General features: G+C 66.4%; 47 protein-coding genes and 5 tRNA genes (2 of these 52 cut by a window edge). 26 read left to right on the forward strand and 26 right to left on the reverse strand.

The genetic code is table 11. From position 1 onward, the window contains the following. Positions 1-314, forward strand: partial view of a putative bifunctional diguanylate cyclase/phosphodiesterase gene (locus AB4Z32_RS00780; protein WP_441933424.1) — the final stretch only. The gene continues 1,465 nt to the left of window position 1, outside the view; the window shows 314 of its 1,779 coding nt (coding positions 1,466-1,779); its start codon lies off the left edge, out of view; its stop codon occupies positions 312-314. Here AB4Z32_RS00780 and AB4Z32_RS00785 read toward each other — a convergent pair whose 3' ends face one another. Then, positions 315-1,169: an aldo/keto reductase gene (locus AB4Z32_RS00785; RefSeq protein ID WP_441933426.1), complete on the reverse strand. Its 855-nt coding sequence runs from the start codon at positions 1,167-1,169 to the stop codon at positions 315-317. A 219-nt stretch (positions 1,170-1,388) separates the two neighbouring features. Between AB4Z32_RS00785 and AB4Z32_RS00790 the strand changes: the two genes are divergently transcribed. Further along, the gene (locus tag AB4Z32_RS00790; protein ID WP_441933427.1) at positions 1,389-2,486 is read left to right on the forward strand and encodes a right-handed parallel beta-helix repeat-containing protein; all 1,098 of its coding nucleotides are present in this window, start codon (positions 1,389-1,391) and stop codon (positions 2,484-2,486) included. Positions 2,487-2,506: 20 nt separating this feature from the next. On the opposite strand, the gene arsC is transcribed toward AB4Z32_RS00790, so the two are convergent. Next, positions 2,507-2,848: an arsenate reductase (glutaredoxin) gene (gene arsC, locus AB4Z32_RS00795; protein WP_441933428.1), complete on the reverse strand. Its 342-nt coding sequence runs from the start codon at positions 2,846-2,848 to the stop codon at positions 2,507-2,509. Positions 2,849-3,019: 171 nt separating this feature from the next. Here arsC and AB4Z32_RS00800 point away from each other — a divergent pair, with 171 nt between their 5' ends. Next, positions 3,020-3,655: a 1-acyl-sn-glycerol-3-phosphate acyltransferase gene (locus AB4Z32_RS00800; protein ID WP_441933429.1), complete on the forward strand. Its 636-nt coding sequence runs from the start codon at positions 3,020-3,022 to the stop codon at positions 3,653-3,655. 9 nt (positions 3,656-3,664) lie between these two features. Here the strand turns inward: AB4Z32_RS00800 and AB4Z32_RS00805 are convergent, their stop codons facing one another. Both AB4Z32_RS00805 and AB4Z32_RS00810 read right to left on the reverse strand, forming a co-directional pair. Further along, on the reverse strand, positions 3,665-5,317 hold the full coding sequence (locus AB4Z32_RS00805) for a SulP family inorganic anion transporter (RefSeq protein WP_441933431.1): 1,653 nt from the start codon (positions 5,315-5,317) through the stop codon (positions 3,665-3,667). After that, a complete protein-coding gene (locus AB4Z32_RS00810) occupies positions 5,318-6,787 on the reverse strand; it encodes a GGDEF domain-containing protein (RefSeq protein WP_441933433.1) in 1,470 nt (489 codons plus the stop codon). It lies immediately after the preceding gene. 170 nt (positions 6,788-6,957) lie between these two features. Here AB4Z32_RS00810 and AB4Z32_RS00815 point away from each other — a divergent pair, with 170 nt between their 5' ends. Genes AB4Z32_RS00815 through AB4Z32_RS00825 form a run of 3 tightly spaced genes read left to right on the forward strand, consistent with a single transcriptional unit; the run spans position 6,958 to position 9,347 of the window. Continuing rightward, on the forward strand, positions 6,958-7,941 hold the full coding sequence (locus AB4Z32_RS00815; protein WP_441933435.1) for an SDR family oxidoreductase: 984 nt from the start codon (positions 6,958-6,960) through the stop codon (positions 7,939-7,941). Between the two features lie 20 nt (positions 7,942-7,961). Then, positions 7,962-9,059, forward strand: coding sequence for a non-homologous end joining protein Ku (gene ku / locus AB4Z32_RS00820; RefSeq protein WP_441933437.1), 1,098 nt, complete (start codon positions 7,962-7,964; stop codon positions 9,057-9,059). Beyond that, the gene (locus AB4Z32_RS00825) at positions 9,060-9,347 is read left to right on the forward strand and encodes a hypothetical protein (RefSeq protein WP_441933439.1); all 288 of its coding nucleotides are present in this window, start codon (positions 9,060-9,062) and stop codon (positions 9,345-9,347) included. On the opposite strand, the gene leuD is transcribed toward AB4Z32_RS00825, so the two are convergent. Both leuD and leuC read right to left on the reverse strand, forming a co-directional pair. Then, positions 9,342-9,989: a 3-isopropylmalate dehydratase small subunit gene (gene leuD / locus AB4Z32_RS00830; protein WP_441933441.1), complete on the reverse strand. Its 648-nt coding sequence runs from the start codon at positions 9,987-9,989 to the stop codon at positions 9,342-9,344. The two genes, AB4Z32_RS00825 and leuD, sit on opposite strands and share 6 nt — an antisense overlap. A 9-nt stretch (positions 9,990-9,998) precedes the next feature. Then, a complete protein-coding gene (gene leuC, locus AB4Z32_RS00835) occupies positions 9,999-11,417 on the reverse strand; it encodes a 3-isopropylmalate dehydratase large subunit (protein WP_441933442.1) in 1,419 nt (472 codons plus the stop codon). Positions 11,418-11,497: 80 nt separating this feature from the next. Between leuC and AB4Z32_RS00840 the strand changes: the two genes are divergently transcribed. After that, positions 11,498-12,166: a TetR/AcrR family transcriptional regulator gene (locus AB4Z32_RS00840; RefSeq protein WP_441933444.1), complete on the forward strand. Its 669-nt coding sequence runs from the start codon at positions 11,498-11,500 to the stop codon at positions 12,164-12,166. Positions 12,167-12,220: 54 nt separating this feature from the next. Here AB4Z32_RS00840 and AB4Z32_RS00845 read toward each other — a convergent pair whose 3' ends face one another. The 7 genes from AB4Z32_RS00845 to AB4Z32_RS00875 all read right to left on the reverse strand — a co-directional run bounded on the left by AB4Z32_RS00845 (position 12,221) and on the right by AB4Z32_RS00875 (position 22,599). Then, a complete protein-coding gene (locus AB4Z32_RS00845) occupies positions 12,221-13,582 on the reverse strand; it encodes an MFS transporter (RefSeq protein ID WP_441933446.1) in 1,362 nt (453 codons plus the stop codon). A gap of 25 nt (positions 13,583-13,607) precedes the next feature. After that, on the reverse strand, positions 13,608-14,723 hold the full coding sequence (locus AB4Z32_RS00850) for a porin (RefSeq protein ID WP_441933448.1): 1,116 nt from the start codon (positions 14,721-14,723) through the stop codon (positions 13,608-13,610). Positions 14,724-14,815: 92 nt separating this feature from the next. After that, positions 14,816-16,018, reverse strand: coding sequence for an FAD-dependent oxidoreductase (locus AB4Z32_RS00855; protein WP_441933450.1), 1,203 nt, complete (start codon positions 16,016-16,018; stop codon positions 14,816-14,818). Between the two features lie 20 nt (positions 16,019-16,038). Further along, positions 16,039-17,097, reverse strand: coding sequence for a gentisate 1,2-dioxygenase (gtdA, locus tag AB4Z32_RS00860; RefSeq protein WP_441933452.1), 1,059 nt, complete (start codon positions 17,095-17,097; stop codon positions 16,039-16,041). Continuing rightward, positions 17,094-17,993, reverse strand: a complete 900-nt coding sequence (locus AB4Z32_RS00865; protein ID WP_441933454.1) for a fumarylacetoacetate hydrolase family protein — start codon at positions 17,991-17,993, stop codon at positions 17,094-17,096. The genes gtdA and AB4Z32_RS00865 overlap by 4 nt, the downstream gene beginning before the upstream one ends. Before the next feature lie 175 nt (positions 17,994-18,168). Beyond that, positions 18,169-20,796, reverse strand: a complete 2,628-nt coding sequence (ligD, locus tag AB4Z32_RS00870) for a DNA ligase D (protein ID WP_441933456.1) — start codon at positions 20,794-20,796, stop codon at positions 18,169-18,171. Positions 20,797-20,898: 102 nt separating this feature from the next. Continuing rightward, positions 20,899-22,599, reverse strand: a complete 1,701-nt coding sequence (locus AB4Z32_RS00875; protein WP_441933458.1) for a M28 family metallopeptidase — start codon at positions 22,597-22,599, stop codon at positions 20,899-20,901. A 132-nt stretch (positions 22,600-22,731) separates the two neighbouring features. On the opposite strand from AB4Z32_RS00875, the gene AB4Z32_RS00880 reads away from it, so the two are divergent. The 4 genes from AB4Z32_RS00880 to AB4Z32_RS00895 all read left to right on the forward strand — a co-directional run bounded on the left by AB4Z32_RS00880 (position 22,732) and on the right by AB4Z32_RS00895 (position 25,907). Beyond that, positions 22,732-23,991, forward strand: a complete 1,260-nt coding sequence (locus AB4Z32_RS00880; protein WP_441933460.1) for a M28 family metallopeptidase — start codon at positions 22,732-22,734, stop codon at positions 23,989-23,991. A gap of 121 nt (positions 23,992-24,112) precedes the next feature. Further along, the gene (locus AB4Z32_RS00885; RefSeq protein WP_441933462.1) at positions 24,113-24,469 is read left to right on the forward strand and encodes a hypothetical protein; all 357 of its coding nucleotides are present in this window, start codon (positions 24,113-24,115) and stop codon (positions 24,467-24,469) included. A 102-nt stretch (positions 24,470-24,571) separates the two neighbouring features. Continuing rightward, positions 24,572-25,516 carry a D-2-hydroxyacid dehydrogenase gene (locus AB4Z32_RS00890; RefSeq protein WP_441933464.1) on the forward strand — a complete coding sequence of 315 codons (945 nt, stop codon included), beginning with the start codon at positions 24,572-24,574 and terminating at the stop codon, positions 25,514-25,516. A 7-nt stretch (positions 25,517-25,523) separates the two neighbouring features. Beyond that, complete coding sequence (locus AB4Z32_RS00895) at positions 25,524-25,907, forward strand: group III truncated hemoglobin (RefSeq protein WP_441933466.1); 384 nt, start codon at positions 25,524-25,526, stop codon at positions 25,905-25,907. 3 nt (positions 25,908-25,910) lie between these two features. Here AB4Z32_RS00895 and pyk read toward each other — a convergent pair whose 3' ends face one another. From pyk to AB4Z32_RS00915, 4 genes are all read right to left on the reverse strand, one after another. Then, positions 25,911-27,332, reverse strand: a complete 1,422-nt coding sequence (gene pyk / locus AB4Z32_RS00900) for a pyruvate kinase (protein ID WP_441933468.1) — start codon at positions 27,330-27,332, stop codon at positions 25,911-25,913. Then, entirely contained in the window at positions 27,322-28,608 is a 1,287-nt protein-coding gene (locus AB4Z32_RS00905) for a glycerate kinase type-2 family protein (RefSeq protein ID WP_441933470.1), read from the reverse strand. The genes pyk and AB4Z32_RS00905 overlap by 11 nt, the downstream gene beginning before the upstream one ends. Positions 28,609-28,612: 4 nt before the next feature. Next, positions 28,613-29,968, reverse strand: a complete 1,356-nt coding sequence (locus tag AB4Z32_RS00910; protein WP_441933472.1) for a dicarboxylate/amino acid:cation symporter — start codon at positions 29,966-29,968, stop codon at positions 28,613-28,615. A gap of 79 nt (positions 29,969-30,047) precedes the next feature. Beyond that, complete coding sequence (locus tag AB4Z32_RS00915; protein WP_441933474.1) at positions 30,048-31,136, reverse strand: tartrate dehydrogenase; 1,089 nt, start codon at positions 31,134-31,136, stop codon at positions 30,048-30,050. A 124-nt stretch (positions 31,137-31,260) separates the two neighbouring features. Between AB4Z32_RS00915 and AB4Z32_RS00920 the strand changes: the two genes are divergently transcribed. From AB4Z32_RS00920 to AB4Z32_RS00930, 3 genes are all read left to right on the forward strand, one after another. Beyond that, positions 31,261-32,205 (forward strand): LysR family transcriptional regulator, encoded by a 945-nt coding sequence (locus AB4Z32_RS00920; RefSeq protein ID WP_441933476.1) that lies wholly within the window; start codon positions 31,261-31,263, stop codon positions 32,203-32,205. Between the two features lie 7 nt (positions 32,206-32,212). Next, positions 32,213-33,094 carry an oxygenase MpaB family protein gene (locus AB4Z32_RS00925; RefSeq protein WP_441933477.1) on the forward strand — a complete coding sequence of 294 codons (882 nt, stop codon included), beginning with the start codon at positions 32,213-32,215 and terminating at the stop codon, positions 33,092-33,094. 336 nt (positions 33,095-33,430) lie between these two features. Beyond that, positions 33,431-34,777 carry a right-handed parallel beta-helix repeat-containing protein gene (locus tag AB4Z32_RS00930; RefSeq protein WP_441933479.1) on the forward strand — a complete coding sequence of 449 codons (1,347 nt, stop codon included), beginning with the start codon at positions 33,431-33,433 and terminating at the stop codon, positions 34,775-34,777. Positions 34,778-34,844: 67 nt separating this feature from the next. On the opposite strand, the gene AB4Z32_RS00935 is transcribed toward AB4Z32_RS00930, so the two are convergent. The 3 genes from AB4Z32_RS00935 to AB4Z32_RS00945 form a co-directional block, all read right to left on the reverse strand. Next, positions 34,845-35,294, reverse strand: coding sequence for a RidA family protein (locus tag AB4Z32_RS00935; RefSeq protein ID WP_441933481.1), 450 nt, complete (start codon positions 35,292-35,294; stop codon positions 34,845-34,847). Between the two features lie 145 nt (positions 35,295-35,439). Continuing rightward, complete coding sequence (locus AB4Z32_RS00940; RefSeq protein ID WP_441933483.1) at positions 35,440-36,549, reverse strand: DegT/DnrJ/EryC1/StrS family aminotransferase; 1,110 nt, start codon at positions 36,547-36,549, stop codon at positions 35,440-35,442. A gap of 7 nt (positions 36,550-36,556) precedes the next feature. Next, positions 36,557-40,390: a two-component regulator propeller domain-containing protein gene (locus AB4Z32_RS00945; RefSeq protein ID WP_441933484.1), complete on the reverse strand. Its 3,834-nt coding sequence runs from the start codon at positions 40,388-40,390 to the stop codon at positions 36,557-36,559. A 106-nt stretch (positions 40,391-40,496) separates the two neighbouring features. On the opposite strand from AB4Z32_RS00945, the gene AB4Z32_RS00950 reads away from it, so the two are divergent. From AB4Z32_RS00950 to AB4Z32_RS00980, 7 genes are all read left to right on the forward strand, one after another. Beyond that, positions 40,497-40,573 (forward strand) — tRNA-Arg (locus tag AB4Z32_RS00950). A 202-nt stretch (positions 40,574-40,775) separates the two neighbouring features. After that, positions 40,776-40,852, forward strand: a tRNA-Arg gene (locus tag AB4Z32_RS00955). A 201-nt stretch (positions 40,853-41,053) separates the two neighbouring features. After that, positions 41,054-41,130: transfer RNA gene (locus AB4Z32_RS00960), tRNA-Arg, on the forward strand. A 125-nt stretch (positions 41,131-41,255) separates the two neighbouring features. Beyond that, positions 41,256-41,939, forward strand: a complete 684-nt coding sequence (locus AB4Z32_RS00965; protein WP_441933486.1) for a suppressor of fused domain protein — start codon at positions 41,256-41,258, stop codon at positions 41,937-41,939. Between the two features lie 63 nt (positions 41,940-42,002). Then, positions 42,003-42,079, forward strand: a tRNA-Arg gene (locus AB4Z32_RS00970). Between the two features lie 181 nt (positions 42,080-42,260). Beyond that, a tRNA-Arg gene (locus AB4Z32_RS00975) sits at positions 42,261-42,337 on the forward strand. Between the two features lie 507 nt (positions 42,338-42,844). Continuing rightward, entirely contained in the window at positions 42,845-43,390 is a 546-nt protein-coding gene (locus AB4Z32_RS00980) for an FxDxF family PEP-CTERM protein (RefSeq protein WP_441933488.1), read from the forward strand. Positions 43,391-43,465: 75 nt separating this feature from the next. On the opposite strand, the gene AB4Z32_RS00985 is transcribed toward AB4Z32_RS00980, so the two are convergent. The 3 genes from AB4Z32_RS00985 to AB4Z32_RS00995 form a co-directional block, all read right to left on the reverse strand. Further along, entirely contained in the window at positions 43,466-43,609 is a 144-nt protein-coding gene (locus tag AB4Z32_RS00985; protein WP_441933490.1) for a hypothetical protein, read from the reverse strand. 123 nt (positions 43,610-43,732) lie between these two features. Continuing rightward, positions 43,733-45,646, reverse strand: coding sequence for an ATP-binding protein (locus AB4Z32_RS00990; protein WP_441933492.1), 1,914 nt, complete (start codon positions 45,644-45,646; stop codon positions 43,733-43,735). After that, entirely contained in the window at positions 45,643-46,251 is a 609-nt protein-coding gene (locus AB4Z32_RS00995) for a YfiR family protein (protein ID WP_441933493.1), read from the reverse strand. The genes AB4Z32_RS00990 and AB4Z32_RS00995 overlap by 4 nt, the downstream gene beginning before the upstream one ends. 402 nt (positions 46,252-46,653) lie before the next feature. Here AB4Z32_RS00995 and AB4Z32_RS01000 point away from each other — a divergent pair, with 402 nt between their 5' ends. From AB4Z32_RS01000 to AB4Z32_RS01010, 3 genes are all read left to right on the forward strand, one after another. Further along, positions 46,654-47,487 (forward strand): response regulator, encoded by an 834-nt coding sequence (locus AB4Z32_RS01000; RefSeq protein WP_441933495.1) that lies wholly within the window; start codon positions 46,654-46,656, stop codon positions 47,485-47,487. Positions 47,488-47,694: 207 nt separating this feature from the next. Next, a complete protein-coding gene (locus AB4Z32_RS01005; RefSeq protein WP_441933496.1) occupies positions 47,695-50,682 on the forward strand; it encodes an ATP-binding protein in 2,988 nt (995 codons plus the stop codon). A gap of 143 nt (positions 50,683-50,825) precedes the next feature. Continuing rightward, positions 50,826-51,836 (forward strand): diguanylate cyclase domain-containing protein, encoded by a 1,011-nt coding sequence (locus tag AB4Z32_RS01010; RefSeq protein ID WP_441933498.1) that lies wholly within the window; start codon positions 50,826-50,828, stop codon positions 51,834-51,836. A gap of 117 nt (positions 51,837-51,953) precedes the next feature. On the opposite strand, the gene AB4Z32_RS01015 is transcribed toward AB4Z32_RS01010, so the two are convergent. Further along, positions 51,954-52,400, reverse strand: coding sequence for a hypothetical protein (locus AB4Z32_RS01015; protein ID WP_441933500.1), 447 nt, complete (start codon positions 52,398-52,400; stop codon positions 51,954-51,956). Positions 52,401-52,663: 263 nt separating this feature from the next. Between AB4Z32_RS01015 and AB4Z32_RS01020 the strand changes: the two genes are divergently transcribed. Further along, on the forward strand, positions 52,664-54,295 hold the full coding sequence (locus AB4Z32_RS01020; RefSeq protein ID WP_441933502.1) for a response regulator: 1,632 nt from the start codon (positions 52,664-52,666) through the stop codon (positions 54,293-54,295). Between the two features lie 70 nt (positions 54,296-54,365). On the opposite strand, the gene AB4Z32_RS01025 is transcribed toward AB4Z32_RS01020, so the two are convergent. Continuing rightward, positions 54,366-54,884 carry a hemerythrin domain-containing protein gene (locus AB4Z32_RS01025; protein ID WP_441933503.1) on the reverse strand — a complete coding sequence of 173 codons (519 nt, stop codon included), beginning with the start codon at positions 54,882-54,884 and terminating at the stop codon, positions 54,366-54,368. Positions 54,885-55,095: 211 nt separating this feature from the next. Here AB4Z32_RS01025 and AB4Z32_RS01030 point away from each other — a divergent pair, with 211 nt between their 5' ends. Then, on the forward strand, positions 55,096-55,746 hold the full coding sequence (locus AB4Z32_RS01030; RefSeq protein ID WP_441933505.1) for a sensor histidine kinase: 651 nt from the start codon (positions 55,096-55,098) through the stop codon (positions 55,744-55,746). 24 nt (positions 55,747-55,770) lie between these two features. Here the strand turns inward: AB4Z32_RS01030 and AB4Z32_RS01035 are convergent, their stop codons facing one another. After that, positions 55,771-56,988: the 3' portion of an NAD(P)/FAD-dependent oxidoreductase gene (locus AB4Z32_RS01035; protein WP_441933507.1), read on the reverse strand. The gene runs 255 nt beyond the window's last position; only the last 1,218 of its 1,473 coding nucleotides appear in the window; its start codon lies beyond the right edge, outside the window; it ends in the stop codon at positions 55,771-55,773.

Consider the following 56,988-nt stretch of genomic DNA (forward strand, 5'->3'; position numbering starts at 1 on the left):
TGGACGACTTCGGCACCGGCTATTCCTCGCTGTCCAGCCTGCACCAGCTGCCGGTCGACACGGTCAAGATCGACCGCTCCTTCGTCTGCCAGGCCGACACCAGCCAGCACCACCGCGTGCTGATCGAAGCCACCGTGAAGGTCGCCCAGAGCCTGGGCATGAGCACGGTGGCCGAGGGCATCGAGACCGAAGCCCAGGCCGCCGCCGTGCGCGGTCAGCAATGTGCCAAGGGACAGGGCTATCTGTTCAGCCGGCCGCTGACTTCGGCGGCCCTCGTGGACTGGCTGCGGGCCGGCCTGTGCAAAGCGGCTTGATCAACGCATCGCCAGCGGCCGTCTCCGTTGCGGCGGCGGAAACCCGGCATCCAGCTGGGCCAGGTCTTCGGCGCTGAGCGCCGGCGCCAGGTCCAGCGCGGCGCGGTTCTCGCGCACGTGCTGTGGCCGCACCGCCTTCGGGATCACCACCACGTTTTCCTGCCGCAGCAGCCAGGCCAGCGCCACCTGGGCCGGCGTCACGCCATGGCGGCCCGCCACCGCCGCCAGTTGCGGATTGCCCAGCAGGCCGGCCTGCTCGTTCGGGTTCGACTCCAGCGGCGAGTAGGCCATTACCGGGATGCGCCGCTCGCGGCACCACGGCAGCAGCTCCCATTCGATGCCGCGCCGGGACAGGTTGTACAGCACCTGGTCGGTGGCGATCAGTTCGCCGCCGGGCAGCGCCGCCGCTTCCAGCATGTCGTCGAGGTCGAAGTTGCTGACGCCGAAGTCGCGGATCTTGCCCTGTTCGCGCAGGCGCACGAAGGCCTCCAGCGTCTCTTCCAGCGGCACGTTGCCGCGCCAGTGCAGCAAGTAGAGATCGATGCTGTCGGTCTTCATGCGCCGCAGGCTGCGCTCGCAAGCCGCCTGCACGCCGCGGCGGTCGGCATTGTGGGGATAGACCTTGCTGACCAGGAACACCTGGTCGCGGCGGCCGGCGATCGCCTCGCCCACTACTTCCTCGGCGCCACCCTCGCCGTACATCTCGGCGGTGTCGATCAAGGTCACGCCGAGCTCCAGCCCGAGGCGCAGCGCCGCTACTTCGCCGCGGCGGGCGGATGGATCCTCGCCCATGTTCCAGGTGCCCTGGCCGAGCACGGGAATCCGGCTTCCGGATGGCAACAGCAATCCCTTCATGCTTCCTCCCTTGCGTAAAAGCCAACCATACCGCAGACACGGCATGCAGCAAAGCGCCGCATGGGTTTGTGCGCGCACAAAAGCGAGATTGAGGCAGCCGGGTTTCCGCGCCCCTGCGAGGCGCACACTGGGCCGCTTAGAGCCGACAGGTTCTTACCGGCCCCATGCCTTGCGACCATGACACTGACGCGCTTCCGTTTCTTTCTTCTAGTCCTTGCCATGACAGGCTGCACCGTCAAGGACAACCATCCGGTGGCGGTCACGCCCCAGATCGTGCCGACCGAGCTCTACGTCGCGCCGGACGGCCTGGACAGCAACCCCGGCACGCCCACGGCACCGCTGCGCTCGCTGGCCCGTGCGGCCCAGCTGGTCACGCCCGGCACCACGGTCAACGTGCTGCCCGGCACCTACCAGGGCGGCTTCCGCACCAGCGTCAACGGCCTGGCCAATGCCCGCATCGTGTTCCGCTCCACCGAACGCTGGCAGGCCCGCCTGGTGCCGCCGCCGGCCTCGCGGCACGAGGTGGCCTGGGACAACCGCGCCAGCTACGTCGACATCCTCGGCTTCGAGGTCGACGGCTCGGCCCACGTTGCCGGACAAGCCTGGACTACAGGCATCTACAGCACCGGTTCCTATAATCGCATCGCCGCCAACCACGTGCACCACATCGCCACCGGCCAGCCCTGCACCAGCAAGGGCGGCGCCGGCATCGCCGTCGACAGTTATTACAAGGGAATGTTTTCCGAAGTCGCCAGCAACAGCGTGCACGACATCGGCCCGCCCGGCTGCCGCTACGTGCAGGGCATCGCCATGAGCACTTCGGGCACGGTGCGCAACAACATCGTCTACCGCGTGACCGAAGCCGGCATCCACCTGTGGCACGACGCCAATCGGGTGGTGGTGGTCAACAATACGGTCACGGCCTCGAACACCGGCATCCTGGTCGGCGGCGGCGACTTTTATCACAGCAAGGGGCCGAACGACCATACCCACGTGTTCAACAACATCGTGTTCGACAACCGCTACGGCATTTCCGAACAGGGCGCGACGGGCAAGCACAACAGCTACCGCAACAACCTGGTGTTCGGAAACCGCGGGGCGGACTGGCGCCTGGCCGAGGGCATGCGCCAGTCCGGCACCGTCGCCGCCGCACCCGGCTTCATCGGCTACTCGCGCAGCGGCACGCCGGACTTCCGCCTGGCGGCGGATTCACCGGCGATCGGCAAGGGCCTCGAGCATGGCGCCGACGGGCCCGACTTCTACGGCAAGCTGCGCGGGCCGGCGGATTCGGTCGACATCGGCGCCTGCCAGCACTGAGTTCAAGAGCGTTTGACGCTCTACAGGATCTCGTTCACCCGTTCCGAAGGCCGGCACAGGCGCACACCCTTCGGCGTGATCACGAAAGGCCGGTTGATCAATATTGGATTGGCGACCATGGCGTCCAGCAGGGCCTCGTCGTCGGCGCCGTCCAGTCCCAGCTCGGCGTAGCGTGCTTCCTTGCTGCGCACCGCCTCGCGCACCGACAGGCCGGCGTTCGCGATCATTTCCCTCAGCTCCTCGCGTGCGGGCGGATTGGCCAGGTAGTCGACCACTTCGGGTTCGTGGCCGGCGTCGCGCAGCAGGCCGAGCGTGGTGCGGGAGGTGCCACAGCGCTGATTGTGAAAAATCTTGATATCCATCGTTAAATCCCAGGTTGCAGAATGCGTGAGTCTTGTTGCTCAGGCGAGGCATGATACCGACGGCGCTACAACGCTTCCAGTTTTTTCGCTTGTCCGGCGTTTTTTCCCGCTATAGAATCGCCGCTTTATTTGCCGGGACGAAATGAAAGAAGCCCGGTTGAAAGAGACACAATGCAAGAATACCTGACGCGCCCGGCACAGCTGCCGACCTGGGGCCAGCGCACCGCCCTGCGCCTGCTGAACCTGATCGGCTGGAATCTATATTTCAAACCCCTGCCCGGCCCGCACGGCATCGCCGTGGTCTACCCGCACACCTCGAATCTCGACTTCTTCGTCGGCCTGCTGGCCAAGTGGGCGGTCGGCCTGCAATTCCGCTGGCTGGCCAAGGATTCCCTGTTCCGCGGCCCGATGGGCGCCATCATGCGCTATTGGGGCGGCGTGGCCGTCGACCGCAGCGCGCCGCAGGGCGCGATCCGGCGCCTGGCCGAGACCATGCTGGCATCGAAGTGGTTCTGGCTGGCGATCACGCCGGAAGGCACGCGCGGCTACCGTCCCTACTGGAAGAGCGGCTTCTACCGCATCGCGCTGGCGGCCCAGGTGCCGGTGCTGCTGGTGTCCATCGATTACGGCAAAAAGGTCGTCGACGTCACCAAGACCATGACCCTGAGCGGCGACGAAGCCGCCGACATGGCCGCGATCGCCCAGGCCTACGAAGGCGTGCAGGCGAAGTATCCGAAGGATGCGGCGCCGATCCGCCTGGCCGAGCCGGGCACCGACGACGCCCGCAAGCAGACCTCGGGCAAATAAGCGGAGCGCTCAGACCGACCAGGATTCGTCGCTGGCGGACAGGGCGTCCCAGGCTTTCGCGGTGGTCAGGAAGACCTGGCCGCTGAGGCGATCCAGCAGGCTCGATTCCTTCAGCCTGTCCATCACCGGTCCCTTCACCTCGGCCAGGTGCAGGCGCACGCCGCGCCGGCCGAGTTCCGCATTCAGTTCCAGCAGGCCGAACAGCGCCGAGGTGTCGATCGCATTCACGGCCGACAGCACCAGCACCAGCTCGCGGGCGCCCGGATGCAGCGCCAGCTCTTCTTCGACCCGCGCGTGGACGGCTTCCACGTTGCCGAAGAACAGGCCGGCATCCACGCGCAGCAGCAGCACGCAGCTGCGGATTTCGACCTCGTAGCGGTCGACGTTGCGGAAATGTTCGGTGCCGGCGATGCGGCCCAGCACCGCGATATGCGGCCGGCTCTCGCGCCAGATCATCGCGCCCATCGACAGCAGCAGGCCGAGCACGACGCCGGCCTCGACGCCCAGCAGCAGCACCCCGCCGGCGGTGGTCAGCAGCGCCAGCGCGTCGGCGCGGTCGTAGCGCCAGGCGGTGCGCAGGGTCGCGGTCTCCAGCATCCCGAGCACGGCGACGATGATGGTGGCCGACAGCACCGGCAGCGGCAGCAGGGCCAGCCAGCCGGTCGGCAGTACCAGGGCGGCGCCCAACAGCGCGGCCGCGCTCACCCCGGCCAGCTGGGTGTTGGCGCCGGCCGCGAAATTGACGGCGGAACGCGACAGGCCGCCGGTGACGGGAAAGGCGCCGCTCAGGAAGCTGCCGACGTTGGCCGCGCCCAGGCCGACCAGCTCGGCGTCGGTGGACAGCTTTTCCCCCTTCCGGGCCGCCAGGGTCTGGGCGCCCGACATCGAGATCAGGAAGCACATGAAGCCGATCAGGAGGGCCGGCTGGAGCAGCGCCCGCCAGTGCGCGCTGGAGACGGCCAGGTTCAGCTGCGGCAGCCCGGCCGGCACCTGGCCGATGGTCCGCACGCCCATGCGGTCGAGCCCGAAGATGGCGACCAGGGCGATGGCGCCGGCCACCAGCGCCATCGGCGCCAGGCGCGCCCCGACATCGGCGGCGCCCGGTGCCAGGCCGCAGCGCCTCAGCAAGGCGGCGCCGTGGCGGCGCGCCAGCATCAGCAGCGCCAGGGATCCGAGGCCGAGGGCGGCGCTGGGACCGTGCCAGTGCGGCGGCGCGGCGCCCAGCAGGGGGCGGACCTGGCCGACCGCGATCACGATCGCGGAGCCGATGGTGAAACCGTTCATCACCGGGCGCGAGAAGAAATTGGCGAGGAAGCCGAGCCGCAGCAGGCCGCAGGCCAGCAGCACCAGCCCGGACAGCAGGGCCAGCTGCGCGGCCAGCTCGCCGTACAGCGCGCTGCCATGGCTCGCCAGCGGCGCCAGGCTCGATGCCGTCATCAGCGCGACGATCGCCATCGGCCCCACCGATTGCGTGCTGCTGGTGCCGAACAGCGCGTACAGCAGCGGCGGTGCGATGCTGGCGTACAGGCCGACCACCGGCGGCAGTCCGGCCACCAGGGCGTAAGCCATGCCCTGCGGGATCATCATCATGGCGACGACGGCGCCCGCGCCCAGGTCGCCCGGCAGCCAGGCGCGCCGGTAGCCCTTCAACCAGCCCAGCATCTATTGCATCGCCAGTTCGACGCAGTTGCGCCCCGCCCGTTTGGCGCGCGCCATCGCGGCGTCCACCCGCCGGGACAGGGAATCGGCGCTCTCCTGCTCGCCCAGCTGGGCCACGCCCAGGCTGACGGTCACGTGGTCGCAGCCGGGAATCGCGGCCTGCTCGACCGCCTGGCGGATCTTCTCGGCCATCTTGAGGCCGTCGATGGCGCTGGTGTGGGGCGCGATCACATGGAATTCCTCGCCGCCCGATCGCACCAGCACATCGCTCGAACGCAGCACCGCGCGCACGCAGTCGGCCACCGTGCGCAGGACGACGTCGCCGACCGGATGGCCGTAGTTGTCGTTGATGGCCTTGAAGCGGTCGATGTCGAAGGACAGCAGGGCCAGCGGGGTGCGGTAGCGGCGCGCGCGCCGCACCTCGCGCTCGAGCAGTTCCTCGCCGTGGCGGCGGTTGGCGACGCCGGTCAGGGCGTCCATGGTCGACACATAGGTCAGGCGCGCCAGCAGTTGCTCGCTCTCGATGTTCATGTCGATCTGGCGCTGGCCCAGCGCGGCCATGGCGGCGCAGTCGCGCAGGGTGTCGAAGACTTCCGGCGCCAGCGCCGCGCCGTCGTCGAGCAGCAGCGACAGCGCGCCGCGCGGGGCGCCGGGACCGTCGGCCGGCACCGGAATGCCCAGCGCCTGCACCACGCCGTGCGCGCCCAGGGTCTCGGCCAGCGCCGGCTCGCCGGCCTGCTCCAGGGTGTCGAGCAGGACCAGTTCACCGCTGGCGGCGGCCAGCAGGCCGGGGAAGGCATGGCGCAGCGGCGCCTGCAGCAGGCGCTCGCCACGCTGCAGCAGCGCCGCCAGGCGCAGGCCGGCGGCCGGCCCGCGGCCCGATTCGGCCTCGAGCTGCAGGTCGTTGTCGCCCCGCAGCTGGAACATGGCGGCGTGCAGTACGCCCGGCCACGCCAGCAAGGCCCGGCACAGGCGCTCGGCCAGGCTTTCTTCTTCGCCTTCCTCGAGCGCCGCCTGCACGCGGGCGCGCAGCGCCAGCAGCGCACGCAAGGCGCCGGCATCGGCGGCCGGGGCGCCGCCGGCAGGCGTCTCCAGGCATGCGCGCACGACGTCCTGCAGGCGCGGCGCTTCGATCGGCGTGACCGCATACGCGGCCGGACCGGATGCGTTCAGCAGCGGCAGCCAGCGGGCGTTGGCGAAGGGGCACAGCAGCAGCACCCGGGCACCGCCGCGACGCGCCAGCAGGCCGCCCAGCGCATCGAGATCGATGCCCGGCTCGAAGCGTTCGAGGTCGACGATCAACAGGCGGGGTGCCTGTGCGGCCAGCAGCGCGAGCGCGGCCTCGGGGCTATCGGCCAGGTCCAGGCGCGCGAACAGCGGCCCGCAGGCCTGGGCGAAGTCGGCGCGGCGCGGCGCCATCGGGCTGAGGTAGATCCCGGTCCATCCTGCATCCTGCTCGGTCAGCTGCGACATCTGCACTCCTGGAAAAGCTGAAGGTATAGCGTGCTACGGGCTGAAGTTTGCCACAAAGCACCATGCGCGCCTAGCAATTGCGGCGCTGTGTGTGGAAGCGCACGGTAGCGAAGCCCACCCGGCGGGAATACTGAAGGATGACGTACTACCGAGTGCACAAGGAGATCGGCATGGCAAACCAGGATGATGTAGCGAACAAGCAGAAAGCGATTCAGAACCGCCAGGACCAGCTGGACGGCAGCATGCAGAAAGGCGATCATGGCTCGGGCGCAGGCGAAGTGAAACCAGCCCAGACCGGCATCCGGCAGCCGTCGGGCGACTTTCCGGCCCAGCACCTGGCCAAGCCCGGCCTCGAAGCCCAGATGGAACTGAAGCCGAAATTCATGGCCGAGCACTACAAGGGCAGCGGCAAGCTGGCCGGCCAGGTGGCGATCGTCACCGGCGGCGATTCCGGCATCGGCCGCGCGGTCGCGATCCTGTTCGCGCGCGAAGGCGCCGACGTCGCCATCCTCTACCTGAACGAGCACGAGGACGCCGCCGAGACCCAGCGCCACATCGAAGCCGAGGGACAGCAGTGCGTGACCGTGTCCGGCGACGTCAAGGACATGGAGTTCTGCCAGCAGGCCGTCGACCAGATCGTCGCCAAATTCGGCCGCCTGGACGTCCTGGTCAACAATGCCGCCTTCCAGGAGCATGCCGAGTCCCTGCTCGACCTGACGGAAGACCGTTTCGACGAGACCATGAAGACCAACATCTACGGCTACTTCCACATGGCCAAGGCCTGTCTGCCCTACATGAAGCGCGGCGCCGCGATCGTCAACACCGGTTCCGTCACCGGCCTGAAGGGATCGAAGAAACTGCTCGACTACTCGACCACCAAGGGCGCCATCCACGCCTTCACGATGTCGCTGGCGGCCAACCTGCTCGACAAGGGCATCCGCGTGAACGCCGTGGCCCCGGGCCCGGTGTGGACCCCGCTGAACCCGGCCGACCAGCCGCCCGAGGACATCACCAAGTTCGGCCAGCAGACCACCTTCGGCCGCCCGGCCCAGCCGGAAGAGCTGTCGCCGGCCTACGTCTACCTGGCGTCGAACGTGTGCTCGGGTTATGTGACGGGCGTGGTGCTGCCGATTACGGGTTCGGTGGGCGAGTGATCTACTAAAGGAGTGTGATCATGGCGAGGAGTATGTGGAAGGGTGCGATCAGCTTCGGTCTGGTGCACATCCCGGTCGAACTGTACCCGGCAACCAGCGACAACGGCCTGGACCTGCACATGCTCGACCGGCGCGACTTCTCGCCGATCGGCTTCAAGCGCTACAACAAGAACACCGGCAAGGAAGTCTCCTGGGACGACATCATCAAGGGCTATGAGTACGCGACCGACGAATACGTGGTGCTGTCCGACGAGGACCTGCGCCGCGCGAATCCGGAGGCCACGGGCACCATCGACATCCTGGCCTTCGTCGATGCCGAACAGGTGCCGCTGATTTACTACGAGCAGCCCTACTACCTCGCGCCCGGCAAGGGCGGCGACAAGGTCTATGCGCTGCTGCGCGAAACCCTGCGCGAAGTCGGCAAGATCGGCATCGCCAACGTCGTCATCCGCGTCAAGCAGCACCTGGCGGCGCTGGTTTGCGTGGGCGACACCATCGTCCTCAACACCCTGCGCTACCCGGACGAGATCCGCCCCACCGACGAACTGAAGATTCCCGACGAGAACTCGAAGGCGGCCCAGCTCACGGAAAAGGAACTGCAGATGGCCAAGGCGCTCGTCGAAGGAATGAGCGAGAAATGGAAGCCGCAGAAGTACCACGACACCTATCGCGAAGACGTGATGGCGATGGTGAAGAAGAAGATCGCGGCCAACCAGACCAAGACCATCACCATGCCGGAGCCGGACCAAGACAGCCCGAAGAAATCCAACGTCATCGACCTGGTCTCGCTGCTGCAGGCCAGCCTGGGCAAGAAACCGGCGCCCGCGCATGCGGACGGCGACGGCGACGACGATGACGACCCGCCGCCACGCAAGTCGCGCAAGCCGTCCAGCGACGAGGACGAGGACGAGGACAGCACCGACTCACCGCCGCAGCGCGCCCGCAAGACGGCTTCGCACCCCACCGCGCAGGCGCGCGCCACCGCGGCCAAGAAGCCGGCTGCAAAAAAGACTGCGACGAAGACCGCCGCTTCGAAGGCGCCCGCCAAGCGCACGGCCGCTGCGTCCAACACCGCCACGGCGGCCAAGACCCCGGCCAGGCGCAGGAAGGCGGCCTGAGTGGACTGGGATACGCTGATCGATCTGCTGCAATGGCCGGCGATGGCGGTCACCCTGGGCGCCGCGTTTTTAGTCGGTGCACGCCACGCCAGGCGGCGGATTTTCGGCTTCTATACCTTCATCGTCAGCAACCTGCTGTGGATCGTGTGGGGCGTGCACGACGAGGCCTGGGCCTTGATTGCGCTGCAGGCGGGCTTGTGCGCGATGAATGTGCGGGGGATCGTGCGGAATCATAAGGAGGCCGAAGCCGAGACCCGCAACGAATCCGGGGCCCAGCCCGCCTCATAAGGCCAGCGCCCGCGCCAGCCACGGATAGCGCGCATGGCGGCGCGCTTCGAAGGCTGCGATATCGCTCGCATGCGCCAGTGACAGCGCGATGTCGTCCTTCCCGGCAAGCAGATTCTCGCGGACGAATGGCGAGATCGCAAAGCGCTCCGCAATGCCCGCCCCGGTAACGGTCTGGGCGCGCAGGTCGACCTCGAGCAGCAAGGGCTCCGGCCCGCCGGCGGCCGCGAACAGCCGATCCATCGCTTCCACGCCCAGCGGCACGGCCAGCAGGCCGTTCTTGTAGCAGTTCCCCATGAAGATGTCGGCAAAGCTGGCCGCGATGACCACCCGGAAGCCGGCCTGCAGCAGCGCCCAGGGTGCGTGCTCGCGCGAGCTGCCGCAGCCGAAATTGCGGCGTCCCAGCAGGATGCTTGCCTGGGCGTAGCGCCGGTCGTTCAGCACGAACTCTGGATTCCTCGGCCGCGCCGCATGGTCCATGCCGGGTTCGCCGATGTCGAGGTAGCGCCAGGCGTCGAACAGATTGGGACCGAAACCGGTCCGCTCGACCGACTTCATGAACTGCTTGGGGATGATGGCGTCGGTATCGACGTCGTCGCGGTCCAGCGGCGCGGCCACACCGCGCAGTACGGTAAATGCTTGCATGGCGGCTCCTCAGGCGAAAAAGGACGTGACGTCGACGGGATGGCCGGCCAGGGCCGCCGCCGCCGCCATCGCGGGACTCATCAGGTGGGTGCGGCCGCCGACGCCCTGGCGGCCTTCGAAGTTGCGGTTCGAGGTCGAGGCGCAGCGCTCACCCGGCTGGAGGCGGTCCTCGTTCATCGCCAGGCACATCGAGCAGCCCGGCTCGCGCCACTCCATGCCGGCTTCGACGAACACCCGGTCGAGGCCTTCGCGTTCGGCCTGCAGCTTGACCAGCCCGGAGCCTGGCACCACCAGCGCCTGCTTCACGCCGGCCGCGACGCGTCCGCCCATCCGCAGCACGACCTGCGCCGCGGCGCGCAGGTCCTCGATCCGGCTGTTGGTGCAGGAGCCGATGAAGACCCGGTCGAAGCGCAAGCCGTTCAATGCCTGTCCCGGCTCCAGGCCCATGTAGTCGAGGGCGCGCCGCATCGATGCGCGGCGTCCCGCGTCCTGTTCCTGCGCCGGATCGGGCACCTGTCCATCGATGTCGCCGGCCATCGCCGGCGAGGTTCCCCAGGTCAGGCGCGGGCGCAGGCCGCCGATCTCGAGCCGCACGCGGCGGTCGAACCGGGCATCCGGATCGCTGGCCAGGCCACGCCAGTGATCGACCGCCTGGCGCCACTCCTCGCCGCGGGGCACGCCGGGCCGGCCTTCCAGCCAGGCGATGGTGGTATCGTCGACCGCCACCAGTCCGGCGCGCGCGCCCGCCTCGATCGCCATGTTACACAGCGTCATCCGGCCTTCCATCGACAGTGCGCTCACGGCGCTGCCGCCGAACTCGATCGCCATACCATTGCCGCCGTCGGCGCCGATCTGCGCGATCACGTACAGGATCAGGTCCTTGGCCGTGCAGCCGGGTGCCAGGCTGCCCTCCAGTTCGACCAGCATGTTGCCGCTCTTTTTCATCAGCAGGGTCTGGGTCGCCAGCACGTGCTCGACTTCGGAAGTCCCGATGCCGAACGCCAGCGCGGCGAAGGCCCCGTGGGTGCTGGTATGGGAATCGCCGCACACCACGGTCATGCCGGGCAGCGTGGCGCCCTGCTCGGGGCCCACCACGTGCACGATACCCTGGCGCGGATCGAGCAGGCGCAGCTGGGCGATACCGTGGGCGTCGCAGTTCGCTTCCAGGGTCTCGACCTGCATGCGCGACAGCGGATCACGGATGCCGCCGGCGCGGCCACTGGTCGGTACGTTGTGGTCGCACACGCCCAGGCTGGCGCCGGGCCGCCAGACCACCCGCCGCTCCAGCGCCAGGCCGGCGAAGGCTTGCGGGCTGGTGACTTCGTACAGCAGGTGGCGGTCGACGTAGAGCTGGGCGGTACCGTCGTCTTCGACGCGGACCACATGCTCGTCCCACAGCTTGTCGTAAAGGGTTCTGGCTGCCGTCATTTGATACTTCCTTTCAACAACATGATCAAAAATGAGCGCGCTCTATTTATTTCACATGGCGAACTCGATATACTTTCCATATGACAGACACCGACGACACAACCGCCCCCAAGCTCGGCCTGCGCGAACGCGGCAAGCTGGAAAAGCGCCGCCGCATCAAGCAGGCCGCGCGCAAGGTCTTCCTCGACAAGGGCTACGAGGATGCCACCACACGCGAGATCGCGAACGCCGCCGAGGTCGCCATTGGCACCCTGTTCGTGTATGCGAAAGACAAGCGCGACCTCCTGATGATGATCATCAACGACGATCTCGACCAGGTGAACGACGAGCTGGCAGCCCGGCGCTGGGAAGGTCCACTGATCGACCAGCTGACCGGATTTTTCGGCCGCCGTTACGCCTACTGGGCGAGCGAGCCGCGCCTGGCCCGCCCCGCTGTCCAGGAAACCTTCGACTTCCTGTCGCGCGGCACCGGCCAGGGACCGGAGACCGCCCGCTTCTACGGCCGCCGCGGACGCATCGTGGAGCTGCTCGAAACAATCATCCGCGCCAAGCAGGACGCGGGGCGCATCGGGCGCGAGCATGCCGCCGCCGACATCGCCTCGCTGTGCATGACGATCTACCTGACCGAGGTGCGGCGCTGGCTCAACGATGACGATCCTCAGCCCGAGGCCGGCGTGGAGAGGCTGCGCAAGCTGCTGGCGCTGGCGCTGTCCGGGGTGCGGCCGGCCGACGGCGAAGCCGCACCCTGAGCCCGCTTAGTGCGAACCCGGCAGGCTCACCTAATGTGAGCCCGGCAGGCTCACCTAATGTGAGCCTGCCGCCACCTGGAGGTCGGCGCCGGCGCGGATCGCTCCCTGGCGCAGCCGCAGCAGCATGCCCGAGGCAATGCAGCCCACCAGCATCGGCATCGCGCCCCACAGGAAAATTTCCTGCAGCGGCAACTTCAACGCGATCAGGATGCCGCCCACCATCGGGCCCATGATCGAGCCGATGCGACCGATGCCCAGGGCCCAGCCCACGCCGGTCGAACGGATGAAGGTCGGGTAGGAGCTGCCGGCCAGCGCGTTCAGGCCGAACTGGGTGCCCACCACGAACAGGCCGGCGGCGAACACGATCACTTCCAGCATGGTTTCGCTACGGCTGAACATGCCGATCGAGGCGATCATCAGCGCGGCCAGGGCGAAGAAGCCGACCAGGGGCAGCAGGCTGCCGCGGTCCAGCAGGCGGCTGATGATGATGCCGCCGACGGTGCCGCCAACCTGGAACAGCGAGGTGACGATCACGGCGCGCTGCAGCGGCACGCCGGTGCTTTCGATGACGGTCGGCAGCCAGTTGGCAATGAAGTGCAGCGTCACCAGGTTGGCGATGAAGCAGATCCACAGCAGGATGGTGAAGGGCGCACGCTTTTCCTTGAACAGGTGGCCGGCCGAAAAGCCGGGCCGCTTCTCCTCGTGCAGCACCAGTTCCGTGTCCCGTGCGATACCGGCCTGCGGGAACCATGCCTGCAGGCGGCTGCGGGCGGCCGCCAGGTCGCCCTTCAGGATCTGGAAGCGCACCGACTCCGGCAGGAAGCGTGCGCACAGCGCGGCGACGACCAGCGGCGCGACGCCGCCGGCAACGAACACCGAGCTCCAGCCGAAACGCGGGATCAGGAAGGCCGCGGCGGCCCCGCCCAGGGCGGCGCCGATCGTATAGCCGAGGAACATCAGCGTGACCATGGTGGCGCGCAGGCGCTTGGGGGCGTACTCCGTGTTCAGCGCGATCGTGTTCGGCACCGCACAGCCCAGGCCGACGCCGGCGAGGAAGCGCAGCGCCACCAGTTCGGTCAGGCCCGAGACCCAGGCCGTGACCAGGGTAAAGACGCCGAACACCAGCACGCCGCTCAGCACGGTGCGCTTGCGGCCCATGCGGTCGCCCAGGGTGCCGCCCTGGGTGGCGCCGATCATCATGCCGACCAGGCCGGCCGAGAAGGCCACGCCGAAGGCGGCGCGGTTCAGTCCCCAGGCCTTGATCAAGGAAGGTGCGACATAGCCGATCGCCTGCAGGTCGAAACCGTCGACGACCATGACGAGGAAGGACCAGACGATCAGGCTGACGTGCAGCCGGCTCACTCTGGCGTGGTCGAGCAGGTCGACGACGTCGACCTTTTTATGTGATGTATTCATGTGCAAATCCCGATACGGCTGGAAATCAGAAGAAATGATGGATACCGATGCGGCTCACGACCTGACGGTTGGTGGACGACGGCGCCAGGCCGTTGATCACCGCCAGGCCGTCGCTGGCGCGCTGGTAGGCCACCGCAGCATACAAGGTCGTGCGCTTCGACAGGGCAAGCATATCGATCACGTTGAACTGGGTCCAGCGCACGCCGGCGAAGCGCGAGATGCCTGTCGAGACGCCGACGATATTGAAATAGCCGGTATCGATATCCGTGCCGAGCTCATAGTTCGTCTGGGCGGCCGAGCCCACGCGGTTTTCCAGCTCGACGCGCGAAATCATCGCGTGCGGCGTGAATCGTCCGACGGTGTAGCTCCCGGTGGCGCCCACGCTGGTCGTCTTCGACGATGCGAAGTTCGTGTAGGCGGCGCTCGGCGCCGACGGGTCGCCGTTCGAGAGCGCCTGGCCCAGCAGGCTGCGGATGCCGAGCGTGCCGCCCAGGTTGAAGCTGCGGTCGTTCGACACGGTGTACGCGAGGTTTGCCTTCAGCGGGCCGGCCGCATACTGGGCGCCTGCGCTCCAGTTGCGGTTCTTGCTGCTGTCGCCCGGATTTTCGCCGAAGCCGATCATCGCGCCCAGCTTGAAACCACCCCGGTTCGGGGTCTCGTAGCGGACCGCGTTATCGATCTGGAAGGTGCTGGCCTGGTTGTCCAGGTTCCCCGGATGGAAGAAGTACGAAGACCCCATGATGCCGTTGCTCTGGAAGCGCAGATAATCGTACATGAAGTCGGGCATGTGCCCGAGAGTGAGAAGGCCGTAGCTGCTGTCCAGGCCGACCACCGCGCGACGGTTGAAGAGGGCCGTGCTTTTCTTGAGCGTGCCGTCGTCGAGATTGAATCCGCTCTCCAGCATGAACATGGCCTTCAGGCCGCCGCCCAGGTCTTCGACGCCGCGGAAGCCGAAGCGGTCCGGCGAGCGGTTACCGCTGTCGACGCGGGTGTTGCCGCTGCCGCGCTCATTGCTGACATAGCTGATGCCGCCGTCGACGCTGCCGTAAAGTGCCACGCTGGTCTGCGCCATCGCGGACGCGGCCGGCATGCCTGCTGCGCAGGCGGCACAGGCCAGCGCGATCGTTTGCTGCTTGAACATCGAGTCTCCTCCAAAGAGGAAGGCAGCACGGCCGGGCGCTTGCTGCGCCTCTAGTAACGGCCGCCTTCCGGGTTGTACTACGGGTCTACTGCTTACTGGATCTCCCGCGCCCGCGCGATGCTGGCGATCATCGACGAATTGAGCAGGTAGGCGCGGGCCCTGGCCGGGTCGGCGGCGGTCTGGCGCAGCTCGTCCAGGTGCTCCTTGCGGACGGCCGGATCGCGTTCTTCCAACAGGCGCTTGTTGCGGATCGTGATCGCCTGCACGTACTCGATATTCGTCAGGCGGCGCTGGCGCACGTAGCGGTCCAGCAGGTCCTGGCTCGCGCCCTCGAACACCACGGTCAGCTTCTCCGCCAGGTTGACGCCGTCGTGGATGCCGCTGTTCAGGCCCATGCCGCCGAGCGGATTGTTGATGTGGGCGGCGTCGCCGGCGATCAGCACGCGGCCGTCGCGGAAATCGCTGGCCACGCGCTGGTGCACGCGGTACACGCTGCGGTAGGCGATCTCGTACTCGCGGTCGGGCGCCAGGAAGCCCTGGATCCGGCTTTGCACGAAGGCGTCGGACAGGATTTCTTCCTCGCTCATCTCCGGCTTCGTGGGGAAGGCGATGCGCCAGATTCCCGGCGGCCCCTTGTGCGGCTGGATGAAGATCGCGCACCACTCGTCAGGATCGGCGACGTAGGCATTGCCCGTGAAGCCCTGCTCGCGCAGGTCATAGGGCGTGGCGAACACCAGGAAGCGTTCGGGCCAGGTAAAGCCGTCGAACTCGACGTTCATTCCTTTGCGCACCACACTGTGGGCGCCGTCGGTGCCGACCAGCCAGCTCGCGCGGATCTCGTCTTCGCCGTTTTCCGACTGCACCTTGACCGTGACGCCTTCGGCATCCTGGACAAAGCCGGTGCAGCGATGGCCGAACAGCAGCTTCACGTTCGGCATCGATACCAGGACGTCGGCGGCGATGCGCGACAGCTTGTGCTGTTCGCAATGCAGGCGGAAGGGATGCGGGGTGACGTCGGCCAGCAGGCCGAGGTCGAACTGGGCGACCACGCCGGTGCGGCGGTCGCGGATCTGCCATTCCGGCACCTTGATGCCCTGCTCCAGCATGGCATTGCCCAGGCCCAGGCGGTCGAGCATCTCGACGGTGGGCGGGTGGAAGGTACCGGCGCGCAGGTCTTGCGGGATCTGGCTCTCCGCTTCCAGCAGCACGACTTCGATGCCCTGGCGCGCCAGGGCCAGGGCGGTGACCAGGCCGACCGGGCCGCCGCCCGCGATGACTACGGGTTTCTTGCTCATGATTCTAGTTCCTTGATGATTCACGCCGACCGCTGCTCGCGCCACAGGCCGAGTATTTCCTGCACCGGACGGTCCGAGAAGCTGAAGATCACGGCGTCGTCCTTCCCCGCCGTGATGCGATGCTCGGCCCAGCTCGGGACCACGAACACGTCGTTCGGGCGCGCCGTGAAGCGCTGTTCGCCGATCGCGACCTCGACCTCGCCGTCGATCACGGCAAACACCGTCCCGGCCGTGCAGCGGTAAGGCGCGGTGCCGAAACCGCCCGGCAGCAACTGGATGAACGCGCCCATGGTCGGCATTGGATAGCCGCCGTCGAGCGGATTCGCGTAGCGCAGCTTGTGGCCATGGCAGGCGTCAGGCGGATTGCCGGCCGCGATCGCGCGCAGTGCCGCCAGGGTCTCGGCATACGGATACTTGAACAGCGGCGAAGACGGGCTGGGGGCCTGGTAGTCGACCGGCAGCAGGTTGCTGCCGAAGCGCGCCTTGCTCTCGCCGCCGCGGCGCGCCGGGATCGGAGCCGGCAGGTCAGCGGCATGCTCGGCGAAGCTGGCGTCGAGCATGGCTACCATCGGCACGTCCAGGCCGTCGAGCCAGACCATCGGCGCCGCGCCTTCGTTGCCGTGCTCGTGCCAGTGCCAGGCCGGGGTGATGATGAAGTCGCCGCGCTCCATGAAGGTCTTCTCGCCGTCGACCGAGGTGTAGGCGCCCTCGCCTTCGAGGATCAGGCGGATCGCCGCCTGGGTGTGGCGGTGCGGCGGCGCGATCTCGCCCGGCAGGATCATCTGCAGGCCGGCGTACAGCGAGGTGGTGGCCGCCGCCTGGCCGCGCAGGCCCGGGTTCTCGAGAATCAGCACGCGGCGCACCGCTTCCTCGGCGGTGATCAGGCGGCCGGCTTCGTCCAGGTAGGGGCGGATCTTGCGGTAGTCCCAGTGCACCGGGCGGCACTGCGAGGCCGGGGTGCGGGTCACCAGGCTGTGCAACTGTTCCCACAGCGGGGCCAGGTTGTCCGGGTCGATGCGGCGGTAAAAGTCGCGGCGCGCTTCGAGGGCGCCGGCTTCGCCTGTCGTGGTGGTGTTCATGTCTCCTCCTTCGGCGCGTCGTAGGCGCGGATGGCGACGTCCATCTCGCCGATGCCTTCGATATACGCATGCATGACGTCGCCCGGCTCGATGCTGTTCACGCCTTCCGGGGTGCCGGTCATGATGATGTCGCCCGGGTACAGGGTGTAGGCGCGCGAGGCGACTTCGATCAGTTCGGCCACGCCGGTGATCAGGTCGCGGGTGTTCGCCTTCTGGCGGTGCTCGCCGTTGACGGTGATCGAGAAGTCCAGCGCGTCCGGGTCCGCCACTTCGTCGCGGGTGACCAGGTAGGGACCGAGGACCGAATAGGTGTCGGCGGATTTACGGTAGCTGCGGTCTTCGGGACCGCGCACGGTCATGTCGAGGCCGATCGCATAGCCGGCGACGACGCTGAAGGCATCCTCGCGGCCGACGTCCTTGCACTTCCGGCCGATGATCACGGCCAGTTCGACTTCATGGTCGTTGCGGCGGCCCGGGTAGGCGATGCGCACGCCCTCGCCCGCGCCGACGATCGACGACGGCGACTTCAGGAACACACCGAACTTGGCGACCGGCGAAGCGAAGCCATCGTAATCCGGCAGGTGCACGCCGTTGTGGATGCCCTTGTCGGCTTTCGACTCGGCCACGTGCAGCTGGTAGTTCAGCGGCGCGGCGATGATCTTCGACGGGTTGGCGACGGGGCTCAGCAGCTTGACGCTGTCCAGCGCCACGGGGTTGGCGCGGCCCTTCAGTTCCTGCATCTGGCCCTTCAGGCGCTCCAGATGGGCGATCAGCTGGTCGCCCGGCTCGAGCGGCCACTTCAGTGCCGGCAGCTGGGCAGCCACTTCGGTCACGTCGTACACCTGTCCGCCTTCGACCAGGCCGATGCGGTTGTCATTGAAACGGCAAATCTTCATCTCGTGCTCCTCAGGTTCTCACGGTTAACTTTGCGTCGCGCTCTTTTTTGAGCGCGCTCATTTTTGAGTTAGGTCATTATTGAGCGTGACTTGAGGATTGTCAACGAGGATTTGCAGGGGCGAAAAAAAAGGACCCTCGCAAGGGTCCTCATCCATCACGCGGCCGCCGCCGCGACTATTTCGGCTTGAATCCGAGCGCCTTCATCGCCTTGGTCAAGGTCGTGGCACTCTCCTCATAATCCTCCCAGGGCGAATTCCCGATCGCCAGCCGCTCCCCCACGGTCTTCACCGTCCAGTGCGCCCCCGACCTCAGGTCCATCAACTCTTCCCAGCGCACCGGCACCGAAATCCCCAGCCCCGGCCGCACGCGCGCCGACCAGGCCGACACCGTGGTCGCGCCGCGGCCGTTGCGCAGGTAGTCGATGAAGATGCGGCCGACGCGGTTTTTGGCGCCGCTCTTGTCCGAAAAGCGGTCCGGAATGGTCTTCGCCAGGTGGTTCACGATGGCGTGCGAGAAGTCCTTCACGGTGTCCCAATCGAGCCTGGGCTTGAGCGGCACCACCACGTGCAGGCCCTTGCCGCCGCTGGTTTTCAGGAAGGGATTCAGGCCCAGCTCCTGCAGGAAGGCGCGCACCAGCTGGGCCGCTTCCTGCACTTGCGCGAACGAGATGCCCTCGCCCGGGTCGAGGTCGAACACGAAGCGGTCCGGCGTGTCGTAGCGCTTCTCGACCGCGTTCTGGCTGTGGATCTCGACCACGTTCCACTGGGCGCAGGACAGGATGCCCTCGACTGTGTCGATGCGGGTCATGCGCGGGTGGTCCGGATCGAGGGACTGGTCGAGCTGGCCGACGCCGGGCATCTTGCGCGGATCGACCACGTGCTTCTGGAAGAACAGCTCGCCGCCCACGCCCTCGGGCGCGCGCACCAGCGAGACCGGCCTGCCCTTCAGGTGCGGCATCATCAACTCGCCGACCAGCGCGTAGTATTCGACCAGTTCGAGCTTGGTGACGCCGCTCTCCTTGTCCATCACGCGCTCGCCGTGGGTGACCTTGAATTTGGCCGGCAGGCTGCTGTCCGCCGGTTCGGCCTTGTCTGCCCTGGCTTCCGCTTTCGCTTTCGGTGCCGCTTTCACGGCCGCACGCGTGCGAGGGGCCGGTTTCGCGGTCTCCTGCACATGTTTGGCCTGCTCGCGCACGACGCTCCTGGCCGGCTTGTCCTTGCGCAGGCCCTGGAACACCGGGTGGCGGATCGAATTCGTCGCCGTCCACTCCGAAAAACTGACCTCGGCCACCAGGGTCGGCTTGACCCAGTGGTTGCCGCGGCCGGGGACGGCGCGCGGCGGGAAGGGATTCTCGTCGCTGGCGATGGTTTCCAGGGTCTCGCGCATATGGCGCAGCGAGGCGCCGTTGAAGCCGCTGCCGCAGTTGCCGGCGTAGCGCAGTACGCCTTTCTCGTCATAGTAGCCGAGCAGCAGCGAGCCGATGCCGGTGCGGGCGCCCTGCGGGTCGGTATAGCCGCCGATCACGAATTCCTGGCGCATCCCGCATTTCAGCTTGATCCATTCCGGCGAGCGCCGGTTCACGTAGCGCGAGTCGCGCCGCTTGCCGATCACGCCTTCGAGGCCGATCTGGCAGGCGGCCACTACCAGCTGGCTGGGGTCGGTGCCGAATTCGCTGGAGAAGCGCACGCTGTCGGACGCCTTCTCGGCCAGCACGTCCTGCAGCAGCGGGCGGCGCTGGTCGAGCCTCACCTCGCGCAGGTCGTAGCCCTTGAAGTAAGGGATGTCGAAGATGAAGTAGACGATCTGGGCGCGGTTCGAGCCGTCGAAGGCCAGCTGCAGCAGGTTGAAGTTCGGCTTGCCGTTCTCGTCGTGGACCACGATCTCGCCGTCGTACCAGCCGTCCGGCAGCTTCATGCGCTTGATCTCGTCGCGCAGCGGCCGCAGCTTGTCGGTCCAGTCCTTGCCGTTGCGGGTGACGAGGCGAATGTCCTTGCCCTTGTCGGCGACGCGGGTCAGCATGCGGTAGCCGTCGAACTTGATCTCGAAGATCCATTCCTCGGGCCGTTCGGGCGGGCCGTCGACCAGGGTCGCCAGTTCGGCATTCAGGGTTTCCGGCAGCTCGGCCTTGACCGCGCCCTCGGGCATGGCGCCGCGCCGCGTGGTCTTTGCCGGCTTCTTCGACGGCCTGGCCTCGGCCTTCAAGGCCACCAGCTTGGCGCGCGCCGCTTCCCGGTCTTCGGGCGAGCCCGGCATCGGCAGGTCCTTGACGCTGTCCGGCATCTCGTCGACCACCGAGAACTCGGACGCCGGCCGCATGTACTCGTCGTTTTCCTTGATCAGCAGCCAGGGCTCCTGCTTGTCTTCCTCATGGCCGCGCAGGCGCACCAGCACCCAGCGTCCGTGCATCTTGTGGCCATGCATCTCGAACTTGATCTCGCCCTTGGCATAGCCCTTGCGCGGGTCGCCGACCGGCTCCCAGGTGCCTTTGTCCCAGACGATGACCTCGCCCGCGCCATATTGCTTGGGCGGGATCGTGCCTTCGAAATCGGAATAGGAGATCGGATGGTCCTCGACGTGCACGGCCATGCGCTTGTCGTGGCTGTCGTAGCTGGGGCCCTTGGGCACGGCCCAGCTCTTCATGGTGCCGTCGAGCTCGAGACGGAAATCGTAGTGCAGCCTGGAGGCCCAGTGTTTCTGGATCACGAAGGTGAGCGCGCCGGTGCTGGCGTCGCCCCCTTCCGCGGGTTCCGACGTGATCGAAAAATTCCGCTTGGCCTTGTATTCCTTGAGTGCGTCGGGCATGGCATCACCTGTACATCAGCAGCAATATTGCTCAATATACTGCGATGCCACGGGCATGACTGTACGGCAGCTAACCGTCACTGCCGCCGCTCATTTGAGCACTTATTTCCGCTCAGATGCGCTCTGATCGCGGGCCGCACGGAACTCCGAGTCTTTCGACCAGTTCGGCCAGGCGTTCGAATCGGCCAGTTCGCGGCCCACCGCGTACAGGATGCCGAGGTCGCGCGCCATCCCCTCGAAGGTCCACTCCGGACGCCATTCGTCGGACGGCTGGTGGTAGTTCTCCTTGACGTAGCGCTCGGCCTCCTTCTTGCCGGCCGCAAGCCCGCCCTGCTCCCAATGCTCGCCCGATCCGAAGGAGATCGCCGGCACGCCGCGCTTGGCGAAGGGGAAGTGGTCGGAGCGGAAGAAGTGGCCGGCTTCCGGCTTCGGATCCGGCGAGTAGCTCAGGCCGGCCAGCCTGGCCTTGGCCTTCAGGCGGTCCAGCAGATCCAGCTTCGCGCTGCCCGAAATCGTGAAGTCCTTGGCCTTGCCGTGCGGGTCAAGGGCGTCCATATTGATCACGCCGACCGTCTTCGCCAGCGGATACACCGGGTTCGAGGCATAGTATTCGGAGCCCAGCAGGCCCTTCTCTTCGGCCGTCACCGCCAGGAACACCACGCTGCGCTGGGGCGCCGGCGCGGCGGCGTACACGCGCGCCAGTTCCAGCAGGGCCGCGATGCCGGTCGCGTTGTCGACCGCGCCGTTGTAGATCCTGTCGCCCTTGGCGTCCGGCAGGCCGATGCCGAGATGGTCCCAGTGACCGCTGTAGATCACGACCTGGTCCGGATGCCGGCTGCCTTCGCGCAGCGCGACCACGTTCTTCGACGTGATCACCTGGGCGTCGACGGCGTACTTGCCCGACATCGAGACGCCGGTCAGCTCGACCGGCCTGAAGCTGCGCGAGGCGGCCGACTTCTTCAGCTTGTCGAAGTCCAGGCCGGCGCGCTTGAACAGGTCGACGGCCAGGTCGCGCTGGATCCAGGCCTCGACCGGCGCATGCGATTCGCGCGGGTTCTTGCGCACCACGTCGTACATGACGTTGGTATTGGAGTTTTTCACCGTCGCCCAGCCATAGGAAGCCGGCGCGGTCTCGTGGACAATGATGGTGCCGAGGGCGCCGCGGCGCGCCATCTCTTCGAACTTGTAGGTCCAGCGGCCGTAATAGGTCATGGCCTTGCCGCCGAAATCGCCGCGGCCCGCCTCGAAGTCCGGATCGTTGATCAGCACCACGGCCAGCTTGCCCTTCAGGTCCTGGCCCTTGAAGTCGTCCCATTTGCGCTCCGGCGCGGTCACGCCGTAGCCGACGAAGACCAGCGGCGCATCCCTGAATTCCACGCCTTTGGCGCCCGTCATCGAGGCGCGCACCGCGATCTGCTCGCCCTGGGTGAGGGTTTCTTCTTTCCCGCCGCCCTTGACGCTGACCTCGACCGGGCCCTTGATCTCGAAGCGGCCCAGCGGCACGTCCTGGGTCCAGCCGCGCTTGCCGTCAATGGCGTCGCCGCCCGGCTTCAGGCCGGCCGCCTCGAACTGGTTGATGAGGTAGGCGACAGTCTTGGCTTCGCCCGGCGTGTTCGGGCCGCGGCCTTCGAACTCGTCCGAGGACAGCACCTTGACGTCGTGCGACAGGTGGGAGGCTTCGATCTGCACGGCCTGGCCGGCGGGCACCGCCGGCTTTACAGCGGCGTTCACGGCCGGGGCGGCATGCGCGGACGCGGCCAGCGCGGCCGCGGAAAGGATGGCGATGGAGGTGGTGGTCTTCACGGTCTCGTTGGTTTTCTTGGTTGGTGGAAATGCCGGATGAGTATCCTTTGAATAATTTGCAATGTCAAACAGGCATCAATCGTGCGCATCGCATATAGTCGAGCTTCCTTCAGCATCGATTCGAGAGCTCATGTGAAACCTTCCGCCCTGCTCCTGCCCTGCGCCGTCTTCGCCGCCCTCGCGCTGGCCCTGCCCGCCGCCCTGGCCCAATCCACCGCGCCGGTGTCGGCCACGGCCGCTCAAGACCCGGTCGCCCGCCTGGTCGGCCAGCTCGACCTCGAACGCTACAAGGAGACCATTCGCGGCCTGGCCCGCTTCGGCGACCGCAAACAGGGCACCGAACGCAACCGCAAGGCGATTGACTGGATCGAGGCCCAGCTGAAGTCCTACGGCTGCGCCACCGAGCGCATCCGTTATGACTATGTGCCGCCGGCGCCGCGTCCGCCCGGCAGCCCGCGTCCGGCGGCAGCGGGAGGCGGCCGCGGCGGCCCGGCCGGCCAGGGTGGCAGCACCCTGTTCGGCACCCGCGCGCCCACCGGCGTCAATCAGGATCCGATGGCCCAGCCCGACGAGCGCCTCCGCGCCCTCAACGCCGAGCAGCCGGATCCGAAGGGCGGCCCGCGCGAAGAGGTGGTTTGCACCAAGGTCGGCAGCAGCCGTCCCGACGAGATGTATATCGTGGCCGCCCACATGGATGGCCTCGGCTTCGGCGAAGCGGCCAACGACGACGCCTCCGGCACGGCCCTGGTGATGGAACTGGCGCGGATCCTCAATGCGCCCGGCGTCACTACCGAGCGCAGCATCCGCTTCGCGCTGTGGAACAACGAGGAGACCGGCCTGAACGGCGCCTCCGCCTATGTGGCCCAGCGCAAGGATTTGCAGGGGATCGAATCGCCCAAGGGCTCGGGCCGCTATCCGGAACCGCGCTGGCTGGGCATGATCCAGCACGACATGATGATGTTCGACCACGGCATGCCGGTCGCGCGCACGGATGCGAACGGCAAGACGGTCACGGCGCCGCCGCCGGAGCAGCGCCGCGAAGCCGACGTCAACATCGAGTTCCAGGCGAACTCGCGCCAGGCCGAAGGCTCGCAGAAGCTGGCCTGGGCCTTCCGCGCCGCGAACGAGCAATACGCCACCGACTATCCGGCCGCCGTCGGTCCGCACATGACGAATACGGACTCGACCCCGTTCATGGACCTGGTGCCGTCGATCTCGCTGCGCGAGAACGAGCGCGGCCAGCAGATCGGCGCCGGCTGGAATCCGCACTGGCACCAGCCGACCGACCTGGTGTCGACCTTCAGCGACAAGGACTTCCTGCTGGGCCTCAACGCGGCCCAGACCACGCTGGCGGCGATTGCCCGGCTGGCCGGCGCCCAGGAAAAGAAATGATAGCTATTTGTAAGAACATGTAAAAACGCGTCAACTGGCCGGCGGCTGGCCGCGTTGAGGGATCAGTAGCACCCGGGAATGTCCCAAAAATTTCGAAGACAACACTGAAGGAAACATCGCCATGAGCAAAATCGTCGCTACCCTGATCGCCGGTCTGTTCGCCACCTCGGCATTTGCCGCCCAGTCGACCGCTATGTCGCCGGCGCCGGCAAGCACCCATGCCGCCAAGGCCGATGCAAAAGCCGACAAGAATGTCGCCAAAGCGGAAGCCAAGGAAGAGAAAGCGGCAGCCAAGGCAGACGCCAAGGTAGAGAAGAAAGCAGCCGAGGCCAATTCCGACGTCGCCGTCGCCAAGGCCGACGCCGCCAAGACCAAGGCAAAAGCACACAAGAAGGCCGCAAAGGCCAAAGCGGAGGCCGCTGCCGACAAGGCTGCCGCTCACGCAGACCAGAAAGCCGACACGGCAGCAGCACACTAAGCCAAGCGGCTCAAGCCCCATCGCTTCGAAAGACAGGGTGCCTACCCTGTCTTTTTTTCGTCTCCGCACTACAATGGCGGTTCCTCCGACTGGGATTCCGCCATGCACAAGATCGTCTTCCTTGACCGCGACAGCCTGATCGCCGACGTCCGTCCGCCCGCCTTCGAACATGCCTGGCAGGACTATCCGGCCACCGCCCAGCAGGACGTCGTCGAACGCCTGCGCGGCGCCACGGTCGCGATCACCAACAAGGTGCCGATCCGCGCGGAGGCGATCGCCCAGTTGCCGGACCTGAAACTGGTGGCAGTGGCCGCGACCGGGACCGACAACGTCGACCTGGCCGTCTGCCGCGAGCGCGGCATCGCGGTCTGCAATATCCGGAATTACTCGGTGGTGTCGGTGCCGGAGCACTGCTTCGCCCTGATGCTGGCGGTGCGGCGCAACCTGCTGGCCTATGCCGCCGACGTCGCCGCCGGGCGCTGGGAAAGCTCGACGCGCTTCTGCCTGCTCGACCACCCGATCGGCGACCTCGCCGGCAGCCGTCTCGGCATCGTCGGCTATGGCGCGCTGGGCCGCCGCGTGGCGCAGATCGGCCGCGCCTTCGGCATGGAGATCGCGGTGGCGTCGCGCTCACCGGTCGGCGACGGCGACGTGGTGCAGCTGCCGCTGTCCGAGCTGCTGTCCACCAGCGACGTGATCAGCCTGCACCTGCCGCTGACCGGGCAGACCCGCCACATGATCGGCGCGGCCGAGCTGGCGTCGATGAAGAAGAACGCCATCCTGATCAACACCGCGCGCGGCGGCCTGGTGGACGAAGCCGCGCTGGCCGAGGCACTCAGGAACGGCGTCATCGCCGGCGCCGGCTTCGACGTGCTGAGCAAGGAACCGCCGGTGCCGGACAACCCGCTCCTCAAACTGAACCTGCCGAACTTCGTGCTGACCCCGCACGTGGCCTGGGCCAGCGGCGGCGCCATGCAGACCCTCGCCGACATGCTGGTCGATAACATCGACGCCTGGGCGGCCGGCACGCCCACGAACCTCGTATGACCGCGCCATGAGTACCACCGACGCCATCACCCCGTCGACCATCGTCCAGCTGGTCGACACCTTTTACGCCCGCGTCCGCGAAGACGCCGTGCTGGGCCCCGTCTTCGAAGAGAAGCTGGCCGGCCACTGGCACGAGCACATGCCGCGCATGGTTGCCTTCTGGACCAAGGTCCTGCTCGATACCGGCGAATTCCAGGGCAATGTCTTCGGCAAGCACATGGCCCTGAGCGGCATCGGCCGAGAACACTTCGTCCGCTGGCTCACCCTGTTCAGGATGACCGCGATCGAAGTGTTCGGCACCGAGGACTCCGCCGAGGCGGTGGTCGTGGCCAACCGCATCGCCAGCAGCCTGCAGCTGGGTTTCTTCGGCGAGATCCAGGTCCAGGTCTGAACTTCAGTGGTCGAGCCGCGCGATCCTCAGCAGATTGGTGGTGCCGGACGCGCCGAACGGCATGCCGGCGGCGATCGCGATGGTCTGGCCTTCGCGCGCCAGCCCTTCGCGGCGGGCGGTAATGCAGGCGAAGTCCGTCATCTCCGACACGTCGGCGACATCATGGGTCAGCACCGCGTGCACGCCCCACACCAGCGCCAGGGCGCGCGCGGTGGCGAGCTTGGGCGTCATGCCGATGATGGGCGCCTGCGGCCGTTCGCGCGCCAGCCGCAGGGCCGAGTGGCCGGAGCTGGTGTAGGCGACGGTGGCCGCCACGTCGAGCAGTTCGGCCACGTTGCGCATCGCCAGCCCGATCGCGTCCGCGATCTCGGCCCGCGCCGGGCTCTGGCTCGCCGCGATGCTTTCGCGGTAGACGGGATCGGACTCGGTCTGGACGATGATGTTGTTCATCATGGTGACCGCCTCGACCGGGTACTTGCCCGACGCCGACTCGGCCGACAGCATCACCGCATCCACGCCGTCGTAGATCGCGGTGGCGACGTCCGAGGCTTCGGCGCGGGTCGGCACCGGCGCCGTCACCATCGATTCCAGCATTTGCGTGGCCACGATGACCGGCTTGCCGAGACGGCGGCAGACGCGCACGATGCGCTTCTGGATCGCCGGCACCTGCTCGGCCGGCATCTCGACGCCGAGGTCGCCGCGCGCCACCATGATGGCGTCGGCTTCCTCGACGATCGCTTCCAGGTCCTTCACCCCAGCCGGCTTCTCCAGCTTGGCGACGATGCGGGCGCGGCCCTGCACGATCTCCTTGATCTCGCGGATGTCCTCGGCCCGCTGCACGAAGGACAGCGCGACCCAGTCGATCCCCAGACTCAAGCCGAAGGCCAGGTCCTGGCGGTCCTTGTCGGTCAGCGCCGACAGCGGCAGCACCACGCCGGGGACGTTGACGCCCTTGCGGTCGGACAGCACGCCGCCATTCACGACCGTGGTATCGGCCGACTCGGCGTTGAATTGCTCGACCCGCAGCGCGATCCGCCCGTCGTCGAGCAGCAGGATGGTGCCCTGCTCCAGCGCCGCGAAGATCGCGGGATGCGGCAGCGCGACGCGCCTGCCGTCGCCGGGCTGGCCGGCGTTCAGGTCGAGCCGGAACGATGCCCCGGCCTCGAGGGTGACGCGGCCTTCGGCGAAGGTGCCGATGCGCAGCTTCGGCCCCTGCAGGTCGATCAAGACCCCCACCGGGCGGCCCAGCGACTGTTCGAGCGCGCGCAGCTTGTCGAGGCGGGCCTTGTGGTCCTCGTGGCTGCCGTGGCTGAAGTTGAGACGGAAGACGTCGGCGCCGGCGCGGAACAGGGCCTCGATGGTGGCCGCGTCCGTGCTGGCCGGGCCGAGGGTGGCGACGATTTTCGCCTTGCGATTACGATGCATGTGTGCTGCTCCCGTGGGGCGTGTCGATCAGGATGGCGCGGAAGTCGTTCACATTGGTGAGCGTGGGACCGGTGACGATGGCGTCGCCGAGCGCCTGGAAGAAGCCGTGGCCGTCGTTGCGGTCCAGGCTTTGCATGGGCCGGATCTCCCTGTCGAAGGCGCGCGCCAACGTATCCGGCGAGAAGTAAGCGCCGGCGATCTCCTCCTGGCCGTCGACGCCGTCGGTATCGCCTGCCAGGCCGTATATGCCGGCTTCGCCGCGCAGGGCGATCGCAGCCGACAGAAGAAACTCGACGTTGCGCCCGCCGCGGCCGTCGCCCCGCACCGTCACCGTGGTCTCGCCGCCGGACAGCAGGATGCAGGGCGTGCCGAAGGGCTGGCCGCGCCGCGCCACCTGCAGCGCCATGCCGGCCATGACCTTGCCGACCTCGCGGGCTTCGCCTTCCAGGCTGTCGCCGAGGATGTGGACGGCGACGCCGGCCGCCTCGGCCACGCGGGCCGCGGCCTCCAACGCCATCTGCGGGGTGGCGACGAAGCGGACTTCATTGCCGGCCAGGCGCGGATCGCCCGGCTTGACCGATTCCCCTGCCCCGCTCTCCAGCACGTCGCGCACCCTGCCCGGCAACGCGATACCGTAGCGGCGCACGATGTCGAGGGCATCCGCGCAGGTGCTCGGATCGGCGACGGTCGGACCGGAGGCGATGTCGCAGGGTTCGTCGCCCGGCACGTCCGAGATCAGCAGGGTCAGCACCTTTGCCGGATGGCAGGCGGCGGCCAGCCGTCCGCCCTTGATGGCGGAAAGATGGCGGCGCACGCAATTCATTTCGCCGATGCTGGCGCCGGACGCCAGCAGCGCGCGGCTCACGAGCTGCTTGTCTTCGAGCGTGATGCCGGGCAGCGGCAGCGGCAGCAGGGACGAGCCGCCGCCGGAGACCAGGCACAGCACCGTGTCGTCGGGACCCAGGCCGCGCACCAGTTCCAGCATGCGCCTTGCCGCCCGTTCGCCGGCGGCGTCGGGCACCGGATGCGCCGCCTCGACGATCTCGATGCGTTCGCACGGCACCGCATAGCCGTAGCGCGTGACGACCAGGCCTTCCAGCTTGCCCGGCCAGGCCCGTTCGACCGCCCGCGCCATCGCCGCCGAGGCCTTGCCCGCCCCGATCACCACCAGCCGGCCGCGCGGCGCGGCGGGCAGATGGGGCGGAACGCATTTGTCCGGCTGGGCCGCGGCGATGGCGGCGTCGAACATCGCCTTCAGTAGTGCTTTCGCGTCCATGGTTTCAGGCCGATACGTTCTGCGGTTTCACCAGGCTGACGGCGACGTCCTCGCGGTCCTCGTTGCCGTGCGGGGTGATCAGGGCTTCCTGTTCCGGCGCCGGTTCCTCGCCGTTCAGGATGCGGTTCATGCGGACGCGGTCGACGGCGCCGACCCAGCGTGCCACCACCAGGGTGCCGACGCCGTTGCCGATCGTGTTGGTGATGGCGCGCGCCTCGGACATGAAGCGGTCGACGCCCAGCAGGAGCACCATGCCGGACACCGGGATCTTGCCCATCGAAGCCAGGGTGGCGGCCAGGGTGATGAAGCCGGAACCGGTGACCCCGGCCGAGCCCTTCGAGGTGATCATCAGGACGCCCAGCACGACCAGCTGGTCCATCAGCGACAGCGGCGTGTTGGTGGCCTGGGCGATGAAGATCGCGGCCATGGTGTAGTAGATGCACTGGCCGTCGGGATTGAAGGTGACGCCGGACGGCACCACCAGGCCCACCACCGACTTCGAGACGCCCAGGTACTCCAGCTTCTTCATCAGCTGCGGGACGACGGACTCGGACGAGCTGGTGCCGAGCACGGTGAAAATCTCCTCGCGGATGAAGCGCAGGAACTTCCAGATGCTGAAGCCGCAGATCCGGGCGACCACGCCCAGCACGACGAACACGAAGGCGACGCAGGTCAGGTACATGGAACCCATCAGCTGACCGAGCGACAGCAGCGAGCCCAGGCCGTATTTGCCGACCGTGAAGGCGATGGCGCCGAAAGCGGCGAGCGGCGCGATCCGCATGACCATGCCGAGCACCATGAACATGCCGGTATTGAAGGCTTCCAGGAGGTCGACCACGGGTTTGGCGTGGCGGCCCATGCGCGACAGCGCAATGCCGAACATGGTGCCGAACACCAGGATCTGCAGGATATCGTTCTTGGCCAGGGCGTCGATGGCGCTGGTCGGGACCATGTTCAGCAGGAAGTCGACGAAACCGGTCGATTTCGCCGCCGCCGCCGTATAGTTGCTGATGGCCTTGGTGTCGAGGTGGGCCGGATCGACGTTCATGCCGACGCCGGGCTGGACCACGTTTACGACGATCAGGCCGAGCAGCAGGGCGAAGGTCGACATGACTTCGAAATAAATCAGGGCTCTGCTGCCTACGCGTCCCAGTTCCTTCAAGCTCTCCATCTTGGCGATGCCGAGCACCACCATCGCGAAGATGACCGGTGCGAACACCATCTTGATCAGCCGGATGAAGAGGTCGCCCAGCGGCTTGAGGTCGGTGCCGAGCTTGGGATACAGGTAGCCGAGCAGGCCGCCTGCGATGACGCCGATTAGAACCTGGACGTATAGCCTGCCAAAGAAGCTTCTGGACATGATGTCGGTCTCCATTATGTGATGTGTTTCGAGTCCCCCCGGCTCTTCATGGCCGGTCGGGGACGGGGCTGATGCGGACTCAGGCCGCTGCGCGCTCCTGGCTGCCGTCGAGGATGCCGCACACGGCCCTGGTGACGTCCGCCGTGGTGGCGGTGCCGCCCAGGTCGCGGGTGTGCAGGGTTGGGGTGGCGGTGACGGTCTCGATCGCCTGCATCACCCGCTGTGCGGCTTCGTTCTCGCCCAGGTGCTCGAGCAGCATGACCACCGACCAGAAGGTGCCGATCGGATTGGCCCATCCTTTGCCCATGATGTCGAAGGCCGAACCGTGGATCGGCTCGAACATCGACGGATAGCGGCGCTCCGGATCGATGTTGCCGGTCGGGGCGATGCCCAGGCTGCCGGCCAGGGCCGCGGCCAGGTCTGAGAGGATGTCGGCATGCAGGTTGGTGGCGACGATGGTGTCCAGGGTCGCCGGGCGGTTGACCATGCGCGCGGTGGCGGCGTCGACCAGCTCCTTGTCCCACTTCACGTCCGGGAAGTCCTTGGCCACCTGCACGGCCACCTCGTCCCACATCACCATCGCGTGGCGCTGGGCATTGCTCTTGGTGATGACGGTCAGCTGCTTGCGCGGGCGGGACTGGGCCAGCCTGAAGGCGAAGCGCAGGATGCGCTCGACGCCGACGCGGGTCATCATGCTGACGTCGGTGGCGGCTTCGATCGGGTGGCCCTGGTGCACGCGGCCGCCGACGCCCGAGTATTCGCCTTCCGAGTTCTCGCGCACGATGACCCAGTTCAGGTCTTCCGGCGCGCAGCGCTTCAGCGGACCGTCGATGCCCGGCAGGATGCGGGTCGGGCGCACGTTGGCGTACTGGTCGAAGCCCTGGCAGATCTTCAGGCGCAGGCCCCACAGGGTGATGTGGTCGGCGATGTCCGGGTCGCCGGCGGAGCCGAACAGGATGGCATCCTTGTTACGCAGAGAGTCGAGGCCGTCGGCCGGCATCATCACGCCGTGCTTGCGGTAGTAGTCGCCGCCCCAGTCGAAATCTTCGAAGGCGAATTTGAACTTGCTGCTCGTCGCGGCGAGCGCCTCCAGCACCTGGCGGCCCGCGGGCACCACTTCCTTGCCGATGCCGTCGCCGGGGATGGTTGCGATTTGGTAGGTCTTCATATTCCTGTCTCCTGTGTAAGCCTGTGTAGGTAAACGTGCATCCGTGGAGCCACTGTATGGCCTGGACGGGGGCAAATATCTTGGCTAGACTTAATCCGTCTTTAACCCGAAGTTAAGAATCGACATGAGCAGCGGCATCCAACCGGCCGAACTCGGCTTCTTCGTCTCGCTCGGCACCTGCGGCAGCCTGAGCGGTGCGGCGCGCGAACTCGGCATCAGCACGGCCGCCGTCAGCAAGCGCCTGTCGCAGATGGAGGCGCGCCTCGGCGTGCCGCTGGTGAACCGCACCACGCGGCGCATGAGCCTGACGCCGGACGGCGAAGTCCTGTTCGAGCACGCCCGCCGCATCCTCGGCGAGATCGCCGACCTCGACCAGCTGCTGGGCAGCTCGAAAGACCAGCCCAAGGGCCTGCTGCGGGTGAACGCCACCCTGGGCTTCGGCCGCCTGCACATCGCGCCGGCGATCTCGCAATACGTGCTGAATTACCCGGAGGTCGACGTGCAGCTGCAGCTGTCCGTGAATCCGCCGCCGCTGACCGAGGACCAGTTCGACGTCTGCATCCGCTTCGGCGAGCCCGGCGACACGCGCGTGATCGCGAAGAAGCTGGCATCGAACCGGCGCCTGCTGTGCGCCTCGCCCAAATACCTGGCGGCGCGCGGCGAGCCTATGACGCCGTCGGACCTGGTGCGCCACAACTGCATCTGCATCCGCCAGGGCGACGAAGCCTACGGCACCTGGCGCCTGTTCAGGGACCGCGATACGAATGGCCCCGGCGAGCCGGTCAAGGTGCGCGGCAACCTGACCACCAACGATGGCGAGATCGCGGTCAACTGGGCGCTCGACGGCCACGGCATCCTGCTGCGGGCGGAATGGGATATCGAGCGCTACCTGGAAAGCGGCCGCCTGGTGAGGGTGCTGCCGCAGTACCGGACGCCGGATGCGGACATCTATGCGATCTATCCGCAGCACCAGCACCAGTCGGCGCGGATCCGGACCCTGGTCGCCTTCCTGTCGCAGGCCTTCGAGCGCTTCGCCCAGCACCGCGCCTATCGCGCGATGGAGGCATAGGGAAGCGATGCTGCTGAATTCAATCCAGGACCTGATGCGCCCTCCTCCGGGCATGGCCTTCGACTTCAGCCAGCCGCGCGGCGAGCCGGCCCTGACCCCGGCGCACGGTGTCTCCTGGCGGGTGTTCGCCAATCCGGTGTCGCTGTTCATCGGCGGCGTGACGGCGGTGCTGCTCGAACTGGCCGAGCCCTCGGTGCGCTCGGGCGTGTGGGACCACAGCGGCTTCCGACGCGATCCGCCCACGCGCCTGCGGCGCACCGGCTTTGCTGCCATGATGACGGTCTACGGGCCGCGCCCGGCGGCGGAAAAGATGATCGCCCACGTGGTGCGCATGCACGATCGTGTGCAGGGAACGACGCCCGCCGGCGTGGCGTACCGCGCCAACGATCCGCGGCTGCTGGACTGGGTGCATGCGACGGCCAGCTTCGGGTTCGCCGAGGCGTATCACCGCTACGTCCGGGCTTTATCGGCGGCCGAGAAGGACGCGGTATATGCCGAAGGCCTGGCGTCCGCCGGCTTGTATGGCGCGACCGGGGCACCCGCGTCCTGGTCGGCGTGGGAGGCCATGCTGGCGCGGACCGCGCCCGGGCTGGAAGGCTCGGATGTCCTTGCCGAGTTCCTGGGCATCATGATGGAAGCGGCCATTCTTCCCGCACCGCTGCGCTGGCTCCAGCGCCTGCTGGTGCGCGCCGCGGTGGAGATGACGCCGGCGCCGGTGCGGTCGCTGCCGCAGCTGCGTGGACATCGGCTGCGGTTCGGGGAGGCGGCGCTGGTGCGGTCGCTGGCGCGCGGTTCCGGGTTGCTGCCGCTGGGGGATACGCCGCCGGTGCAGGCTGCGCGGCGGATGGCGGGCGGCCGCGCAGTGCGCCATCAAGGTCGAGCTACTTGATGTCGGGAATTTGTATTGACGCCACTCGACCTGGCGATTTCCCGAGTTTTTTAACAAACAGTCGTTGCAAGGCTGTGACCGCCAAGCGTAGCATCCTCCAACCGGGCACAACACTGTGCCCGGGTCCTGAATGGAGGAGCAGCCATGACCAGAAGAAGAGAATTCCTTCGGATTGCTTCCAGGGCGGGCGTCTCGGCATGCGCGGCGGCCGTGCTTCCGCGCTTCGCCATGGCCCAAAGCGGCAGCAAGACGAGCGTGCACTACATCGATCCAGGCGCCACCGCTCCCGGTCCCGGCGACGGCACGCTTGCCAATCCCTACCGGTCATGGACCAGCGTGTCCTGGACGCCCGGCCATACCTACCTGCAGAAACGGGGCACGACCTATTCGGGTGTCTTCCGGGTAGGCGCGAGCGGCACGGCGGCCCAGCGCATCACGATCGGTGCCTATTACAAATCGAATGGCGACGATGATCCTACCCAGCCAAAACCGGTCATCATCCTGCCGGGCGCGCCCACCACCCCGGCCGCCGGCGCCTCGATCGCGGCGCTCAACCAGGAGCGCGATTTCATCACCTACCGCAATCTGGACATCCGCAACACCGCCCTGCCGGAAGCCGCCGGCGTAGCGATCATCTGGCTGGGCAATAACTGCGTTTTCGAAAACAATAACGTGACGTCGAATTGCGGCGGCGTGTATGTCTACACAAAAAACCATGTGACCGTTTCCGGCTGCCTGCTCGACGTCATCAGCAATGGTCCGAGCTATGGCAACCAGGGGATCCTGGTCGCTGCGAACACGACGATCGACGACCTCCGCTTGCTGAACAACACCGTCCGCCATCGCGGCGGCGGCACCTCGGGATCGCATGGCATCCGCTGCGAGACCTACAACAGCAGCTCTTTCCTCACCCATCTCGTGATCAGCGGGAACCGCGTTTCGCCGCCTCCCGGCATCGCTTACTGCATGAACGGCAGTGCGATGGGCGTCTTTCTCATCCAGGGGTCCGCTGCCAGGCTGGACAACAATACCGTGACCGGCATGCTGGTCGGAATCTTCATCAACGGTGGAGATGGCAGCTATGTGGGCAACAACAACTGCAGCAACAATATGAATTTCGGCATCCATATCAGCGGCTTTGCCAAGTCCTACATCATCGAGCGCAACACCTGCAATTCGAATGGCGGGACCCTGAGCACGACCTATTACGGCCGGGGCATCGAGCTGTCGTCGGCGAAAGGGCAAGATGCCGTATCGGGACATACGATCCGCTACAACACCTGCAGGTTCAACTATAACTATGGCGGTCCGCTGGACAACGGTTCGGAAGGCGTCGGCATCGGCATCGACGACGGCACCAACCGGTGCTCGGTCTACGGCAACATTGTTTCGAACAATGAAGGGAACGGTATCCAGGTGTACGGCGGCGGCGACAGGGCCAAGTGGACCGACACGGGCGGCCACACGATCAATGCCAACAAGATGGATTCGAATTGCAGCTTTTCCGTAATGAACCGGCGCAGCGGCGGCAAGACGCCCAGCCAGTTCCAGGCGCATATCGCACTGGCCTACGTGTACGGCAAGCCCACCGTCGTTTCCAACAACACGTTTTCAGGGAAGACCCCGATGGGGGTTTATACCGACGGCACGGACGCAAACATCAGCACCGTCGGCAATATCTGAGCGCCCTTATCGGATTCTGCGGTGCCCGGTACTGGCGATGCCCGGGATGGTCGAATCCGCGCAGGCGTCAATGCACCGCAATAGCGGAAATCTCGACGGCGGCATCCTTGGGAAGCCGTTGCACCTGCACGGTGGCACGGGCTGGCGGTTTATCCTTGAAATACGTGCCATACACGGTGTTCAGCCGGGTAAAGTCGTTCAGGTCCTTGACGTACACGGTCGTGGAAACGACGTTTTCCATCGACATATTGCTGGCTGCAAGTACCGCCTTGAGATTGTCGAGCGCTTGCCTCGTTTGATCTTCGATCGACCCCTGGTTCAACTGACCGGTCTTGGGATCGATGGGAATCTGGCCGGCCAGGAAGACCATATTGCCGGCCCGGATGGCCTGGGAATAAGGGCCGATTGCCGCGGGGGCGTCTTTTGTGGCAATGACGTCCGCGGCCGATGCGTGCAGGACCGGGTAGCAGGCGAGAGCAAGAACGATTGCGCAGCCGAAGCGGATATTCGTTTTCATGGTTTTCCTTTTTCTTCGAAGAAAAGATATCGGACTCGTTGGGGCGAAAGAGCGCGTTGCTCAGCTCGGTCCCACGGTAAACCAATATAGATCACCAATCAGGCGTGTCAATACAAAGGCGCGACGGACGCCCCGAACCGCAGGTTCAGAGAATTTCCCGAATCGAAGCGCAAACCCTCTCGACATCCGCCACACCCATGCCGCAATGCAGCGGCAAGGTCAGCGTCTGGTCGCCGATCCGCTCGGCATGCGGGAACTGCCCGCGGCGGTAACCGAGGCTCTGGCCCAGGCTGGTCAAATGCGAGGGTTCATACGACAGCCCGGTGGCGATACCCCGCTCGCGCAAGGCCGCACGGAAGGACTGGCGGGTCGTCCCCAGGCGGTCGTAGGGCAGCAGCACGCAGAACATGTTCCAGCTCTGCCCCGCGACGCCGCGCGGCGGCAGCACCGCGTCCTCGATGTTCGGGAACACCTCGAAATAATGGTCCGCCAGCGCCTGCCGATGCGCCAGGAAGCCCGGCAGCTGCGCGAGCTGCGCCAGGCCGATGGCTGCCGATACGTCGGACATGTTGTACTTGCCGCTGGCGACCGCGACGTCGCGCGTATCGTCGGGCATGCGCTCGATGCCGTGGAAGCGCAACACCTCGATACTGCGTGCCGTCGCCTCGTCCGGCACCACGATGGCGCCGCCTTCGATGGTCGTCATGTTCTTGTTGGGGTGGAAGGAGAAGGTCGCGATGTCGCCGAAGCTGCCGACCGGGCGGCCCTGCCATGCCGAGCCCTGCACCAGCGCGGCATCCTCGATCACGCGCAGGCCGTGGCGGCGGGCCAGCGCGTAGAGCGCGTCCATGTCGCCCAGCGCACCGGGAAAATGGGTCGGCACGATGGCCCTGGTGCGCGGCGTGATCGAGGCTTCGACCTGCGCCAGGTCGATCGCGCGCGTGACCAGGTCGCAGTCGACGAACACCGGCCGCGCACCCACCTTGACGATCATGTTCATCGTCGAGAAGAAGCTCTGGGTCGAGGTGATGACCTCGTCGCCGGGGCCGATGCCGCAGGCCAGCAGGGCGAGTTCCATCGCGCCGGTCGCCGAGGTCAGGGTCCGCGTCGGACGCCCGCCGAAGGAGTGCGACAGGGCGCGCTCGAATTCCAGCACGCGCGGGCCGCTGGCGATCCAGCCGCTGCGCATGGTTTCCGCCATCGCGGCGATCGTGTCTTCGGAAATGCTCGGTTGCGAAAAATTCAGGTGTGCCACGAAGTCCTCATTGAAGTGATGATGCGGCGCGCAGCGGCAGGTCGAGGATGAATGCCGTCCCCATGGCAGGCAGACTCTCGACGCGGATGGTCCCGCCCAGCAGCGTGGTGACGATATTGTAGGCGATGTTCAGGCCCAGGCCGGTGCCGCCCTGCCCCATGCGCGTGGTGTAGAAGGGATCGAAGATGCGCGACAGGTGCTCGGACCCGATGCCGCGTCCGTCGTCGCGGAATTCGATCCGCACCCGCTCGGCGCCCGACATGGCGGCCGCCAGCACCATGGTGCCGCCCGGCCCGTCGAAGGCATGCAGCAGCGCGTTGTTGACGAAGTTGATCAGCACCTGCCCGAGCGGCCCCGGATAACTGTCCATCACGATGCCCGGCGCCACCTCGATCTCGAGCACATGCCCGCCGCGCCGCACCTGGTTCATGATGGTGGCGGCGATCTCGTGGCAGGCCTGGGCCAGGTCGAAGCGGCGGCGCTGGGTGCTGGCCTGATCGACCGAGACCTGCTTGAAGCTGTTCACCAGCTCGGCCGCCGAATGCAGGCTGCGCTGGATCAGGGCGCTGGCTTCGCTGGCCGCGCCGATCCATCCTTCCAGCTCCGATTTCTTCAGGGTGGACTGGGTGAAGCGCGCCGCCAGCTGCTCCGTCTTTTCCTGCAGGGTGCTGGCCATCAGCAGGCTGTTGCCGATCGGCGTATTCAGTTCGTGGGCGACGCCGGCCACCAGCGAGCCGAGCGAGGCCAGTTTCTCGTGCGCCGCGAGCTGGGCCTGGGTGTCCTTCAGCTGGCGGTAGGCGTCGGCATTGTCCAGCGCCACGCCCACGTAGGCGGCCAGGGTGCTGAGCATGTCGAGCTGGATGTGCTGGTAGGCGTGGGGCGTGTGGCTCTGCACGCAGATCACGCCAAGCGAACGGGTGCCGACCATCACCGGCACCATGATCAGAGAGGCCGGCGGCCGCGTATCCACCGAATCGCGCAGCTCGCCGACCCAGCTTGCAGCTTCGTGTTCGAAGTCGTCGATCAGGATCTCTTCGGCGCGCTCGGCGCTGCGCTGCGCCATCGCCAGCACGCGCGCGCCGCAATGCTCGGCGCCGGCGACGCGCTTGCCGTCTTCCATCACGAAGGGACAGTCGAGCCGGTCCCCGCGCAGCACGCCGATCGCGAACACGTGCACGTCCATCAGCTGGCGCACCTGGCCGTAGACATTCTTCATGATCGCGTCGCCGTCCAGGTTGGCGGTGAGTTCGCGGCCGATGTCGGACAGCAGCGCGATGTTGCGGCGCGCCTGCAGGGCCGCTTCCTTCTGCTGTTCGGCGGCCTCCTTCTGCAGCACCAGTTCGGCGGTGCGTGCGCCGACGGTGCGCTCCAGGGTTTCCTTCTGCTGCACCAGCGCGCGGATGCGCAGGCGGTAGATGGCGAAGCCGCCGCCCAGCAGGAACAGGGCGACCAGCAGCCGGAACCACCAGGTCATCCAGAACGGCCGCTCGATGGTGATCGCCATGCGCGCCGGGACGTCGCTCCACAGGCCGTCCTTGTTGGCGGCCCGGACTTCGAACACGTAATCGCCCGGATCGAGGTTCGTGTAGGTGGCGAAGCGCTTGCTGGCGTCGGTCTCGGTCCAGTCGCGGTCGAAGCCCAGCAGGCGGTAGGCGAAGCGGTTGGCCAGCGGGTCGGCGTAGTGCAGCGCCGCGAATTCCAGCGTGAAGCCGGCATCGCGGTAAGGCAGATCGATGTGCGGTTCGGCCACGCCATGCGGCAGCAGCGAGCGGCCCTGCACCAGGAACTCGGTGACGACCGCCTGGGCCGGATACGGGTTGTCGCGCACCGCGTCCGGCATGAAGGAGGTCATGCCGTTGACGCCGCCGAAGTGCAGCTCGCCGTCGGCGTCGCGTGCGGCCGCGCCGACGAAATAGGTGCCGTCCAGCAGGCCGTCCTTGGCACTGTAGTTCATGAACTCGCCGGTGGCCGGGTCGAGGCGGGTCAGGCCCACCGTGGTGCTGATCCACAGCTCGCCGTGATTGCCCTCGAGGATGGCGCCGATCGGCACCGGCCCGCGCGCCTTCGTCACCGGGAAATAGCGGAACACGGCGGCCCCGCCGGCATCGCGCTCCATGCGGTGCAGGCCGGCCGCGGTGCCGACCCACATCTCGCCGATCTTCGACTGGTAGAGATAATAGACGCGGTTGTGGCGCAGGGTGGTCGGATCCCGGTCGTCATGGCGGTAATGGCGGAAGGTGCCGCTGGCGCGGTCGAAACGGTCCAGGCCATTCTCGGTGCCGTACCAGATGGTGCCGTCGCGGTCTTCGAACAAGGCGAAGCCGTAGTTCTCGCCGAGGCTGCGCGGATCCTGGGGATCGTGGCGCCAGGCGCTCAGGACGTGGCCCTCCGGGTCGAGCAGGAACAGGCCGCCGCGGGTCGCGACCCACAGGTTGCCGCTGTGGTCGAGGATCAGGTCCTGCACGTAGTTGCTCGCCGAGTCCTTGCCCAGCGGGACGGTGGTGAAGCCGCCGCTGGCGGCGTCGCGCCAGGACAGCCCGGTCCCCGAGCCGACCCACAGCCGGCCGCGCCCCGGCAGCACCGCGGTGATGACGTCGTCCGGCAGGCTGTCGCGGCGCTTCGGGTCGTGGCGGATGCGCTCGAAGCGCCCGCTGATCGGTTCGAGGTGGATCAGGCCGGAGCCGGTCGTGCCCAGCCACAGCTTGCCGTCGGCGCCGGCGGCGATCGCGCGGACCTTGCGGCTGAGGGTTTCCGGGCGCTCGTCCGCCGCGCCCGGCAACAGCACGAAGCTGCCGAAGCCGCCGCTGGCCAGGTCGGCGCGGCTGACCCCGCCGAACAGGGTGCCGGCCCACAGGGTGCCGGTGCGGTCGACGCGTACCGCGCTGACCTGGTTGTCCGACAGGCTGTGGCGGTCGAGCGGCACGTTGTTGTAGCCGACGAAGCGCTGGGTGACCGGGTCCAGCCATTTCAGGCCGTCGAGGTCGGTGCCGACCCAAAGGTTGTTGCCGGCGTCGTGGTAGAGGGCCAGGATACCGGCGTCGCTCATGCCCTCTTCGGGTCCGACGTGGCGCCGCTCGGGCGGACCGTCGCCGGTACGCCATGCGTCCAGGCCGGCGGCGGTGCCGATCCACAGAGTGCCGTTCTGCCCCATCGACAGCGACAGCACCGTGTTGCGCTTGGCGCCGCCGCGCGGATCGATGTCGTAGTGCTCGAAGCTGGTGGCGCCGGCCGGCAAATGGTCGATGCCGACGCCGGTGCCCACCCACACGCCGCCGCGGCCGTCCGGCGCCAGCGCGCTGACGCGGTCGTCGCGCAGGCTGGCAGGATCGCCGGCATTGTGGCGGAAGGCGCGGAAGCGTCCGCTGGCGGGATCGAGGTGGATCAGTCCATCCCCGGTGCCGACCCACAGGCCGCCGCGGCCGGCGCCGACGATGGCGGTGACGGCGCGGTTGCGCGCCACCCGTTCGCTGACGGACGCGAAGGGATAGCGAACGAATTTCTGGCCGGCTTCGTCGAAGCGGGCCAGGCCGCCGCGCGTGCCGAACCACAGCCGGCCTTCATCGTCCTCGTAGGAGGCCTGGGTAAAATTGTCGGGCAGACTGGAGAGATCGCCGGGGTCGCTGCGGAAGCTGCGGATGCGGTAGCCGTCGTAGCGGTCGAGTCCGGCCTGGGTGCCGAACCACATGAAACCGGCGCGGTCCTGCAGGATCGTCTTCACCGATTCCTGCGACAGGCCCTGTTCCAGGCCAAGTCGTTCGAAGCGCAGGCTGCGCGGTGCGCCGGCCTGGGCGGACAGACTGACGACGCAGGCCAGGACGCAAGCGAGGAGGAAGCGGAACATAAAGAGGTTTTCCGGAAACAGCCTTTAATCTACCAGAAGCGCTTCTTATGTTGAGAAAAATTAAGACTTCCCCCTGCGGGATGTCGCTGCTATAATAGCGACTCGGGCGGCTGTAGCTCAGCTGGATAGAGTACTTGGCTACGAACCAAGGGGTCGTGGGTTCGATTCCTGCCAGCCGCACCACTTATGCATGAGGAATGGCTCAGAAAGTTCTGCTTTCTGGGCCATTTTTCTTTTGGCTGCCTGCATTGACATTGCCGCGCTCCGCGCCTGCCGGGAAATCGGGCTCCTGCCCTTGCAACAGCCGCCGGCTCCATGAGCCGCCGCTGATTCTTCGCGGCGGACTTGGCCATTCCGGAACTCGCTGCTATAATTCGCGCCTCGGGCGGCTGTAGCTCAGCTGGATAGAGTACTTGGCTACGAACCAAGGGGTCGTGGGTTCGATTCCTGCCAGCCGCACCACTTATACATGAGGAATGGCCCAGAAAGTTCTGCTTTCTGGGCCATTTTTCTTTTGACTGCTTGCATTGACATTGGCGCTCCGAGCCTCACGGGGAAATCGGTCGCATGTCCTTGAAACAGCTGCGCACGCCATGAGTCGCCGTCGATTCTCCACGGTGGACTTGGCCATTCCAGAACGCACTGCTATAATGCGCGCCTTGGGCGGCTGTAGCTCAGCTGGATAGAGTACTTGGCTACGAACCAAGGGGTCGTGGGTTCGATTCCTGCCAGCCGCACCACTTATACTTGAGGAATGGCTCAGAAAGTTCTGCTTTCTGGGCCATTTTTCTTTTGTCCGGCGTTTTCGGCGCAAGCTTTCACGCTAAGCTGTGCGGCAAGTCATGGGCCCGACAAAGGAATGGCAGTGAGCGAAAACAAGGACAGCAAAGTCTTTTCTCTGGGCGGCAGCGCCATTCTTCGCCACGCCGAGCCCGGCGCCTGGAGCCCGCCCGAGGGCGAGATGTGCCTCGAGCAGATTTCCGGGCACATCGAGCGGCATCTCGGACCGATCGCGTCCGTATTCCACGAAGTGGTCTCGGACACGGTCCATATCGACGTCCATGTCGTCCGCCCCACCGACGCGTATCCATTCGTCCGGCTGGTCACCTCGGGCATGAGCGATCTGCCGATGTCGACGCCGCAGGAAATCGACCCTCCCCGCTTTGCCGAACTGATCGTGACGCTGCCGCCGGACTGGAAACTCGACCAGGAATCCCTCAATGACGAATCCTGGTACTGGCCGCTAAGGCTGATCAAGGGCCTGGCGCGCCTTCCTCACAAGTACGGCACCTGGCTGGGCTGGGGCCACACCATGCCGAACGGCGATCCGGCGGAACCCTATGCGCCGGACGTGCAATTCGACGGCTGCATCCTGCTGCCGCCGGTGAGCGTGCCGGATGCATTCCACACGCTAGGGATCGACGAAGACAAGGAAATCGCCTTCTTCGCCGTCGTGCCTCTATATAAAGAAGAGATGGATCTGAAACTGCGGGCGGGAACCAACAAGCTCCTGGAACGCCTGGCGAAAAAACGCTTCGGCTTCCTCTGAGAATGGATACCGCGGCCATGCACTTGGCCATTCGCCAAGCCGCTGCTATAATGCGTGCCTCGGGCGGCTGTAGCTCAGCTGGATAGAGTACTTGGCTACGAACCAAGGGGTCGTGGGTTCGATTCCTGCCAGCCGCACCAGTTATTCTTGAGGAATGGCTCAGAAAGTTGATCTTTCTGGGCCATTTTTCTTTTCCGCTAACGGAATACCCTGCGTTTCCCGACCATACTGTCAGCCGAATCCGACCTTCCCCTGCCCTGCTTTTTTGCCGTTTCAGCCACTTTGCCAAATGGCAAAACTTCGCTATAATACGTGCATCGGGCGGCTGTAGCTCAGCTGGATAGAGTACTTGGCTACGAACCAAGGGGTCGTGGGTTCGATTCCTGCCAGCCGCACCAACATTTCAAGACGAATGGCTCAGAAAGCGATTTCTGGGCCATTTTTCTTTTGCCCATCCGTATTGTCCTTATGGATCAGTGACTTAGCCCTGCCATAGGACTAGTCCCGTGGGCAATTCCATTGCCGAGCGTTCAATAAATATTCACTAACTGCAACAAACTCGGCCGAGGAGTAGCGCGCGTCTGCAAGTAGGCTCAGTCCTACAAATACTTGGCAAGCCTGATAATTTTTTCTGCTCGTCAATGCAAATAGCCTCTCCTCCTCTATGAGAATCGGGTAATTGCCGAATCCGGTAAGAAATTATTGAACACGTGCACATTTCCGAGAAGAAGCGCACACATTGGTGGTTTTTGGCGCGTTTTATCGACGGTTTGATAGGATGAAGTTCCCCGATTCTTGAAAACCAAGCTGCAGGACGCGGCTGAATCTTTGCGAGGTAAGAAATGAAAAAATCTCTGATCGCTGGTATCGTGTTTGCAACCGCAACATTCGGTTCCTCGGCCGTCATGGCCCAAACCACCGGTGGCGGCACCGCCGCACCCACCATTGGCACCACCCCACAGGTTCTGGACCTGACCAATGGTAGTGGCTTCTTCGGTGACACGCTCGCCATGAACAACAATGGCGCCATGTTTGCCGACCACTTCACCTTCTCGGTCACCGGCACCACCAGCTCGAACTTCGATGCCATCGTTTCCTCGATCAGCCGCACGGCAGCTACCGGCCTGGATATCAGCGGCCTGTCGCTGTTCCGCGTCGGCGGCGGCACCGGCACCGGCGGCACCGGCATGGATACCCTGATCTCCAGCGGTACCCAGGTGAACAAGGGCGCCATGGACGTGTGGTCTGTGTCCAGCAGCAACCTATCCGCGGGCGACTACTACCTGCTGGTGAGCGGCAACATGGTGTCGAATACGGCAGCGTCGTTCGGCGGCGCCGTGATGCTGGCGCCGGTTCCCGAACCGGAAACCTATGGCATGATGCTCGCCGGCCTGGGCGTCCTGGGCTTCCTGGCTCGCCGCCGCAAGCAGGCCGCGAACCAGGCAGCGTAAGTTCCAGCGACCGTCTACACGGCATTGAAGCGGAGGCGCGCAAGCGCTTCCGCTTTTTTTATGGCGCTGTTTGCATTAAGTGTTGAATCTGCCCGGCGCCGCACTTGGAAATGCGTCTAGGCGGGCAATACGCTGGCCATCCAGCGCCCAGCGCCAGCCGAAGTAATGGTCCAGGTAAGGGCTGGGGACGCCGCGGAAAGGCAGCAGCCAGGTTCGCATCCGGCCTCCCGCGCGAATGCCGGGTCGGCCGCATGGCTATCGTTCACCAGCAGCGCGTCGCGTGCCAGGCGCGGCCCCAGGTGTTCCAGAAAAGATTCCACACTTGGCGCGAACAGCGCCTTTTTATGTGCGCAGCTTCTTGATCAGGCTGCGGTTGCCGAGGATTTCCTCGATCTGCTCGAAGCGCACCGGCTTGACCATGTGGTGGTCGAAGCCCGCCTCGAAGGCCAGCTGGCGGTCCTTCTCCTGCCCCCAGCCGGTCACCGCGATCATCACCGTCATCGCCCCGCAGGACAGGCCGCGGATACCGCGCGCCAGGTCGTAGCCGGACATCTGCGGCAGGCCGATGTCGAGGAAGGCGTAGTCCGGGCAGAAGCGCTTGGCGGCGGCCAGCGCGTCCGGGCCGTTGTGCGTGATGACCACGCTGTGGCCCATCGCCGTCAGCAGCGCGCCGATGCTGTTGACGAAGTCGACGTTGTCGTCGGCCAGCAGGATGCGGTAGGTCTCGGCGCTGATGAAGGAAGCCGGGGTCGGCTTGGCCGGCAGCTCAGGATCGACCACGATCGGCAGGCGCACCACGAACTGGCTGCCGTGGCCGAGGCCTTCGCTGTGCGCTTCGATCGTGCCGCCGTGCAGTTCGACCAGCTTGCGCGCCAGCGACAGGCCGACGCCCAGGCCGGCGGTCGAGCGTTCCAGGGTCGAATCAACCTGCACGAACATCTCGAACACGATATCCAGCATCTCGGGCGCGATGCCGATGCCGGTATCCGCCACCACCAGCGTCAGGGTGCGGTCCTCGACGCTGGCACGCAGGCTCACGCGGCCGCCGCGGTTGGTGTACTTGGCGGCGTTGTTGAGCAGATTCGACAGGATCTGGGCCAGGCGGGTGGCGTCGCCGTTCAGGAATACGGGGCGGTCGGGCAGGTCGATCTGCAGCTCGTGTCCATGCAGGTCGATATACGGACGGACCACTTCGAGGGCGTCGTTGACCATCGCCTTCAGCTCGACGCGGCCGGACTTGATCGTGAACTTGCCGGTATTGATGCGCGAGACGTCCAGCAGGTCGTCCACCAGGCGCACCATCTGGCGCAGCTGGCGTTCCATGATGTCGGTGGCACGCTGGGTGGCCTGGGCGTCGCCGCTGCGCAGGCGCAGGATGTCGAGGCCGGTCCGGATCGGCGCCAGCGGATTGCGCAGCTCGTGCGCGAGGGTGGCCAGGAATTCGTCCTTGCGGCGGTCGGCCACGATCAGGGCCTGCTCCGCGCGTTCGCGCACCTGCATCTCGTGCTCCAGGGTGGCGTTGGCTTCCTGCAGTGCGTGCGAACGGCGCCCGATCTCGGCCAGCATGTCGTTGAAGGCATCGATCAGCACGCCGATCTCGCCGCTCTCCTTGCCGGGCACGCGCAGGCTGAAGTCGCGCTGCTGCATCACCTGGCGCGCCACGTCGGTGACCGACTCCAGCGGCCGGGTGATGGCTTCCTGCAGGCGCGAGGCGACCAGCCAGGCGATCGCCAGCGCGCCCAGCATCACCGCGCCGAGGATGGCGCCATAGCTGAGCAGGCGGTCGAACAGACCGTAGCGCGCGCGCAGGTAGACGGTGCCGACCATGTCGCCGTTCTCGACGATGTTGCGGAACACCACCAGCTCGCTGCCCTCGATGCGGTAGCCCGAGGCCTGCGGGCGCTCCGGCAGCTTGAGCGCGCTGCCGGAGGCCGACGGCGCCACGTAGCCGGCGAAGCGGCTGCCGCCACTGGTATAGATGGCGGCCGCCAGGATCTGCGGGCGCACCCGCAGCACCGCCAGGTTCTGGCGCGCGGTCTCGTCGTCGTTGAAGGCCAGGGCCGGCGCCGTCACGCGCGCCATGATGTCGGCCTGGGTCATCAGGTCGTCGGTCCAGTAGCGCTGGAAGGCACGCAGGTCGACCAGCAGCATCGCCACCGACGCCGCCACCAGGGCGGCCAGCGTGGTCGACACCGCCATGAGGATGAGTTTGCGGCGTACCGAACCGGTGTTGCGGATGCGCTTCATCGAGCTCATTGCTGGGCTCCTTTCTGCACCCGGTTCGCCACCGTCAGCAGTCGGGAACTGAGTTTGATGCCGTTACGTTCGGCGGCGTCGAGTGCGACATCGAAGCGCACCCGTTCGTCGACGATGCGGAAATTGATGGCGCTGCCCAGCTGCAGTCCACCATCGCATTCGGTCACGACCAGCAGCGCATTGCCGGCCGCGCGCACCATGCGCCCCACCCTGGCGCTGTCGTAGCCGGCGATGAACAGCAAGTGCACCGGCGTGCCGAGCTCGGACTCGCGCAGCACCCTGACCAGAATCGGGCGATTGCCGACGATCCGTCCGCTGACGATGCGTCCCAGTTCGGCGGCCAGCTCGTCGGCGCCGATCACGCCGATCATGACCGGGCTGGCGGCGTCGGCGAAGGCGCCGGGTGGAAATTCGGCATAGCCGAGAAATTTATACAGGAAGGCGGCCTTGACGCGCCGTTCCAGTACCGGGCTGGTGGCGGCGTTGTCGGCCCTCGCCGCCGGCAGCAGCGCCTGCTGTCCGCACAGGGCGGCCGCGCACAGCAGCGCCCAGCCGGCCAGGCGGCGCAGGCCGTGATTCGCGGATGAGCTCGGTGGACGGTGCATCGGCCGGGTCAGGAGGCGAAGCCAGCGGTGAAAGAGAGCGCACAAATGGCGGCCGGCCGTAAAGACGGCCCTTCGGACAATGCAGGCGACAGCAGGAGACTCTTAATCATCTTGCTATCCTAGAGCATTTTCCCGAGTGCACCAAGCGTGCGTTGGGACAGGGTGATCAGGCCGCCCCTGCCGTGCTATTGAAACTATCAATAACGGTCATTACAAATCTAAATTGGATTTCTTTTTTGCGATGCAGCATTATTACACCTGTCTCCTCTATTCTCCTCCAAGGATAGATTCAGCCCGCTCCCGTAGCGGGCTTTTTTTTGCCCGCATGCGGGCCGCCCCCTGTGGCCGATTTGGTGTAGCATTCCGTTCTTTGCGTTTCGATAACAGTATTTACACCTTGCCATGATCTCAACTGGACAGCCCGCGACCTCCTCCAGCTCCTTCGACTGGTCCGCCACCCGGCTGGGCGACTCCCGGCAATGGCCCTGGCCCTTGCGCATGGCGGCCGACCTGCTGTTCAACCTGCCGCTGCCGGCGCTGCTGGTATGGGGCCGCGACATGACGGTGCTGTTCAACGAGTCCTACGGCGCCTTCGCCGGCCCGAGTTATGGCAAGGTCCCGGGCGGCAACGTGCCGCCGGTGATGCCGCCGCCGCTGGCGGCCGCCTCGGCCGAACTCGAGCGCGCCTGGGGCGGCGAGGCCGCGGTCGCCGCTGGCCGTCGCTTCGGCTTCGCCGGCGCGTCCGGAGCCGATACCCACGATCTCCATTTCACACCGCTGCGCGGCGACGATGGCGCCGTGCTGGGCATCCTGTGCGTGGTGGCCCCGGCCGCGATCGGCGCCGCCGCCGACCAGGGCGCGCCGGCCGGTCCGCTGCGCATCCTGGTGGTCGAGGACAACGTCGACTCCCAATACCTGATCTGCGAGATGCTGCGCGCCTTCGGCCACCATGCGGACGGCGTCGGCCATCCGGACGATGCCCTGACCCATCTGGCGGCCGGCCGCTACGACATCCTGTTTACGGACGTCAGCCTGCCTGGCATGTCGGGCGTGGAACTGGCGCGCAAGGCGGTCGTCGATGCGCCGTCCATGCAGGTGATCTTCGCTTCCGGCTACGGCGACAGCTTGCTGCGCCACGTCGAGTTCCCTTACCTGTCGCTGCAGAAGCCTTACGAACTCGACCAGCTCCAGGCCGCACTGGACAAGGTCGCGGGTCAGAAACAGGCGCGTTCCTGATGCGCGCAACGGTGTGCATCAAACCGCCAGGGCTGGGCTAGAATCCATGGACGGCTTGCCATCGATGCAGGGCGGGACCGTCTGCGCTTCCCGCGCGGCAGCCCCTCGAACGCGCCCACAGCCACGACCGATGATCCTGAACGCTTTCACCGCCAGCACCGACAGCCCGCTACCGCCGATCCGGCGGCGCGCAGCACTGGAGGCACGATGAGCGAGGAACTGCGCCAGGCAAGGGAAGCGCTGCGCCGTGCCAACGAGCGCATGGAGAACATGCTCGAGAGCCTGAGCGACGGCTTCTGCGCCGTCGACCACGACTGGCGCATCATCTATATCAACGGGCGGGCGCTGGAAATGCTGGCACCGCTGCAGCGCACCCGCGCCGGCCTGGTCGGCCGCGACATCTGGGAAGCCTTCCCCGAACTGCGCGGCAGCCAGCTGGAAAACCTCTATCGCCGCGCGATGGATGACCGCGAGACGGCGGTCCTGGAGTTCTTCTATCCTGGCCTGGGGCGCTGGTTCGAGGTGCGCGCCCATCCCTCGCCGGACGGCCTGACCCTCCACTTCCAGGACATCGACCGCCGCAAGGCCGACCAACAGGCCCTCCTGCTGGGCAACAGCCGCCTGCAGGTGGCGCTGGCCGCCGGCCGCCTGGGCGACTGGCGCTGGGATGCCGCCAGCGACCGCCTGTCGCTGGGCGAGCGCGCGGCCGCCATCTTCGGCCTGCCGGCCGAGACCCCGCTGGCCTGGGCCGAACTGCGCGCACGCCTCGATCCGCACGACCGCGAAGGCGTGCGCCGCGCCGTGCTGCAGGCCTTCGCCGGCCAGAACGACGTCGAACTCGAATGCCGCCTGCTGGGCGACGGCGGCGACGGCAGGGAGACCCGCTGGGTGGCCCTGGTCGGCCGCGCCGATTACGCCGAACCGAACCGCCGCGAAGGCGTGCTCGGCATGACCGGCGTGGTCCAGGACATCAGCGCCCGCAAGAGCGCCGAAGACACCCTGCGCCAGAGCGAGGAAGTACTGCGCGCGCTGGCCAACACCATCCCGCAGCTGGCCTGGATGGCCCAGGCCGACGGCGCCATCGTCTGGTTCAACGAACGCTGGTTCGACTACACCGGCACCACGCCCGACCAGGTGGTGGGCTGGGGCTGGCAATCGACCTGCGAACCGAGCGTGCTGCCGGCCGTGATGGAACGCTGGCAGGCCACCGTGCGCAGCGGCGATCCCTTCGAGATGGAATACCCGATCCGCGGCGCGGACGGCAAGTACCGCTGGTTCCTGACCCGGGTCAATCCGGTGCGCGACCGCCACGGCAAGGTGGTGCGCTGGTTCGGCACGAATACCGATGTCGACGAGGTCAAGCGCGCCGAACAGGCCCTGCGCGACGAGTCGCACGTGCTGGAACTGCTGAACAGCACCGGCAGCGCCCTCGCCTCCACGCGCGAACTGCGCTCCCTGCTGCAGGCCGCCACCGACGCCGCGACCGGCATCGCCGGCGCCCGCCATGGCGCCTTCCTGTATCACGGGAGCGACAGCGCGAACGGCAAGATCTTCTCGCTGTACACGGTGTCCGGCGCCAGCACGACGGAGTTCGAGCCCTTCGGCGAATCCGGTCCCAACGCCCTGTTCGGGCCGGGCCTGTCGCCCCACGACCCGGAGATCCGCGAGGTGATGCGCGCCGACGACGTCTCCCACGATCCGCGCTTCGAGGGCCGCGCGCCCTTCGGCCTGCCGGCCGGCCATCCGCCGGTGCGCAGCTACCTCGCCGTGCCGGTGATCGCGCACTCCGGCGAGGTGCTGGGCACGATGTTCTTCGGCCATCCGGAAACGGGCGTGTTCACCGAACGCACCGAGCGCATCGTGCGCGGCATCGCCGCCCAGGCCGCGGTGGCGATCGACAACGCCCGGCTGTACGAAGCGGCCCAGCGCGCCGCCGAGGAGCGCAAGGTGCTGCTCGAGAACGAAAGGCTGGCGCGCGCCGAGGCCGAGCGCACCAGCCAGATGAAGGACGAATTCCTGGCCACCCTGTCGCACGAGCTGCGCACCCCGCTGTCGGCCATCCTCGGCTGGGCCCAGGTGCTGCGCCGCGGGAGCCGCGACCAGAACGACCTGGCGAAAGGCCTCCAGACCATCGAGCGCAATGCGCGCGCCCAGGCCCAGCTGATCGAAGACCTGCTCGACATGAGCCGCATTACCTCGGGCAAGGTCCTGCTCGACATGCAGGCGGTGCCGCCGATCGGCATCATCGATGCCGCCATCGAGACCGTGCGCCCGGCCGCGGATGCCAAGAACATCCGCATCGAGAAACATTACGCGGGCGATCCCGGCATGATCGCCGGCGACCCCGCCCGCCTGCAGCAGGTGGTATGGAACCTGCTGTCGAACGCGATCAAGTTCACCCCGCGCGACGGCCTGGTCGAGGTGATCCTCGCCCGCAACGAGGCGAGCGTGAGCATCACGGTGCGCGACAACGGCGCCGGCATCAAGCCCGAATTCCTGACCCACGTGTTCGAACGCTTCCGCCAGGCCGACGCCTCGATGACGCGCCGCCACGGCGGCCTCGGCCTGGGCCTGGCGATCGTCAAGCACCTGATCGAGCAGCACGGCGGCACAGTGCGTGCCGAGAGCGCCGGCGAAGGCCAGGGCTCCAGCTTCACGATCGAACTGCCGCTGGCCAAGCAGCAGTCCGCGCCCAGCCGCTCGGCGCGCGCCGCCATGATCCTGCCGAGCCCGAGCACCCCGGAAATGACGGTGCGCGACCTCAGCGGCGTGGACGCCCTGGTGGTCGACGACGACCGCGATGCGCGCGAGCTGATCAAGCGCATCCTGACCGATTGCGGCGCCACCGTGCACATCGCCGCCAGCGCGCGCGAAGCTTTTGCGCGCTTCCGCGAAGCGGTGCCCAACCTCCTGATCAGCGACCTCGGCATGCCCGAAGTCGACGGCTTCGAACTGCTCGACTGGGTGCGCCACCTGCCCCGCGAGCAGGGCAGCCAGGTGCCGGCCATCGCCCTTACCGCCTTCGCCCGCTCGGAAGACCGGCTGCGCGCGCTGGAAGCGGGATTCTCGGCGCATATTTCTAAACCGGTCGAGCCGAGCGAACTGATCGCCACCGTGGCCTCGGTAGTGGGTCCGACGGCGCCGCTGGTCCACCGTGTGGCGGCCCCAGCGGTGGGGGAAAATCGCCTGCGCTAGTGTGCGGTTGTTGTTCCTACCCACGCACGCGGCGCTGTCCTACAAGAAATTCTCTGGCATTTGCTAGACTAGGGAATGTTGCAGTAGAGGTGGGTTCGGACCATGATTATCCGGCCCCTGGCCTCGATTTGACGAGAGTAAGCATGCCCAGCCGCCAAGACATCCTGAACGCCAAGATTCTGGTCGTAGACGATTCGCCCGACAATATCGAACTGATGGAAGAGATATTGCGGGAAGAAGGCTACACCGATGTCAGCTCCACGATGCTGCCGGAGCAGGTATGCCCATTGCATCGCGAACACAACTACGACCTGATCCTGCTCGACCTGCAAATGCCCGGCCTGAACGGCTTCCAGGTCATGAAGGGACTCAAGGAGATCGAGCAAGGCGGTTATCTGCCGGTATTGGCCCTGACGGCCCAGCCCAGCTTCAAGATCGCGGCCCTCGAAGCCGGCGCCCGCGACTTCATCAGCAAACCCTTCGACCTGCTGGAAGTGCACAAGCGCATCCACAACATGCTCGAAGTGCGCCTGCTCTACAAGGAGCTGGCCCAGTACAGCCGCGCCCAGCAGGAGCTGGCGCTGCACGACGCCCTCACCGGCCTGCCCAACCGGCGCCTGCTGGAAGACCGCATCGAAACCGCCCTCCAGCACGCCAACCGCAACCACCACAAGGCGGCGGTCATGTACCTGGACCTGGACGGCTTCAAGGCGATCAACGACACCTACGGCCACGCCTACGGCGACGAGATCCTGAAAATGGTGTCGCAGCGCCTGCTGTCGAACTCGCGCAAGGAAGACACGGTGGCGCGCCTGGGCGGCGACGAATTCATCGTGCTGCTGGGCGACATCCACAGCCTGGCCGACGCCCAGGGACCGGCGGCCAAGCTGGTCGAAGCCTTGTCCGAGCCCTTCTTCATCAACGACCTGACCCTGCAGCTGTCGACCAGTATCGGCATCAGCATGTATCCGGACGACGCCGAGCACGTCACCGACCTGATCAGCATCGCCGACTACGCCCTCTACGAAGCCAAGCGCGCGGGCAAGAACCGCTTCTGCGCGAACGGCAGCGCAGCCCGCCAGGCGGCACAGGCGGTCAAGCCGGCGGTGCCGGCGCCCGCACCGGCTTCGCAGGAGTTGGCGCAGCATCGTTGAGCCACGGCCTGAACAGGCACCGTCACTGCCGGAAATGACTTCCCACGAAAGCGGGAATGACGGGCATAAAAAAGGCGCAGCCGTCACCAGCTGCGCCCGCTCAATTGAGCAATTGGATCAGGCCGCGCCGGCCGTCTTCTCGCCGCCCGGCCCCAGTGCAGGCTTGCCGATGGTTTCACGGTTATGCGCCTCGATGGCGGCCGCACCCTGGTGGTCCGAGCTGGCATCGACCTTGTCCGGCGCCACTTCGATGCGGGTGATGCTGGATTGGATGGACACCGGGTCGCTGGCCGGGAAGGTCATCTCGACGGCATCGTCAATCAGGGTTTCCTTGGCTTTCTCGCCGCTCGGCTCGGCTTCGGCCGAGGCCATGGTGCGGATCGCACGGGCCCACTTGACGGCCTTCAGTTCGGCCAGTTCGGCGATGGTGTTGATGCCGAACGCATCGCGCAGGGCGTCGGCCTGTTGCTGGGTCATGCCGCGCAGGGCCGTGACCGGCTGGTCGACCAGTTCGCGGAAACATTTGTCGTGGTGGGTGTCATTTACGATGATTTGAATATTCATGTCTGTCCTTTCAAGTTGGCGCCTGTCTTCCATTGACACGGTTGAACCAGACACGTTTCCACTATCTCACAGGCTTCCGCGCTGCGTATGTGCGGCAGCGAACCGTGTTGCCGGGGTGCGCACGATTGAGTTTTTTGCCTTTTTCTTTGCGTGGTATCATGACTAATTGCAACAAATATTGCGAATTTATTTTGCAATGGGGCATCCTCTGCTATCCTTTGCCACGTTTGTGAATACAACGCATTGACACCAGTCCGACTGCCGTGCCGAACTCCGAAAAGCCGAAGATCCTCGTCGTCAACGACGATGCCGCTAGCCTGTTGGCGCTGACCAGCCTGCTCGAACTATGGGCCGAGGAAAGTAACTACGAAGTAATGTCGGCCCGGTCGGGCCAGGATGCCCTGCGCGAGGTGCTGCGCCACGACTTCGCCGTCATCCTGCTGGACGTGAACATGCCTGGCATGGACGGCTTCGAGACCGCGGAAGCGATCCACCAGCGGCCCCGTTCGGCCGACATCCCGATCATCTTCGTCACCGCCTTCCTGGCCGACGAGATCGACCGCCTGAAGGCTTACCAGCGCGGCGCCGCCGATTTCCTGTTCACCCCGGTGATTCCGCAGGTGCTGCGCGCCAAGGTACAGGTGTTCGTGGCGCTGGCCACCAAGAACGAACAGCTCAAGCGCCAGGCCGAAAAACTGTCCCAGCGAACCACCGAGCTGACCGCCACCAACAAGCGCCTGGTGCGCGAAATGGAAGAGCGGCGCGCCGCCGAACGCAAGAGCAGCGCCAAGGACGAATTCCTGGCGATGCTGGGCCATGAGCTGCGCAATCCGCTGTCCGCCATCAGCAGCGCCTCTTCCCTGCTCGGCATGCCGGGCGCCGCCGCCGAGTCGAGCGGGCGCGCGCGCCTGATCATCCAGCGCCAGACCCAGCACCTGTCGCGCATCGTCGACGACCTGCTCGACCTGTCGCGTGCGATGTCCGGCAAGATCCTGCTGTCGAAAAAGCGTATGGACCTCGGCCCGCTGGTGTCGGGCTGCCTGGACACCTTCCGCGCCACCGGCCGCACCGCGGGCTACCAGCTCGACGTCCGGCTCGGCGGCGGCTGGGTCGAAGGCGACCCGACCCGGCTCGAGCAGATCGCCACCAACCTGATCGACAACGCGCTGAAATACACGCCCAGCGGCGGCAGCATCGGGATCGCCATCGACACGGTGGACGGTGAAGTGGTGCTGACGGTGAGCGATTCCGGGGTCGGCATTCCGCCGGACCTGCTGCCGCACGTGTTCGACGTCTTCGTGCAGGGATCGATCTCGATCGACCGCTCGCAGGGCGGGCTGGGGATCGGCCTGTCGCTGGTGCGCCGCCTGGTCGAGCTGCATGGCGGCAGCGTGAGCGCCGCCAGTACCGGCGCCGGCGCCGGCTCCACATTCGAGATCCGCCTGCCGCGCAGCGAGCCGGAGCAGGCCGAGGACGCGCCCGCCGGCACGGTGGCGGTGAGCGACAAGCCGACCGTTCTGCTGATCGAAGACAATGATGACGGTCGCGAGATGATGGCGACCATGCTGGTTTCCTACGGCTACCCGGTGCTGCAGGCGCGCGACGGGCTGGAGGGCGTGAGCCTGGCCGGCGCCAAGCTGCCCGACGTGGCCCTGGTGGACATCGGCCTGCCGGGCATCGACGGCTACGAGGTGGCGCGCCGCCTGCGCAAGGATGCCGCCACCCACGGCATCCGCCTGATCGCCCTGACCGGCTACGGCCTGGCCGAAGACCAGCGCCGCGTGCTGGAGGCGGGGTTCGACCTGCACATGGTCAAGCCGGTCGATTTCGCCACCCTGCTGGCGCGGCTGGCGGAGCCGGCGAGCCAAGGCGATACGGCCCCGGCCAACGCATAAAAGCGCCGGACAAAACCCTCATGGCGGCGTGGCATCGTCTTGCCCTGAGGGCCTTGTTCAGCGCTTTGGACTACAGGGTCGACAGGATTTCCTGCTTGCGCTGCGCCATTTCCTGGCCCAGCGCCATCAGGTCGAGGCCGCTCTTCTTGGCCTGCTTGAACATTTCCTCTTCCTCTTCCTTGACGTGGTGCTCGATTTCTTCGCCCAGCACCTTGACCTTGGCGTCGTACAGGTCTTCGTCAGGATCCATTTCCTTGAGCTGCTTGATCAGGTCTTTGGCGGCCTGGTGCTCGACCACGGCCTCGTCGATCATGTCCTCGGAATCCTTGATCTGTTCGCGCACGGCCGGATAAAAGATCTCTTCCTCGATCTGGGTGTGGGCGATCAGGGCATTGCAGATTTTTTCGGTCAGCTTCTGCTTGCTGGCCTTGGCGCGGCCGCCCAGTTCTTCGTACTGCTTGAACATGTCGGACACTTCACGGTGGTCGGCGACCAGCAGGGCGATGGCGTCCTGGCCGGTGAGGTTGGCGGCATGGATCGCGGCGTTTTTCGCAGCGGAATTCGTGGTGGCATTCGATTTGTTGCTCATTGTGTTCCCCTCATGATGGAAGGCTGCCGTACAGCCAGTAGCAACAGCTTCGCGCAGGCGGTTCGATCGGACTGTACGGAAACACACACTGGCATTCTTGCGCGCCGCTGCCGGCCAAGCTGTTGTATCATTTTGGGAAACATTAATTGGTTGCTTTATGAAAGCTTCGGCACCTCAGCCACCTTTTCAATCCCGGGATGGCGATCAGGACTTGCGCGTCGCGGACCTTACCGAGCTGCTCGGGCATCTCACCGCGTGCTGGGACGAGGAACGACGCCAGCTTGCACGCCGCCTGCATGACAGCCTGGGCTCGTCGATGACGGCGCTGACCATGCACCTCGGCTTGCTGTCCTCGCATCTCAAGGAACAGCCGCAGCGCGACCGTGCCGCGCAGATGAAGCAGTTGCTCAACAACATCATCGAGACCAACCGCAAGATGCAGCTGGCGCTGTGGAACGACAAGCTCGAGTTCCTCGGCCCCAAGGCTGCGATCGCCGAACTGGTCGCGGAATGGGGCCAGGACAACGGCATCAAGGCGCGCGCCAGCCTGCCCGACGAAGATCCCGAGTATTCGCGCCCCCAGGGCGTGACCCTGCTGCGCTGCGCCGAGGAAGGCTTGCGCAACGTCGCCACCCACGCCCAGGCCACCGAAGTCGAAGTGATCCTGGACGACGACGGCGACCAGGCCATGCTGACGGTGCGCGACAACGGCGTCGGACCGGCACCCGATGCGTCCAATCCGCTGAGCTGCCATGGGCTGCGTTTACTGCGCGAACGTGCGCGGCTGCTGGGCGGGACGCTGACGCTCGGGCAGGGGCCGGAAGGTGGGGCGATGCTGACGATGATTCTGCCGAAAAGCTGATCAACGCCGGCAGCGGGCCGATCTTCAGTGCAGCTTGACGATCGGCGTCGTCCGCCGAATCAAAAACCGCGCAACCGCCAGCACTCCCGTCCGCATCGACCCGAGAATCGCCTGGTGATGCATCAGGTGCAAACTCAAATACATGATGCGCGCCAAAAATCCCTCCACGAACCAGCTTGCGCGCAGCGAACCCATCAGGTTGCCGACCGTGGTCCGGTGGCCGATCGAGACCAGCGAGCCGTAATCCTTGTAGACATAGGGGCTCTTCTGCGGCGGCTGGCCGGAGGCCATGTTCACGAAGTCCTTCAACAGGTAATCGGCCTGCTGGTGGGCGGCCTGGGCGCGCGGCGGCACCGGCTTGCCGCTGCCGTCCGTGCAGGCGGCGCAGTCGCCCAGCGCATACACTCCTGCCACGCCCTTGACGCGCAGGTGGTCGTCGACCTCGATCGCGCCGCCCTTGGTGACCGGCAGGCCCAGCGAGCCCAGGAATTCCGGCGCACGGATCCCCGCGGCCCATACGCAGATGTCGGAGGGATAGACGTTGCCGTCCTTATCGATGACCTGGTGGGCGTCGATCTGCGTCACCCGGCAGTTCGTGACCACGCGGATCGTGCGCTCGTCGAGCAGGCGGGTGGCCGAGGCCGACACCCGCTCCGGCAGCGGCGCCAAGATGCGCGGCGCGCCTTCCAGCAGGGTGATGCGCACGTCGCGCTGTACCTGCAGGCGGTTGAAGCCGTAGGCCGCGTAGGCGCCGGAGGCCTCGCGCAGCTCGGCGGCCAGTTCCACCCCGGTGGCGCCGCCGCCGATGATCACGATGTCCAGACCGCTGGCGGGCCGGCGCGGCACCATGCCGGTGTCCGCCACGATGCTGGCGCCGCCATTCCCGCTCAGTGCGGCTTCGGCAGTGGCCGCCTGCGCAGCGGCTCCGCCCGCGTCCGCCGCCGCCACGCCGGACTCGAAGGTGCCGGAACCGACCGCCTTGGCGACCGCCACGCCCGGGTTCGCCCCGCCCTCCCCCTTCGCCTCGGCAGCCTGGGCGAGCAGGCGTAGCAGGCGCAGGCGGAAGCGCTCGGCGTCTTCGGTGGCGTTCAGGGAAATCGTGTGCTCGCGCGCGCCGGGCACGCCGAAATAGTTGGAGGTGCTGCCCACGGCAATCACCAGCGATTGGTAGGAAATGGTGCGCGCCGGGAAGATCACTTCGCCATCGCTGGCGGCGGTGACCGGCCCCACGCCGATGGTCTT

The sequence above is a fragment of the Massilia sp. 2TAF26 genome (genome assembly GCF_052115005.1).
GTDB lineage: Bacteria > Pseudomonadota > Gammaproteobacteria > Burkholderiales > Burkholderiaceae_D > Telluria.

What these genes read in the sequence shown, in the direction of transcription:
- AB4Z32_RS00850 (WP_441933448.1), bottom strand. Translation starts at nt 14,723, where the DNA reads ATGTTCAAGCAGCAAACGATCGCGCTGGCCTGTGCCGCCTGCGCAGCA.
- AB4Z32_RS00990 (WP_441933492.1), bottom strand. Translation starts at nt 45,646, where the DNA reads ATGAGCTCGATGAAGCGCATCCGCAACACCGGTTCGGTACGCCGCAAA.
- AB4Z32_RS00980 (WP_441933488.1), top strand. Translation starts at nt 42,845, where the DNA reads ATGGCCCAAACCACCGGTGGCGGCACCGCCGCACCCACCATTGGCACC.
- AB4Z32_RS00800 (WP_441933429.1), top strand. Translation starts at nt 3,020, where the DNA reads ATGCAAGAATACCTGACGCGCCCGGCACAGCTGCCGACCTGGGGCCAG.
- AB4Z32_RS00790 (WP_441933427.1), top strand. Translation starts at nt 1,389, where the DNA reads ATGACAGGCTGCACCGTCAAGGACAACCATCCGGTGGCGGTCACGCCC.
- AB4Z32_RS00915 (WP_441933474.1), bottom strand. Translation starts at nt 31,136, where the DNA reads ATGAAGACCTACCAAATCGCAACCATCCCCGGCGACGGCATCGGCAAG.
- AB4Z32_RS00840 (WP_441933444.1), top strand. Translation starts at nt 11,498, where the DNA reads ATGACAGACACCGACGACACAACCGCCCCCAAGCTCGGCCTGCGCGAA.
- AB4Z32_RS00885 (WP_441933462.1), top strand. Translation starts at nt 24,113, where the DNA reads ATGAGCAAAATCGTCGCTACCCTGATCGCCGGTCTGTTCGCCACCTCG.
- AB4Z32_RS00925 (WP_441933477.1), top strand. Translation starts at nt 32,213, where the DNA reads ATGCTGCTGAATTCAATCCAGGACCTGATGCGCCCTCCTCCGGGCATG.
- AB4Z32_RS00895 (WP_441933466.1), top strand. Translation starts at nt 25,524, where the DNA reads ATGAGTACCACCGACGCCATCACCCCGTCGACCATCGTCCAGCTGGTC.
- ligD (WP_441933456.1), bottom strand. Translation starts at nt 20,796, where the DNA reads ATGCCCGACGCACTCAAGGAATACAAGGCCAAGCGGAATTTTTCGATC.
- AB4Z32_RS01005 (WP_441933496.1), top strand. Translation starts at nt 47,695, where the DNA reads ATGAGCGAGGAACTGCGCCAGGCAAGGGAAGCGCTGCGCCGTGCCAAC.
- AB4Z32_RS00995 (WP_441933493.1), bottom strand. Translation starts at nt 46,251, where the DNA reads ATGCACCGTCCACCGAGCTCATCCGCGAATCACGGCCTGCGCCGCCTG.
- AB4Z32_RS00910 (WP_441933472.1), bottom strand. Translation starts at nt 29,968, where the DNA reads ATGTCCAGAAGCTTCTTTGGCAGGCTATACGTCCAGGTTCTAATCGGC.
- ku (WP_441933437.1), top strand. Translation starts at nt 7,962, where the DNA reads ATGGCGAGGAGTATGTGGAAGGGTGCGATCAGCTTCGGTCTGGTGCAC.
- AB4Z32_RS01025 (WP_441933503.1), bottom strand. Translation starts at nt 54,884, where the DNA reads ATGAGCAACAAATCGAATGCCACCACGAATTCCGCTGCGAAAAACGCC.
- AB4Z32_RS00815 (WP_441933435.1), top strand. Translation starts at nt 6,958, where the DNA reads ATGGCAAACCAGGATGATGTAGCGAACAAGCAGAAAGCGATTCAGAAC.
- leuD (WP_441933441.1), bottom strand. Translation starts at nt 9,989, where the DNA reads ATGCAAGCATTTACCGTACTGCGCGGTGTGGCCGCGCCGCTGGACCGC.
- leuC (WP_441933442.1), bottom strand. Translation starts at nt 11,417, where the DNA reads ATGACGGCAGCCAGAACCCTTTACGACAAGCTGTGGGACGAGCATGTG.
- AB4Z32_RS00890 (WP_441933464.1), top strand. Translation starts at nt 24,572, where the DNA reads ATGCACAAGATCGTCTTCCTTGACCGCGACAGCCTGATCGCCGACGTC.
- AB4Z32_RS00905 (WP_441933470.1), bottom strand. Translation starts at nt 28,608, where the DNA reads ATGGACGCGAAAGCACTACTGAAGGCGATGTTCGACGCCGCCATCGCC.
- AB4Z32_RS00985 (WP_441933490.1), bottom strand. Translation starts at nt 43,609, where the DNA reads ATGCGAACCTGGCTGCTGCCTTTCCGCGGCGTCCCCAGCCCTTACCTG.
- AB4Z32_RS00865 (WP_441933454.1), bottom strand. Translation starts at nt 17,993, where the DNA reads ATGAAGATTTGCCGTTTCAATGACAACCGCATCGGCCTGGTCGAAGGC.
- AB4Z32_RS00785 (WP_441933426.1), bottom strand. Translation starts at nt 1,169, where the DNA reads ATGAAGGGATTGCTGTTGCCATCCGGAAGCCGGATTCCCGTGCTCGGC.
- pyk (WP_441933468.1), bottom strand. Translation starts at nt 27,332, where the DNA reads ATGCATCGTAATCGCAAGGCGAAAATCGTCGCCACCCTCGGCCCGGCC.
- AB4Z32_RS00945 (WP_441933484.1), bottom strand. Translation starts at nt 40,390, where the DNA reads ATGTTCCGCTTCCTCCTCGCTTGCGTCCTGGCCTGCGTCGTCAGTCTG.
- gtdA (WP_441933452.1), bottom strand. Translation starts at nt 17,097, where the DNA reads ATGAACACCACCACGACAGGCGAAGCCGGCGCCCTCGAAGCGCGCCGC.
- AB4Z32_RS01015 (WP_441933500.1), bottom strand. Translation starts at nt 52,400, where the DNA reads ATGAATATTCAAATCATCGTAAATGACACCCACCACGACAAATGTTTC.
- AB4Z32_RS00845 (WP_441933446.1), bottom strand. Translation starts at nt 13,582, where the DNA reads ATGAATACATCACATAAAAAGGTCGACGTCGTCGACCTGCTCGACCAC.
- arsC (WP_441933428.1), bottom strand. Translation starts at nt 2,848, where the DNA reads ATGGATATCAAGATTTTTCACAATCAGCGCTGTGGCACCTCCCGCACC.
- AB4Z32_RS01010 (WP_441933498.1), top strand. Translation starts at nt 50,826, where the DNA reads ATGCCCAGCCGCCAAGACATCCTGAACGCCAAGATTCTGGTCGTAGAC.
- AB4Z32_RS00805 (WP_441933431.1), bottom strand. Translation starts at nt 5,317, where the DNA reads ATGCTGGGCTGGTTGAAGGGCTACCGGCGCGCCTGGCTGCCGGGCGAC.
- AB4Z32_RS00935 (WP_441933481.1), bottom strand. Translation starts at nt 35,294, where the DNA reads ATGAAAACGAATATCCGCTTCGGCTGCGCAATCGTTCTTGCTCTCGCC.
- AB4Z32_RS00855 (WP_441933450.1), bottom strand. Translation starts at nt 16,018, where the DNA reads ATGAGCAAGAAACCCGTAGTCATCGCGGGCGGCGGCCCGGTCGGCCTG.
- AB4Z32_RS00920 (WP_441933476.1), top strand. Translation starts at nt 31,261, where the DNA reads ATGAGCAGCGGCATCCAACCGGCCGAACTCGGCTTCTTCGTCTCGCTC.
- AB4Z32_RS00810 (WP_441933433.1), bottom strand. Translation starts at nt 6,787, where the DNA reads ATGTCGCAGCTGACCGAGCAGGATGCAGGATGGACCGGGATCTACCTC.
- AB4Z32_RS01000 (WP_441933495.1), top strand. Translation starts at nt 46,654, where the DNA reads ATGATCTCAACTGGACAGCCCGCGACCTCCTCCAGCTCCTTCGACTGG.